This window comes from Mariniflexile sp. HMF6888 (genome assembly GCF_044335535.1).
Classification (GTDB): Bacteria; Bacteroidota; Bacteroidia; order Flavobacteriales; family Flavobacteriaceae; genus Mariniflexile.
Genome location: NZ_JBIQVZ010000002.1, coordinates 173014 through 230684 on the forward strand (window position 1 = coordinate 173014; position 57671 = coordinate 230684).

At 30.6% G+C, this 57671-nt stretch carries 46 protein-coding genes and 1 pseudogene (2 of these 47 only partly in view); 14 read left to right on the forward strand and 33 right to left on the reverse strand.

The window, feature by feature from the left end; genetic code table 11:
• A protein-coding gene (locus tag ACGLWY_RS06075; RefSeq protein ID WP_396618783.1) for a DUF3667 domain-containing protein crosses the window boundary here: on the forward strand, positions 1-341 show its 3' portion. The gene continues 679 nt to the left of window position 1, outside the view; 341 of the gene's 1020 nt are visible here — the last part of the coding sequence; its start codon lies off the left edge, out of view; the stop codon is at positions 339-341.
• 526 nt (positions 342-867) lie between these two features.
• Here the strand turns inward: ACGLWY_RS06075 and uvrA are convergent.
• Positions 868-3657, reverse strand: coding sequence for an excinuclease ABC subunit UvrA (gene uvrA, locus ACGLWY_RS06080; protein ID WP_396618784.1), 2790 nt, complete (start codon positions 3655-3657; stop codon positions 868-870).
• Between the two features lie 235 nt (positions 3658-3892).
• Between uvrA and ACGLWY_RS06085 the strand changes: the two genes are divergently transcribed.
• The gene (locus tag ACGLWY_RS06085; RefSeq protein WP_396618785.1) at positions 3893-4477 is read left to right on the forward strand and encodes an RNA polymerase sigma factor; all 585 of its coding nucleotides are present in this window, start codon (positions 3893-3895) and stop codon (positions 4475-4477) included.
• Positions 4478-4534: 57 nt separating this feature from the next.
• A complete protein-coding gene (locus ACGLWY_RS06090) occupies positions 4535-4681 on the forward strand; it encodes a hypothetical protein (RefSeq protein ID WP_396618786.1) in 147 nt (48 codons plus the stop codon).
• Positions 4682-4704: 23 nt separating this feature from the next.
• Here the strand turns inward: ACGLWY_RS06090 and nth are convergent, their stop codons facing one another.
• Positions 4705-5370: an endonuclease III domain-containing protein gene (gene nth / locus ACGLWY_RS06095; RefSeq protein WP_396618787.1), complete on the reverse strand. Its 666-nt coding sequence runs from the start codon at positions 5368-5370 to the stop codon at positions 4705-4707.
• A gap of 32 nt (positions 5371-5402) precedes the next feature.
• Between nth and bcp the strand changes: the two genes are divergently transcribed.
• Entirely contained in the window at positions 5403-5867 is a 465-nt protein-coding gene (gene bcp / locus ACGLWY_RS06100) for a thioredoxin-dependent thiol peroxidase (RefSeq protein WP_396618788.1), read from the forward strand.
• Positions 5868-6323: 456 nt separating this feature from the next.
• Here the strand turns inward: bcp and ACGLWY_RS06105 are convergent, their stop codons facing one another.
• Positions 6324-7796: a TonB-dependent receptor gene (locus ACGLWY_RS06105; protein WP_396618789.1), complete on the reverse strand. Its 1473-nt coding sequence runs from the start codon at positions 7794-7796 to the stop codon at positions 6324-6326.
• Between the two features lie 255 nt (positions 7797-8051).
• Between ACGLWY_RS06105 and ACGLWY_RS06110 the strand changes: the two genes are divergently transcribed.
• Both ACGLWY_RS06110 and ACGLWY_RS06115 read left to right on the forward strand, forming a co-directional pair.
• Complete coding sequence (locus tag ACGLWY_RS06110; protein ID WP_396618790.1) at positions 8052-8819, forward strand: MBL fold metallo-hydrolase; 768 nt, start codon at positions 8052-8054, stop codon at positions 8817-8819.
• A 223-nt stretch (positions 8820-9042) separates the two neighbouring features.
• Positions 9043-9543, forward strand: a complete 501-nt coding sequence (locus ACGLWY_RS06115; protein ID WP_396618791.1) for a hydrolase — start codon at positions 9043-9045, stop codon at positions 9541-9543.
• Here ACGLWY_RS06115 and ACGLWY_RS06120 read toward each other — a convergent pair.
• Entirely contained in the window at positions 9536-9910 is a 375-nt protein-coding gene (locus ACGLWY_RS06120; protein ID WP_396618792.1) for a DNA topoisomerase IV, read from the reverse strand. The two genes, ACGLWY_RS06115 and ACGLWY_RS06120, sit on opposite strands and share 8 nt — an antisense overlap.
• A gap of 330 nt (positions 9911-10240) precedes the next feature.
• Positions 10241-10615 (reverse strand): helix-turn-helix domain-containing protein, encoded by a 375-nt coding sequence (locus ACGLWY_RS06125; protein ID WP_396618793.1) that lies wholly within the window; start codon positions 10613-10615, stop codon positions 10241-10243.
• Between the two features lie 291 nt (positions 10616-10906).
• Between ACGLWY_RS06125 and ACGLWY_RS06130 the strand changes: the two genes are divergently transcribed.
• From ACGLWY_RS06130 to ACGLWY_RS06145, 4 genes are all read left to right on the forward strand, one after another.
• Positions 10907-12064 (forward strand): M14 family zinc carboxypeptidase, encoded by a 1158-nt coding sequence (locus tag ACGLWY_RS06130; protein ID WP_396618794.1) that lies wholly within the window; start codon positions 10907-10909, stop codon positions 12062-12064.
• Between the two features lie 70 nt (positions 12065-12134).
• Positions 12135-12614: an Lrp/AsnC family transcriptional regulator gene (locus tag ACGLWY_RS06135; RefSeq protein ID WP_396618795.1), complete on the forward strand. Its 480-nt coding sequence runs from the start codon at positions 12135-12137 to the stop codon at positions 12612-12614.
• 270 nt (positions 12615-12884) lie between these two features.
• Positions 12885-14336: an MBOAT family O-acyltransferase gene (locus ACGLWY_RS06140; RefSeq protein WP_396618796.1), complete on the forward strand. Its 1452-nt coding sequence runs from the start codon at positions 12885-12887 to the stop codon at positions 14334-14336.
• Between the two features lie 12 nt (positions 14337-14348).
• Positions 14349-15284, forward strand: a complete 936-nt coding sequence (locus ACGLWY_RS06145; RefSeq protein WP_396618797.1) for a hypothetical protein — start codon at positions 14349-14351, stop codon at positions 15282-15284.
• Positions 15285-15759: 475 nt separating this feature from the next.
• Here ACGLWY_RS06145 and ACGLWY_RS06150 read toward each other — a convergent pair whose 3' ends face one another.
• From ACGLWY_RS06150 to ACGLWY_RS06220, 15 genes are all read right to left on the reverse strand, one after another.
• Complete coding sequence (locus ACGLWY_RS06150; protein WP_396618798.1) at positions 15760-16725, reverse strand: hypothetical protein; 966 nt, start codon at positions 16723-16725, stop codon at positions 15760-15762.
• Positions 16726-16927: 202 nt separating this feature from the next.
• The gene (locus tag ACGLWY_RS06155; RefSeq protein ID WP_396618799.1) at positions 16928-17974 is read right to left on the reverse strand and encodes a hypothetical protein; all 1047 of its coding nucleotides are present in this window, start codon (positions 17972-17974) and stop codon (positions 16928-16930) included.
• A 1-nt stretch (position 17975) separates the two neighbouring features.
• Positions 17976-18518 carry a hypothetical protein gene (locus tag ACGLWY_RS06160; protein WP_396618800.1) on the reverse strand — a complete coding sequence of 181 codons (543 nt, stop codon included), beginning with the start codon at positions 18516-18518 and terminating at the stop codon, positions 17976-17978.
• A gap of 23 nt (positions 18519-18541) precedes the next feature.
• Complete coding sequence (locus tag ACGLWY_RS06165; RefSeq protein WP_396618801.1) at positions 18542-19363, reverse strand: cupin-like domain-containing protein; 822 nt, start codon at positions 19361-19363, stop codon at positions 18542-18544.
• 283 nt (positions 19364-19646) lie between these two features.
• Positions 19647-20816 carry a GNAT family N-acetyltransferase gene (locus ACGLWY_RS06170; RefSeq protein ID WP_396618802.1) on the reverse strand — a complete coding sequence of 390 codons (1170 nt, stop codon included), beginning with the start codon at positions 20814-20816 and terminating at the stop codon, positions 19647-19649.
• Positions 20813-21979: a GNAT family N-acetyltransferase gene (locus ACGLWY_RS06175; RefSeq protein ID WP_396618803.1), complete on the reverse strand. Its 1167-nt coding sequence runs from the start codon at positions 21977-21979 to the stop codon at positions 20813-20815. Before ACGLWY_RS06175 ends, ACGLWY_RS06170 begins: the two co-directional genes overlap by 4 nt.
• Before the next feature lie 440 nt (positions 21980-22419).
• On the reverse strand, positions 22420-23340 hold the full coding sequence (locus ACGLWY_RS06180; protein WP_396618804.1) for a GNAT family N-acetyltransferase: 921 nt from the start codon (positions 23338-23340) through the stop codon (positions 22420-22422).
• A gap of 5 nt (positions 23341-23345) precedes the next feature.
• Entirely contained in the window at positions 23346-24524 is a 1179-nt protein-coding gene (locus ACGLWY_RS06185) for a GNAT family N-acetyltransferase (protein WP_396618805.1), read from the reverse strand.
• Positions 24518-25690 (reverse strand): GNAT family N-acetyltransferase, encoded by a 1173-nt coding sequence (locus ACGLWY_RS06190; protein ID WP_396618806.1) that lies wholly within the window; start codon positions 25688-25690, stop codon positions 24518-24520. The genes ACGLWY_RS06185 and ACGLWY_RS06190 overlap by 7 nt, the downstream gene beginning before the upstream one ends.
• A 10-nt stretch (positions 25691-25700) precedes the next feature.
• Entirely contained in the window at positions 25701-26861 is a 1161-nt protein-coding gene (locus ACGLWY_RS06195; RefSeq protein WP_396618807.1) for a GNAT family N-acetyltransferase, read from the reverse strand.
• A gap of 3 nt (positions 26862-26864) precedes the next feature.
• Complete coding sequence (locus ACGLWY_RS06200; RefSeq protein ID WP_396618808.1) at positions 26865-28097, reverse strand: GNAT family N-acetyltransferase; 1233 nt, start codon at positions 28095-28097, stop codon at positions 26865-26867.
• Positions 28087-30738: a peptidoglycan bridge formation glycyltransferase FemA/FemB family protein gene (locus tag ACGLWY_RS06205; protein ID WP_396618809.1), complete on the reverse strand. Its 2652-nt coding sequence runs from the start codon at positions 30736-30738 to the stop codon at positions 28087-28089. Before ACGLWY_RS06205 ends, ACGLWY_RS06200 begins: the two co-directional genes overlap by 11 nt.
• Before the next feature lie 6 nt (positions 30739-30744).
• Positions 30745-31389 (reverse strand): acetyltransferase, encoded by a 645-nt coding sequence (locus ACGLWY_RS06210; RefSeq protein ID WP_396618810.1) that lies wholly within the window; start codon positions 31387-31389, stop codon positions 30745-30747.
• Complete coding sequence (locus ACGLWY_RS06215) at positions 31382-32068, reverse strand: acetyltransferase (RefSeq protein WP_396618811.1); 687 nt, start codon at positions 32066-32068, stop codon at positions 31382-31384. The genes ACGLWY_RS06210 and ACGLWY_RS06215 overlap by 8 nt, the downstream gene beginning before the upstream one ends.
• Positions 32052-32678, reverse strand: coding sequence for a sugar transferase (locus ACGLWY_RS06220; protein WP_396618812.1), 627 nt, complete (start codon positions 32676-32678; stop codon positions 32052-32054). The genes ACGLWY_RS06215 and ACGLWY_RS06220 overlap by 17 nt, the downstream gene beginning before the upstream one ends.
• Positions 32679-33157: 479 nt before the next feature.
• On the opposite strand from ACGLWY_RS06220, the gene ACGLWY_RS06225 reads away from it, so the two are divergent.
• Entirely contained in the window at positions 33158-34810 is a 1653-nt protein-coding gene (locus ACGLWY_RS06225) for a right-handed parallel beta-helix repeat-containing protein (protein ID WP_396618813.1), read from the forward strand.
• A 148-nt stretch (positions 34811-34958) separates the two neighbouring features.
• Here the strand turns inward: ACGLWY_RS06225 and ACGLWY_RS06230 are convergent.
• Positions 34959-35186, reverse strand: a pseudogene (locus tag ACGLWY_RS06230) (transposase); the annotation flags it as partial.
• Between the two features lie 568 nt (positions 35187-35754).
• Between ACGLWY_RS06230 and ACGLWY_RS06235 the strand changes: the two are divergent.
• Complete coding sequence (locus ACGLWY_RS06235; protein ID WP_396618814.1) at positions 35755-37728, forward strand: hypothetical protein; 1974 nt, start codon at positions 35755-35757, stop codon at positions 37726-37728.
• 1063 nt (positions 37729-38791) lie between these two features.
• Here the strand turns inward: ACGLWY_RS06235 and ACGLWY_RS06240 are convergent.
• The 12 genes from ACGLWY_RS06240 to ACGLWY_RS06295 form a co-directional block, all read right to left on the reverse strand.
• Complete coding sequence (locus tag ACGLWY_RS06240) at positions 38792-41230, reverse strand: T9SS type A sorting domain-containing protein (protein WP_396618815.1); 2439 nt, start codon at positions 41228-41230, stop codon at positions 38792-38794.
• Between the two features lie 868 nt (positions 41231-42098).
• Positions 42099-43241, reverse strand: a complete 1143-nt coding sequence (locus tag ACGLWY_RS06245) for a glycosyltransferase family 4 protein (protein ID WP_396618816.1) — start codon at positions 43239-43241, stop codon at positions 42099-42101.
• On the reverse strand, positions 43238-44239 hold the full coding sequence (locus ACGLWY_RS06250) for a polysaccharide deacetylase (RefSeq protein WP_396618817.1): 1002 nt from the start codon (positions 44237-44239) through the stop codon (positions 43238-43240). Before ACGLWY_RS06250 ends, ACGLWY_RS06245 begins: the two co-directional genes overlap by 4 nt.
• An 11-nt stretch (positions 44240-44250) precedes the next feature.
• Positions 44251-45117, reverse strand: coding sequence for a glycosyltransferase family 2 protein (locus ACGLWY_RS06255; protein WP_396618818.1), 867 nt, complete (start codon positions 45115-45117; stop codon positions 44251-44253).
• Positions 45118-45187: 70 nt separating this feature from the next.
• Positions 45188-46285 carry an EpsG family protein gene (locus ACGLWY_RS06260; RefSeq protein ID WP_396618819.1) on the reverse strand — a complete coding sequence of 366 codons (1098 nt, stop codon included), beginning with the start codon at positions 46283-46285 and terminating at the stop codon, positions 45188-45190.
• 15 nt (positions 46286-46300) lie between these two features.
• Positions 46301-47416 (reverse strand): glycosyltransferase, encoded by a 1116-nt coding sequence (locus ACGLWY_RS06265; RefSeq protein ID WP_396618820.1) that lies wholly within the window; start codon positions 47414-47416, stop codon positions 46301-46303.
• 3 nt (positions 47417-47419) lie between these two features.
• Positions 47420-48397, reverse strand: a complete 978-nt coding sequence (locus ACGLWY_RS06270) for a glycosyltransferase (protein ID WP_396618821.1) — start codon at positions 48395-48397, stop codon at positions 47420-47422.
• Between the two features lie 4 nt (positions 48398-48401).
• On the reverse strand, positions 48402-49472 hold the full coding sequence (locus tag ACGLWY_RS06275; protein WP_396618822.1) for a polysaccharide pyruvyl transferase family protein: 1071 nt from the start codon (positions 49470-49472) through the stop codon (positions 48402-48404).
• Between the two features lie 22 nt (positions 49473-49494).
• Positions 49495-50259, reverse strand: a complete 765-nt coding sequence (locus ACGLWY_RS06280; RefSeq protein WP_396618823.1) for a formyl transferase — start codon at positions 50257-50259, stop codon at positions 49495-49497.
• 35 nt (positions 50260-50294) lie between these two features.
• Positions 50295-51812: a lipopolysaccharide biosynthesis protein gene (locus ACGLWY_RS06285; RefSeq protein WP_396618824.1), complete on the reverse strand. Its 1518-nt coding sequence runs from the start codon at positions 51810-51812 to the stop codon at positions 50295-50297.
• Positions 51812-53092: a nucleotide sugar dehydrogenase gene (locus ACGLWY_RS06290; protein ID WP_396618825.1), complete on the reverse strand. Its 1281-nt coding sequence runs from the start codon at positions 53090-53092 to the stop codon at positions 51812-51814. The genes ACGLWY_RS06285 and ACGLWY_RS06290 overlap by 1 nt, the downstream gene beginning before the upstream one ends.
• A gap of 309 nt (positions 53093-53401) precedes the next feature.
• Positions 53402-54400, reverse strand: coding sequence for an SDR family oxidoreductase (locus ACGLWY_RS06295; RefSeq protein ID WP_396618826.1), 999 nt, complete (start codon positions 54398-54400; stop codon positions 53402-53404).
• Between the two features lie 931 nt (positions 54401-55331).
• Between ACGLWY_RS06295 and ACGLWY_RS06300 the strand changes: the two genes are divergently transcribed.
• Positions 55332-56465, forward strand: coding sequence for an aminotransferase class I/II-fold pyridoxal phosphate-dependent enzyme (locus ACGLWY_RS06300; protein ID WP_396618827.1), 1134 nt, complete (start codon positions 55332-55334; stop codon positions 56463-56465).
• Positions 56462-57671: the 5' portion of a polysaccharide biosynthesis protein gene (locus ACGLWY_RS06305; RefSeq protein ID WP_396618828.1), read on the forward strand. 731 nt of this gene lie beyond the right edge of the window; the window shows 1210 of its 1941 coding nt (coding positions 1-1210); it begins with the start codon at positions 56462-56464; the stop codon falls past the right edge of the window. Before ACGLWY_RS06300 ends, ACGLWY_RS06305 begins: the two co-directional genes overlap by 4 nt.

A 57671-nucleotide genomic window follows, 5' to 3' on the forward strand; every position in this document is an offset into this window, starting at 1 on the left:
TTGTTTTGTTACCAATCTTTGCATTTATTTTGAAATTATTATACTTTAAAACAGGAAGTTTTTCACATCATTTAGTCTTTAGTTTTTATTTCTTTGCATTTATTTTTACGGTTTTTAGTTTAATGGTTTTAGTTGGTTTGGTGTGGAAAATTCCTTTTTGGTTAACTTTATTAATTTTACTTACCACTTTTTTCTATTTAGTTTTAGCCGTAAAGCGTTTTTATAATCAAGGACACTTAGTTAGTTTGTTGAAAAGTGGAATTGCATCCTTAACTTTTTTAATGATTGTAATGCCATTGGCAGCTAGTATCTTGTTTGTTTTTGCATTTTTGTTTTATTGATTCTAATGAAAGTTTTTAAATCTTGACTATTAAATATTTTTCGTTTGTAGATGCTTTGATTTTAGTAATTTGTTCTGGACTGCCTATTTAACTTCCTACTAGTTTTTATTTAGGAGCAATAATAAGTTCCTATTGAACATAACAGCTAAAATAAATTTTACTTCTTTTTAATTTCCAGAAAAATAGAAGTCGTCTAAAAATTACTTTTTAGACGACTTCTATCATTAGTTCCAATTTGTGTTCCTTGTGGAATTTCATTTAAAAGAATAGATGTGTCTGGAAATGTTACAACATATGAAAAAGTGTTCTCTTAATTACTTGGCATCGGCTTCAAACATTTTAATAATTCGATCTTGACCAAGTAAAGAACCTCATGTAATATAGAGCAGTTATTAATAATTCAATGGTGTTTTTGATCGGAGGTCGATTCTGTAAACACTTTCCATTATCTAATATGCAAAATCTATAACCGAAAACTGTGTGTCTTATAAATAAAGTGGTGTAAAATAAAGATTAAAAAACAAGACTATTTATGTAGTTTGTCCTTTAAAAACTTGGCGGTTTCTGAGTTTTTAATTAATATGATGTCTTCGGGAGTTCCTGTGGCAACCAAAGCTCCACCTGTTTCACCACCTTTAGGTCCTAAATCTATGATGTAGTCGGCGCATTTAATAAGATCTATATTGTGCTCTACAACAATGATAGAATGTCCGTTATCAATTAAAGCATTAAACGATTTTAATAATTTTTGGATATCATGAAAATGCAAACCTGTAGTTGGCTCGTCAAAAATAAAAAGCGCTTTGTCTTTATTATTGCCTTTTCCTAAAAAAGATGCCAGTTTAATGCGCTGCGCTTCACCACCAGAAAGGGTAGAAGAGCTTTGCCCCAAAGTTACGTAACCTAAGCCAACATCTTGCAAAGGTTGTAATTTGGTTTTTATTTTAGGTTGCTTGTTGGTTTCAAAAAAAGCAATGGCGTCATCGATGGTTAAGTTTAAAATATCGTCAATGTTTTTATTGGCATAAGTAACTTCCAACACTTCTTTTTTAAAGCGTTTGCCTTTGCAAGTTTCACATTCTAAATGCACATCTGCCATAAACTGCATTTCAATGGTTACTTCACCCTCTCCCTTGCATGTCTCACAACGTCCGCCATCTACGTTAAAAGAAAAATGTTTTGCTTGATAGTTTCTAATGTTGCTTAATTTTTGATTTGAGAACAGTGCTCGAATATCATCGTAAGCCTTAATGTAAGTTACAGGGTTTGAGCGTGACGACCTTCCAATGGGGTTTTGGTCTACAAACTCAATGTGTTTTATATTGCTAAAATTACCTTCTAATGAAGTGAACTGACCTGCTTTATCACTAAAATCAGTTAGTTTTTTTTGAAGTGCCGGAAACAATATTTTTTTAACCAATGTGCTTTTTCCACTACCTGAGACACCTGTGATAACCGTAAGCATTCCTAAAGGAAAACGGACATCTATATTTTTTAAATTGTTTTCGCGTGCTCCAATAATGTCTATGAAATATTTTGAAGTTCTACGTGATTTAGGTACTTCAATCTTTAATGTTTCATTTAAATACTGTGCAGTTAGCGAATTTGAAGCTAGTATGTCATCATAAGTACCGGAAGCTACCACATGCCCACCAAAAGTTCCGGCTTCAGGACCAATATCTATAATGTTATCGGCAGCTTTCATGATATCTTCATCATGCTCAACCACAATAACAGTGTTTCCTAAATCGCGTAATTGTTTCAGAACGACTATCAAGCGTTCGGTGTCTTTGGGGTGTAAGCCAATACTAGGTTCGTCCAAAATATACATAGATCCCACCAAACTGCTGCCTAAAGAGGTCGCCAGATTAATACGCTGACTTTCGCCACCAGAAAGTGTGTTGGACTTTCTATTCAATGTTAAATAATCCAATCCTACATTAGCTAGAAAAGACAAACGACTATTAATTTCTTTTAATAACCTATTTGCTATTTGTGTATCGTAATCGTTTAATTCTAATTGTTTAAAGAAATTTGCTAATTTATCTAGAGGCATTTCTACTAAATCGGTAATCGTTGCGCCTCCAACCTTAATATAATTAGCCTCAACCCGTAAACGTTTCCCATTGCACACTTTACATTTGGTTTTTCCACGGTAACGTGATAACATAACACGGTTTTGAATTTTATAGGCTTTAGCTTCCAATTCTGCAAAAAACGCATGTAACCCTTCAAAATACTGATTGCCATCCCAAATAAGTTGCTTTTGTGTATCACTTAATTGAAAATAGGGTTTATGAATAGGAAAATCGAATTTATGGGAGTTATTAACCAATTGGTCTTTATACCAGCTCATGCTTTCACCTCTCCACGGAAAAATAGCGTTTTCATAAACAGAAAGCCCCGTATTGGGAATCACCAAATCATCATCAATTCCAATAATATCACCGTAACCTTCACATTTTGGACAAGCTCCATATGGGTTGTTAAAACTGAACAAATGAATGTTTGGCTCTAAAAAGGACATACCATCCATTTCAAATTTGTTGCTAAACGGACGTTGTTTGCTATCACTTAAGGTTTCAATGAAGCATTCGCCTTTACCCTCAAAAAAAGCTGTTTGTATGGCGTCTGCTAGTCTATTTTGAAAATCTTCCTCATCTTTAATAATAACCCTATCAACAACTAATAAAATAGTGTCTTTTTCATTTAAGGAATTGGCTTCGTCAATTCTAACAACGCTATCATTAACTTTAATTCTGGCATAACCTTGTTGTTGCAGTGCTTTCAGTTTATCTTCCATGGTACGTCCTTTTTCTAAATGAATAGGAGCGAGGAGTAGTAATTTTTCGCCTTCTGGAAATGTTTTTAAATAATTTAAAACATCTGAAACGGTATCTTTTTTCACTTCCAAACCAGAAACCGGCGAATAGGTTTTTCCAATTCTGGCAAATAGTAATTTTAGATAATCGTAAATTTCAGTAGAGGTTCCAACCGTTGAACGCGGATTGGTGGCGTTTACTTTTTGTTCTATGGCAATGGCAGGAGCAATGCCTTTAATATAATCGACTTTTGGTTTATTCAATCGACCTAAAAATTGGCGTGCATAACTCGATAAGCTTTCAACATAACGTCTTTGTCCTTCGGCATAAAGTGTGTCGAAGGCTAAACTCGATTTTCCCGAACCCGACAATCCTGTGATAACCACTAATTTATTTCTAGGTATTACAACATCAATATTTTTCAAATTGTGCAGTTTTGCACCTTTTATAATGATGTTTTCTTTTGGGTTTACTTCAGAAATGTTAGTATCCATATGCTTTTACAGGAATAATTTTGCAAAGATACTATAAGTATTGCAAGCTAAAAAATGCATGGTACTTTAAATAAAAGTTAAAAAACCGACTTAAATTTTGTTTTTTTGGAATGATTATTGGTATATTTGACTCTATTAATCATTACTTTAATTAACTCTCGCCTATAGCTGAACATTACTTTTAAACTAATAACCCCAAGCAGAGAAGCCATTCTATGCCCTAAAAGTAATGATTATGCAATACGAACTTATACAAGATGCTACCTTAGTTAGCAATTATATTAAAGGTGATGAAGGTGCTTTAGAGATTCTTGTCAACAGGCACAAACAAAAAATTTACAGTTTTATTTATTCAAAAGTTTACGATAGGGATGTTGCTGAAGACATTTTTCAGGACACTTTTATTAAAGTAATTCGTACCCTAAAAAGAGGTGCTTATAATGAAGAAGGTAAATTTTTACCTTGGGTCATGCGTATTTCACATAATTTGGTGATTGACTTTTTTAGGAAGAGCAACAGGATGCCAAAATTTGACAATACAGATGAGTTTAATATCTTTTCTGTGTTAAGCGATACCAGCTTAAATGCTGAAAATAGTATTATTAAAGAACAGGTTGAAACAGATGTGAGACGTTTGGTTGAAGAGTTGCCAGAAGACCAAAAAGAAGTCTTGTTAATGCGTATTTATGAAGATTTGAGCTTTAAGGAAATTTCAGATAAAACGGGTGTTAGTATCAATACTGCTTTGGGGCGTATGCGCTATGCATTAATTAACCTGAGAAAAATTATAGATAAACACAATATAATTTTAACAAATTAGTACAATAAAGTAAATTTAGCTGCGTTAATAACTTAAATTCAACTTTAAATTATTAAAATGGCAAAACTCTACTCTGAAGGTTCTATTGAAAAATTGAACGAACTTGAACCGAAAATTGAAACGGTTAACTTTATCTTAAATTATTCTAAAGTTTTAAGCGTTATAAAATATAATAAGATGAAGTTTGAAGCGCTTCTGAACTAAGGTGAAAAGCCCTAACGTTTAATTTAAACGTTAGGGCTTTTTAATTTATAATATGCGTCAATTATAGATTGTCTTCCAATAGTTTTGGTTATGGTGTCTTTTTCTAAATCCCATCCACGAGCAGGAGAATATTGTCTACCATACCAAATAATTTGAAGGTGCAAGTCATTCCATAATTCTTTTGGGAATAATCTTTTTGCGTCTTTTTCAGTTTGCACCACGTTTTTTCCATTGCTTAAATTCCATCGATACATAAGCCTGTGAATATGTGTGTCCACGGGAAAAGCTGGTACTCCAAAGGCTTGTGACATGACAACGCTCGCTGTTTTGTGTCCCACAGCGGGTAAAGCTTCTAAAGCTTCGAAACTTTGAGGTACTTTGCCATTGTGTTTTTCAATTAAAATTTTAGAAAGCCCATAAATACCTTTGCTTTTCATAGGTGATAATCCTACAGGCTTTATGATTTCCCTAATTTCTTCAACCGAAAGTTTAACCATGTCGTACGGATTGTCTGCTTTTTCAAATAATAAAGGTGTTATTTGGTTCACGCGAACATCCGTGCTTTGTGCCGACATTAAAACCGCTATTAATAAAGTATATGGATCTTTATGGTCTAACGGAATAGGTATGGTTGGATATAATTCCTTGAGTGTTTTTATTACGAATTCTACCTTTTTATCCTTTGTCATGTTGTATTTTTGTGGAAACCAAAGTTACTATTATGAACACATTAAAACAAGGAGACAAAGTACCAAATTTTGAAGTATTTGATGAGCAAGGAACTATTATAAAATTATCTGATTACAAAGGAAAAAAGTTAGTCGTTTTCTTTTATCCAGCAGCCAATACGCCGACTTGTACTGTTGAAGCTTGCAACCTAAGGGATCATTATAAAGAATTAGCAGATGCTGGTTACGAAATATTAGGTGTTAGTGCAGATACTCAAAAAAAACAATCAAATTTCAAAAAAAAATATGATTTTCAATACCCTTTGATTGCAGATGTAGATAAGGTTATGATACAGGCTTTTGGAGTTTGGGGCTCAAAAAAGTTTATGGGACGCACCTTTGACGGTATTCACCGCAAAACATTTGTAATTGATGAAACAGGAGTTGTAGAATGTGTTATTGATAATGTAAAGGCAAAAATTCACGCTTCCCAAATATTAGCATCAATTAACAATTAATAATTCTACTAGTAAATAGCCAATAGTCAATAGTCATTAGCCATTAGCCATTAGCCAAAAGCTGGTGGTCAACAATCAATTCAACAATTCAACGGTTAAACGAATAAACAATATAAAAGTAGCCATTAGCCAAAAGCCAATAGCTGGTGGTCAACAATCAATTCAACAATTCAACGGTTAAACGAATAAACAATATAAAAGTAGCCAGTAGTCATTAATCAATGGCTGATGGTTTTTGGTTGTTGGTGGTTAACGAATAAACAAATAAACAACCATGTTGATAATAGGACTTCGACAGGCTCAGTCTGACATAATCAATTAATGATTAAAATAGCCATTAGCCAAGGTTGGCGATTCAACAATTAAACGAATAAACAATAACAGATAATCAGCAACAAGCCCGTGGAATTCTTTAGATTAAATTTAAAGGACTTTTTAGGGAGTCACTTTTCTTTTTTATCTGATATATTTTTTTCTTTTAGGCAAGACTAAGGGTTTTCTTGTATAGCCAAACATGCGATAATCTTTAATTAAGTCAGCAATACCTTCAGGTAATTTGTCTTCCCAACCGCTTTTTCCTTCTGCTATTTGCTGTAAAATTTCTCTTGAGAATATGGTTAAACATTTCTTATCGTAATCTTTAATATCTATTACTTTCCCGTTGTATTTAAAGAATTTGTACAATTCTTTCATACGTGGGTAAACTTTTAAGTTTTCACTAGTAATTAGTTCACCCGTTGCTACATCAATCATTGGGTATAAATAAACTTTTAGGTCTTTAAAAAATAGTTTGCCAAACGCTTCCAAAATGCCTCCACTTATGTGACGATAATACTTTTCATCAAAAATATCAACTAAATTATTAACGCCCATTGCTAGACCCATTCTTGCTTTAGTGTAGTTAGAAAAATACTCAACAACTTTGTAGTATTCTTGGAAATTGGATATCATAACCGATTGCCCTAAAGAACATAATAAATCGGCTCTATCCATAAAGTCTTGTTCGTCAATTTCGCCTTCTGCACGTAAGTTTGAAAGTGTTATTTCAAATACAACCTCGGTATTGTCTTTGTCAACCTTTTTTTCTTCAATAAACATTTTATATGCGTTTTCATACATATCTATATTTACTTGGGTTACAGGTCGAAAACTTCCTCTAAAGGCTAAAATGTTTTTTTTGTACAATACACGGGCTGGTAGTACGTTTTTCCCGTCTGGACCAAACATTACGGCATCAGTCATGCCATTTTTAACAAGTTGTAGAGACATCAATCGGTTATCTACATTTTTAAATAAAGGGCCAGAAAAATTAACTGTATCAATTTCTAATTGATCTTTATCTAAATGGTCATACAAGTAACGAAGCAGTTTTTTTGGTTCATTATACTTGTAAAAAGCACCATAAATTAAATTGGTGCCAATGACACCAAGGGTTTCTTGTTGAAGTCTGGCATCGGTTTCTTTAAAACGGATATGTAAAATAATGTCATTATACTCTTGGTTTGGTTCTATTTGGTATTTAATACCAATCCAACCATGACCTTTAAACTGTTTTGCAAAATCGATGGTAGTTACAGTATTTGCAAACGAAAAAAACAGCTTATTGGGATAATCTTTTCTGGAAAGTCGTTTTTCAATAAGATCAATCTCGTGGTTAAGCATTTTTCTTAAGCGACCTTCTGTAACATAACGTCCATCATCTTCGGCACCATAAATAGCATCACTAAAAGCCTTATCGTAGGCGGACATTGCTTTTGCTATCGTTCCAGATGCACCGCCAGCTCTAAAAAAATGACGACTTGTTTCTTGTCCTGCTCCAATTTCTGCAAAAGTACCGTAAATATTCTCGTTAAGGTTAATGCGGAGCGCTTTGGTTTTTAATGATGGAATCTCTTCAAATTCCCGATCTCCCTTTAAGGTAATTTCCATGTTACTGTTTGGGTTACTTAATTATGTTAACAAAGGTATCAAATAATAGAGGCAAATAAAAAAATAACTCTAATTTTGTTGGTAGGTAAGATCCCTTTTGATGAACATATAAAATGACTTCATTATTTTAATGTTTCCATAAAAAAGCAAATGGTAAATTATCGATTTTTTCAAATATAGTTATTTTGAGTAATAATTATTTTGAAAAATAAGTGATTAAGTGAAAATAAATTAAAAAAAAATAAATACTGATTTTTGAAAATAACGTTTTTAGGTACCGGAACTTCACAAGGTATTCCCATTATAGGGAGTACACATCCGGTGTGCTTAAGTGACAATAAAAAGGATAAACGCTTGCGTGTTTCTGTTTTGGTAGAATGGGATACATTTGCCTATGTTATTGATTGTGGACCAGATTTTAGATATCAAATGTTGCGTGCAGCGTGCACTAAGATAGATGGGGTTTTGTTTACGCACGAACATTCAGATCATGTTATGGGTTTGGATGATATTAGACCCTTTTATTTCAGGCAAGGCGATATCCCTATTTACGCGCACAAACGGGTTTTAAAATCACTTAAAAAGCGATTCGATTATATATTTGCTACAAAAAACAAATACCCTGGAGCACCTTCTGTTGTTCCGAATCGTATAAAAAACAAACCTTTTATTTTAAATAGCTTAGAGGTCATTCCTGTAAATGGGAAGCACGACGCATTACAGGTTTTTGGTTTTAAATTTGGGGACTTTGTCTATTTAACCGATATGAAAACAGTTAAAGAGAAAGAAATTGAAAAAATAAAAAATATTAAGGTACTAGTCGTTAATGCTTTAAGAATCGAACCCCATCAATCGCATTTTAATTTGGAAGAAGCGCTTGAATTTATTAATAAGGTAAAACCGAAAAGAGCCTATTTAACACACATTAGCCATATGTTAGGATTTCATGATGATGTTGAAAAAACATTACCTAAAAACGTGTTTTTGGCTTATGATGGCTTACAAATAACAATTAACAATTAGCAATTAACAATTAACAATTAACAATTAGCAATTAGCAATTAACAATAATGTTGGTAATTAGGACTTCGACAAGCTCAGTCTGACAGGGAAATATATAAAAAGTAAGTGTATAAATAAGTTTGTCAAGCTATATAATAGAAGTGTTGGTAATAGGACTCGACTGCGCTCAGTCTGACATCTGAATTGTCAAGTACTAATAAATAACAATTTAATTTTTAAAAAAATGAAACAGAAAATTTTTATGTATTTATTTGTTTTTTCCATATTACTGGTGTTGTTTCAGTATGTGAATTCTAAACGGGTTTTTGAAGACATGAACCATAAACTGGATGGGTATAAAGGACAATTAGAGCGCTATAAAGACTCTGTCGTTGTTTTGCAAGACGAGAATTTAGATTTGTCGCATTTCAATTTAGAAAGAAATGAGGATGCTATCAGTTATTTTGAAAATCAAGGTTATAATGTGATCGAGCTAATTCCATTAATAAAAGACGAACTTTATAAGTTGAATGAAGAAAAAGGTGAGCACCCCATAATTCCCTATGCCGCGGAGGAAGGGAAGCGCATGATGATTAATACCATAAAACTGTTGAACCATAAATGGATTATAGCAGATTTTTCAGATGGCCACTATTGGGGCGAGTTGTTTTTAACTTATGAAATAACGGAAGATAAACAGCTTAAATTTAATTTGGTTGAATCATTTTTGTATCCGTTTAATTAGCATCCATTTTATAGGCAATTCCTTTTTGTTTTTTTGTTTCGCCTACATACGAATATTCGAAGGTGTATGATGAATCGGTTGTGGTCAAGATTTTTAGATGAATGTCTTTTTTTTCTGCCATGTTTTTAGGGTTTATGGTTTTAAAAACAACCTCGCAATCATTTATCCAACGTAATTGAGATGAATCCGTTTTGTTATTATAAACTTCAACTTGTAACGCTTCGGTGCGCTTAAATTTCGATTTAAATAACTCGCCATTAATGGTTACTTCGCTATAGTAATTGCCCGTTTTATAGTCAGTACAATTTCTACTTGTTTTGTAGCAACTAAAAAGGCTTAATAAAAATAAAAGACAAAAGAATTTCATAGTGAAAAGTTTCTATGCAAAACTACAAAACTTAAATAGAACTCGTTTAAACTTTTTATAATTGGCTAAAAAATTGTCCTTTTTTGTCCATACGCCTCCCGGCCCATTGGCTACGCCGAATCTTCTATTTCACTAAAACAGTCCACTGGATTGTTTCTTAACGTTCAGTCCTGTCTTTTCTTCCATAGTCCTGCTATGCAACTCAAAAAAGCCTTCAACCGATTACAAGGCGGAGCATAAAAATAACCCAGTGGGTTATTTTAGCGAACAAGCCAGCTGGTGATAGGTTAAATTTTCGCTTCAATCAAAAAAGTATATACGAGTTCATAGTTAATTCTGGAAATTTTTAAAACTTCCGTCAGAATAGAAAATAACGATTCGTTCAATGGAATGATCCTTTTTAATTTCAGATGCCATTTTATCTTCTATAACAGGAGCGGGTGGTGATGTAATGGTATTGGATTCCGTCGTTTTTTTTGTTGCAGGAAATTCGCCTTTGCCATTTAACAGCCAATACAATTCAACTTCTGGAAAAGCAGAGAGTATTTTTAAAACAAATTCTAAACTTGGTTTGTTTCTGCCGGATAAAATATGAGAAATACTTGAACGCTGAACACCAATTTTTTCAGCAAAGGAAGAAGCGCTTTCGCCGTAGTAATCTATGACTTGTTGCAGTCTTTTAGTAAAAGCTTCGGTGTTTATCATTGTAACTGTTACAAATGTATATTGTTTTTACAAATGTAATATTTTATAATCAAAATCCAGCATAATACAATGTTAAATATGTTTAGAATTTAAATTAAAACTTGATGTAAATTAGTATATGTATCTGAAATATAGTATTTTAATGATTAAATCATTTATTCAAGTCAATTTGTTTACATATCTAAGCATAATACAGTTTGTAACTGTATAACATTGTAAACAAAAAGACGTTTTTTGTTGTTTACAAATGTAAATTCGTAATTGTTTACATTTGTATCCTAAAATTTAATGATGGAAACAGAACATATAAAATCCTTGTTTTTAAAATATAAAGAATCTGGTTTAAATCACCGTTATATTACCAATAGTCACATAACTCCTTTGTTGGAAAATATGACTCATAAAGTACATGTAGAGACTATTGGAAAGTCTGTTTTAAACAACCCTATTTCCGGAATTAAAATTGGCAATGGTAGTAAACGCATTTTGATGTGGTCTCAAATGCATGGTAATGAATCTACCACTACAAAAGCTTTGTTTGATCTTTTAAACGCACTATTAAGCGATGATTTATCTGTAAGCCACATATTAAACTCCTGTACATTATATATCATCCCTATTTTAAGTCCGGATGGTGCCCAGGCGTATACAAGGGTGAATGCAAACCAGGTAGATTTAAATAGGGATGCACAAGATTTAACTCAACCTGAGAGCAAAGTGTTGCGTGATACTTTTAAAATGTTCAAGCCGCATTATTGCTATAATTTACATGGCCAACGCACTATTTTTAGTGCCGGAAAAACAAATAAACCTGCCACCGTATCGTTTTTGGCACCTGCCCAGGATAAAGACTGTACTATAACACCAAATAGAAAAATAGCTATGGAAGTCATTGGTGTTATGAATGGGGTGTTACAACAGGTTATCCCAAATCAAGTAGGGGTTTATGATGATGCCTTTAATTTAAACTGCGTGGGAGACACGTTTCAAAGCGAAAACGTTCCAACGATATTATTTGAAGCTGGACATTATCATAATGATTATGGTAGGGAGGCAACTAGAGCATTTATTTTTATGTCTTATATAGCTTCATTAGATTATATTTCAAAAAACAATGTTTCGGGAGCTCATTATGAATCTTATTTAAAGATCCCGGAAAACGAAAAGTGCTTTTTAGATGTTATTATAAAACATGTAAAAATAGTGAGTCATGGCAGTGAGCTTATAACAGACATTGGCATTTTATATCAAGAAAAGCTTATTGAAGGTAAAATTAATTTCATTCCTAAAGTGACGCATATAGAAAACTTAGATGCTTATTTTGGACATAAAGTAATTCAAGCTAATAAGTTAGAGGTTTTTAATTCAGATGGTAAATTATTGAAAGTTGATAGCGAAAACGTTTTCGTAATGATAGATAATGAAAAAATCTCATTATTACCGAAATAAAGTGTATGTATTATGCGTAATTATTAGTAAAAATGTATTAATTTTGCTTAATATTTAAGAATAATTAATTATGGGGAAAATTAAATTAGACGAGATTGATCATCAAATTCTTGACATGTTAATCGATAACACAAGGATTCCGTTTACAGACATTGCAAAAAAATTATTAATATCAGCAGGTACAGTCCACGTACGTGTTAAAAAAATGGAGGAGCAAGGCATTATAAGAGGCTCGTCCTTGATGTTAGATTATAAAAAACTTGGATATTCATTTATAGCATACGTAGGTGTTTATTTAAATAATACTTCGCAAACAAAATTTGTTCTTGAACGTATCAATGAAATTGCTTTTGTAACTGTAGCGCATATCACTACAGGAAAGTTTAATATTTTCTGTAAAATTAGAGCAAGAAGTACAGAGCATGCTAAAGAAATCATATTTAAATTAGACGATATTGAAGGTGTCTATAGAACCGAAACCATGATTTCTTTAGAAGAAAGCATCAATGATAAAAAACGGTTAATGCACTCTATTTTTAATGAGATGTAGTTTGTATAAAGATATTTAAAAGCCAGTTCAATTTTGAACTGGCTTTTTTTTTGCTATTTGTAGATTAAAGTTTTAATCCGTCTTTTGAAGAATATTTTTGCTATATTTTCATTAAATATAGATGTTTGTATATGACGAAGCGTATAAAAGTGCGGTGGATTATTCTAGCGAATGAGCCAGCTTGCACAAATGGTATTTTCGCTTCAATCAAAAATGTCAGATAAGTTCTATGTAAATTTATTGCTGGTTTTGTATTTATAATTGTTCTATATGGTATTTAACTCTTTAGATTTTTTTATATTTCTTCCTATTGTTTTTGTTCTTTATTGGTTTGTTTTTAAAAAGCATTTAAAGGCCCAAAACATATTAATTTTAATAGCTAGTTATGTCTTTTATGGTCTCTGGGATTGGAGATTTCTCTCGTTAATTTTATTAAGCACTATTGTAGATTACTTTGTAGCATTAAAAATAGATGGCTTAGAAGATAAATTTAAACGTAAATCCTGGCTTTGGGTTAGTGTCTTCTTTAATGTTGGTCTTTTAGGTTTTTTTAAATACTATAACTTTTTTGTTGATTCTTGGGTAGACATGGTTTCTCTATTTGGGTATGAAATTAAAAGCACGTGGACCCTGCGTGTTATTTTACCTGTTGGGATTTCGTTTTATACCTTCCAAACCATGTCGTATTCGTTTGACGTGTATTATAAAAAAGTCAAACCAACTACCGATTTTTTATCGTTTGCAGCATTTGTTAGTTTCTTTCCACAGTTAGTAGCTGGACCTATTGAAAGGGCCTCAAACTTACTTTCCCAAATATTAAATAAGCGTACATTTAATTACGATCAGGTTGTAAGTGGCCTTAAATTGATTCTATGGGGTTTATTTAAAAAAGTAGCCATAGCCGATGCATTGGCTCCTATCGTAGATGATATATTCTCGAATTATTCAAATTATCCGGCATCTACACTTATTTTAGGAGTAACTATGTTCAGTTTCCAGGTATATGGTGATTTTAGTGGCTATTCTGATATAGCTATAGGAACAGCGAAACTTTTTGGAGTTGAATTAATGTCGAATTTTAAATTTCCGAATTTTTCTAGAAATGTGGCAGAGTACTGGCAAAGGTGGCATGTGTCGTTATCTACTTGGTTTAGACATTATGTTTACATTCCGCTAGGAGGGTCAAAGGTAAGCAAGTTAAAATCGGTAAGAAATATTTGCATTGTGTTTTTGGTGAGTGGTTTTTGGCATGGTGCAAACTGGACCTTTATTTTTTGGGGTGCTTTTCATGCCTTGGCTTTTATTCCTGTTTTCTTAATGGGCAGAAATACTATTTATAAGGATTCGGTAGTGGGAGAGCGCACTTTTTTCCCAACATTCACGGAAGTAGGACAAGTATTGCTAACTTTTTCAATTGTTACTTTTTCTAGAATATTCTTCAGGTCTGAATCTATTACATCAGCTTTTGGTTTTATAGATAAAATTTTTACTGATTTTTCATATGGAACCTATAATCATCCTATGGGTTATCGTATGATTGATTATTATGTGCTTATTATCATTTTCGTTCTCTATGAGTATAGAATGCGTAGAGATGAGCGTTCTCCGTTTAAATTCAAATCTAAAATCGTTAGGTTTGTTACTTATACGCTTGTTATTCTATTGATGATGTTGTTTTACGATGATGGGGTTGATAGATCGTTTATTTATTTCCAATTCTAAATTTTAACAATAATGAAGAGGTTGATTTTTAATATTTGTTTATATATTATTCTGATCCTTTTTTCATTAGAAGGTTTTGTACGTTTATTTCATTTATATGATGATGTTCCTTTGCTGTATATTGATGCATGTGGGGTGCAAAAAACCATACCAGGTCAAGCAGGTTTCTCGGTTACTGGAAATAGAAGGCAAAACTATGCTGAGTATAAAATAAATAGTTTTGGTTATAATTCATATAGAGAGTTTAGGCCCACTAAAGAGCGGATAGAGATTGCTCTAATTGGTGATTCATTTATAGAAGGGTTTAACCAGCATTATTACGACTCTACCGGCAAAAAAGTAGAAGACAGATTGGAAGGTGTAGAGGTTTATGAATATGGGCGCGGTGGTTATGATATGGCCGATCAGCTACACTTAATCAATGCTTATAAAAAAGACTTTGACCTTATTGATTATATTTTTATCTACATGAAGTTTGAAAATGATTTTAAGAGAAGTTCATATGCACCTGGATATGATTATATTAATTTAAAGCACACGCTTAAATTTAAAGTCAAAAGAAACATTAAACTTTTTATGTATGCAGATAGAATCGGACTTTTTGATGGTTTTAGGAAAATTATTTACAGACAAAATAAACCCATAAAACAGCATACAATTGCAGAGGAAACACTACATAAAAAATATACAGAAAATTTCAAGGCTCTAGTAAAAACATATGGCTTTAATAAAGAAAAAACAATCTTCTTGCTTGATAAAAGAAAAACAAGTCCGTTGTTTTTGGAACATTGTGATGACATGGGGTACACGTACCTAGATTTTGGTGCAGAATTTGCAAAATCAAAGAAGCCAGCGACTTTAATTTACGATAGGCATTGGAATAACAACGGAAGAACCATAGTGGCATCAGTCATAGCAGATTATGTAAGAACGCATTTAATAAAGTAGCAACCACGCACAGCACAATATTTAATGTGAGTTCGATTTAAAATGGAGCCTAAACCCTAATATTAGTAATTGTTGTCACCTTGAGCGAAGCCTCAGTATGATGTGGGAATAAGTGATATGACACAAAACGGGTATCCATATTATTTTACATTAGTGTCCGATTAAAGAATCAAGGCTTCGCTAAAAGAAAATAGAATAAAAACTAAATTTGCATGTCTGTTTTTATACTCGTTAAGTAATGTGGATCAAGAGTTTGTTTTATAGAATGCTAATATTTAGCAAGTTACATCTAATCTTTACCAAAGTTTAAAACTTTTGCAAAGCTATCTTCCTGATTTGCAAGGCTCATTTTTCAACCCTTGATTGCATAAGTAACTAATTATTACAAAAAGCAAGGCAGCAGTCAGTAATCTCTTTAAAAAATCACTATCACTGTGTTTGCAGGGAATTGTAAAAGTTTTATTGGATACAATGATTATTTTATATTTTCTTTAATGTAATTGGTAATAACAGAAGCTATAATGTTTCTACCATGGTTATTCCAATGCATATCGTAAATTAGTGTAGTTGGTATTTTGGAGTCTTCAAAGGCTTTACCAAAGTCGATGTATTTATAGCCCATTGAATCGCAATAATCCAAAAATGATTTGTTGGTGCTTCTAGAGTCAATTAGAATAGTGTTTTTGTTTTTATCAAAACCAAATATTTCTATAAGCTTTTTAAAATTTTCTAAATATTTTAAATTATCAGCTATGTTTTTTTCGATAGCTTCATCGGATGTTTTATTGTTTGCAGTGTTCCCATGTGCTAATTCCAATAATTTGCCTTTAAAATCTCTTAAAGGTTCAAAAAGTCCAATATCTTCAATGTAATCAAACAACTTTATTTTCTTTTTTATTCTTGAAGTAAGAAAATATTGTGAGTCAACCCAGTACTGATCAGGTTCGTAGTAATCTCTTTGTAAATCGTTTTCAAACTTCATATAAATTATTATATGATCTATTAAATCGAATTTTTCCTTATATGCGGTTATGAGATGTAATTGGTCGGCAAAGTCATATCCAGAATGCCCATATTCAAATACTTGTGTGCCATTATTAAGTTTATCCTCTATTTTTTTGCCAATTGAATTGTTATAGTTTTGATGCAAGCCTTCAATAAATGAATCGCCAATAATAGCTATATCTGTTTTGTTTTTTGAAGGTGTAAATTCCCTATATGAATTAAACCCAGATTTATTGATGTGGTATTGGGCAAAGTTCATTACCCTATTGCCTGTAACCGTAAAGCCTTCTTGGTTTGGGGCATAGGTTTTAACATTTTTATCGTTTATAATGAATTGAGGATATTCATCATAAAGATGAAAAACGCGCACAATAATTTCCAGCTTAATAAATAGCAGTATACTATACAATATTATTTTTCCAAATAGCAGTTTCATTTATTAAGGCGTTTCATTTTAATCTAAAGAATTCCTCGACGCTCTGCGTCGGAGTTAAGTGGAAAGTTTGAAAACCTTAGGTTTTCATCAATTAAAAAATAATTTTCCGCTTGATACCTCGATGGCTCTGCCTCGGGGTAGTTCGTTACATAAAAGTAATTACTAAAAAGCTTTGAAGCATTAAAAATCGATTAAATACAATTTATTCAGTTGATAATTTATTGCTAAATAGTGGCTTAAGTTTTTTTAATTTATTAAAAACATAATTAAATATAAGGTTCCAATCTATTAAGCAGAAACAAATTAAACGGTATTGCCTAAACGAGATACCCATTAAAGTCCCTATTGATATATGAAAGAAGATGGCTGAAATAAGGTAGATATTTCTATATTTAGAATTGATGAATACTATAAAAGCCAATAGTTCAAACATTACTGAGCCTATAGCAAGCAGCATTAAAAGGGATTTACTATTAGCTATATATCCAGAAATTGCAATAAATTTTGGAGCCGTTTGGTAGTTAGCATACGTGTGGCCAATAAAACCGAATTTGTCTTTCCATTTTTCATCTTCAGTAATTTCACTGTCTCCTATAATCAATTGTATATCACCTTGATTATACAAACTGGTTCTTTCTTTTAGATAAAATCCTAAAGTAGCGCCATCCATCCAATGTATGCCATGTCCGTATCTAAGTTTAGAAACCCCAGCAGAGAAGTAAGTTAGAGCTACTAACATTAATATAAGGTTTAATCCCCATTTCGGTTTTTTTCCAAAACCAATGTTATTGTTTTTATAAAAATATTTAAGTAATATGTAATCTATAGATAGTTTCATAGAACCTGGCACTAAAGCTAATGCCAATAAAACTTGTGTTGGTAATGATACATGGTGGTCAAAAATGCCAATGCCTTCACCTATTCCGTACAGAAAAAAACTAAAAAATGCTAATATTAGCATATTTAACCTTCCCAATAATCCTACTGCAGCACCTATAGTAGCCATAATGATCAGGGTGTGATATGTGGCTATTGTACTGGCATCAAAAGCAAATAGGGAATCTGGCAACATGCTAGTGAACCATGTTTTCGCCAGTTGGTAATCTGGGTTTCCTATTAATTCAGAAACAAATCTTAGTTCACTAATAAGTTTTTTCCCTATTAAAATTGACAGTAAAAGCCTTAAGATGCTTAAGGGCTGGTTTATAACAAACCGGATGGCGTAGACAATATTGCTTGAAAATTTCATTTTAATTATCTTTTGAAATTTTTTTGTCTATCGTTTGGTTTTTATATAGCGAAACATAGTGTTGTTTTTCAGAATCATAATATGCAATAATTTCTGGTTTGGTTTGAGGCTCTCGTTTTTGATTGACCTCAACGATTTTTAAATTGATTTTGTCAAATGAACGTTTGTATTTATTCATCAGTAGGTTTGAATAGTTCTTGAAAAACATATCCATTCGTTCTTGGAAATCGCTTTTGCTTTCCGAAAATCTATTTGTAAAAGGGGATATGGCATCTGTAGAACCATATACTTTGCTAAAAAAATGCCTCATAAACAAATCGTCGGATTTTCCCAAATACCTTGTTAAATCTATTGATTTCGAATCTTTAACACCTTCTAATTTAAATAGATAAAATTTGGTATCCTTGTTTATATAATGCCCAAACATAGGCGCACAGGTATATGGAAAACTTTCAATTCCAAATATAATAACCAATAAGTTTGGGATAAGGAAACAGGTACATATTAAGGGTTTGTAATTTTTTTTTACTATACCTAATGTCATATTTTAAAGTTGTTGATTACCCATTAGTTACAGCAAAAACAATTTTTAGATTTATAATACCCGCGTCTGTGAATATAATCTAATGCCTTTATACCAAACATTTCCAATTTGGAAAAGCCAAAATTACTAACACTTATAGATGTGTCTAAGGATTGTACATAATGCCACCATTTTGCAGGTACATGTAACACGTCACCTGGTTCCAATATGACGTATAAAAATTTTACTTCTTTAAATTTCGGAAATTTTTCTGGTGAAAAATTGTTTATATCTACTTTGCTTGCTCTTCCGCCATTGATGTATTTTGGGCTCGGATACATTTTTTTGTTATACTTGGGTGCCGCAATAATGAACATTTTTCTTCCTTTTATTTGCGAATACATGTTCTTGCCCGTATCGTTATGAAATCCAGAGATAGTGCCTGATGGCCCTATCCAAGCGGTGATGTCATTAATTTGGGTGTGGTCTTCAAAAATAGAAAAATCAACGTCATTTTTTAGATTTGGAAAATAGTTAAAGATGTCTAGGGTTGTTAAATAATCTTTTATTTCCTCCTTATTGGCTTCGGCATCTATTAATTTTTTGATGAAGGATTTGAAAGACGATTTTTTATATCGGTTATCATCTTGAATAAAGTTTCCTTCCAATAAATTGACATCTCTATCCTCTTTAAGATTCAGGAAAAAATCGAGATCCCAATTTCTGGTTGCATTCCATTCTTTAGCAAGCCCTCTGATAACAACAGGTTTTTTGTTGAAATATTTTTTTTTAAATGTGCTGGAATCCAAAGTAGAAACTTCTTCAACAGGTGCACTAAGCGCCATTATTTCGTTCAAAATATTCATGCTATGACTGGTTTTAAATTAAAAACAAATGAATTTATTGCTAAAAAATTTTAAAATATATTAAACTCGACAAGTTGTAATATAATTAGATTAATGATATGAATCAAGGGTTGTAAACGAGACTTACCAGTCAGGGAGATACCTTTGCCAAAGTTCAAAACTTTGGCAAAGGTTAAATTTCAACTTACCGAATATTAATACACTTTAAAACCCAACCCTAGATTCGCATTAATGATTAATTAGTACGGAACTCATCTTGACTTTTTCGCTTTAATCAAAAAAGTCAGGAAGCGTCGCTTATGGATAACAGCTCACTATTTGACTTGCCTACAATCGTTATATGGTTGTTTATTGTGTTTTTATACACTTTAATGTTATCTACGTGTTCTTTGTGTCTGTACAAAAAATCAAGGACATGCTTTTTTAAAAACCGATTATTGCTGTTGTTGTAATCAATCTCAATTAGTTGAGTATAATCAATAGTTGGGTTTTCTGTAACATTGAAGGTGGGCTCTAAGTTTGTCGTACTCTTTTTTAAGTTAAAAGCCTTAATTTTTTTAACCAAAGTATCGATGTTGTACTTTTTTAAAACGTTTTTTGTTTTAATGATTCCTATTTCTAAAAATGCCAATAATTGAGACTTGAGGTTTTCTTTATTGTAGATAATGTGATGATCAAAATGGTAAATTAGGGTACACCATCTTCGTTTGTACTCTAAGTCACCATAGGCCATGTCTAACATGTCGTAACCATTATTGATACTCCATTCCAACAGTTTAAAGAGGGATATATTGCCTAAAGCAAACTTTGCATAATCTATGTTGTAAGAAGGTATAGACACATAGAATATATTATTGTAGTGGTGGTTTATACAAATATGTACTGGCACATTATTGCTATATATCACAAAAAGGGAAGCATCATTATTGTTAATTAATTGGCGGGTGGTTTTTAAGTAGAAATCCCAACGAGTTAAAATATCGTTTTTATCGTTTCTTTGATTAAATCGATTGACTAGCATTACTTGCAAAGCACTCATGTAATACTGGTAATCTTCTTCAGAAATATTGCCATAATACATTTTGTAGGTTGCTGTAAAACAAGTTTCGAACCTATTTGTTAAACGCTTTATGTTGGCTCTAAAACTTTTACTGTATTGGTTATTAAGAAACTCGTTTAGTTCTTGGTTTTTGTTTAAAACAATCGCATACCCATTGATTTTTTTTTGAGGTACTACTTTAACTTTTGAATTGTAAGATGTTAAAAATAAAGGCGTTAAATAATTAGGGAATAATTTAACGGAAATAGGGGTACTGATGTCGTTTGTATCATTTTCCGTGGCACTGTAGACCAGGGTATTGTTAGGATTAAAAACTAAATTTTTATAGTGTTTTAAGACCTTATGATGCTCGGTTAAGGTCTTGTAGAAGTCTTTTTTTATTACTAATGTCATAGGTCAAATGTAACTTTTTTAACTTTTTTGGTTCCTTTTAAAATATAATTATTTTCATTTATTAGAAAAACTTCCAAATTATCAATATGTTCTTGTTCTGTATATAAAAAATCGTACATGGGCTTTTTTATATTATTAAGGTGTGGGCTTTTATTAAAGTCTATTTTTGTAACTTCCAGTTGGTTTAAGCTCTCAGGATTAATCGGTTCTATTGTATAATTAAAAAAAGGATTGCTATTTGGTATTGTTGGACCTTTTAGTTTCTTTTTTACGTAAGTATATGCTTTGTCTATTTTATAATATTTAAGGGTGTTTTTAATCTTAATTTTTAAAATTTCTAAATGGGCTAAGATAAAGCCTGGAATTGATTCTTTCTTGTATATAAAATGGTATTCGTAGTTATATTTTAAATTACACCAAATTTTTTTGTATTCAAGGTCACCATTTCCCATATCAAGCATACTGTATTTATTTTCGAAACACCATTCCAAGAGCTTGTAAACCATCGTATTTCCTAAACTGAACTTTGAAAAATTGATATCATAACAAAATATGTGTCCAATAAAAATATCTTTTATGAGGTAGTTTATAGAGATGCCAATAATTTCATTATTTGCGTAGACTATAAATAAAGAGGCTGTTTTGTTTTTAATAGCTTCAAACGTTGTTTTTTCGTAGTGTTCCCATTTATCCAAAATTTCGGTGCTGTCCTTTTTTTGCGCAAATCTACTTAAAAGCATTTCTTTTAATTTAGAAAGTGCTGTATCATATAATTCTTTAGAGATATTGCCATAGCATAATTTATATTCTATGTTAAAACAGCTTTCTAAGCGTTTGATTCTTCTTAGGATAGGGCCTCTTGTTTTTGGTTTTAAGTGGTTTTGCAAGTATTCGTTTATGTTGCTGTATCCATTAGTTAAAACAGCGAAGCCATCTAAGTTTTTTTGAACTGTTTTCTTTATGTTGTAGGAGCTCTTTAATACTTCTGAGTGAAAATAATTTGGGAATAAGCTTATGGCATAGGCTTTTTGTTTATTCGTTGTTGCCGCTTTGCTATAGAATATCTTATTGTTATGGGTATAGCCTATTTTGGAATAATACTCAAATGTTTTATCCTTTTGAAAATACGAATTATAAAAATCTTCTTTTTTTAAAATTGGCATTTATTTTATAGTTAGGGTTAAGGTCTTATTCTTTGATTTGATATTCTTAACCCGTTGGGTATAATTGCTTTATCGATACTAATTTTTATATAAATTGTCACATTGAGCACTTCGACAAGCTCAGCACAGGCTTTGTCGAAATGTATCTTCTAGTGTCTTCGACAGGCTCAGACTGACACTTGAGTATAAATTGACTTTGAATTATAGAACTCATTTAAACTTTTTCAATTGGCTAAAAAATTGTCCTTTTGCGCCCATTCTTCATCTTTTTTTCCTTCCGTAGCCCTGCTATGCAACTCAAAAAAGCCTTCGATTGAGTAAAATTGCCATTGCGCTGGCTGGCCCGTTCGCTAAAATAACCCACTGGGTTATTTTTTCACGCTCCGTCCTGCTGCAATCCAAAAAGTTTAAATGAGTTCATAATCAAAATTCGTTATAAATTAAATTTTCTTAATTTCACCCAACGGATTATTCTTAATATATTCTATTTGCTGTTTTAAAGTGTTCTTTAGTTTGATTTTAGCTATTTCAAATAGCGCAATAGCTCTTGCTATTGCGTTGTTTTTATAATATATCTTGTATTGGATATCGTAAATTAAATTAGCCCATTTTTTTTTGTGGTATGATAATCCTATACCTAAATCAATAAACGGGTAGTGATTGTCTATGCACCAATTTAGTGTATAATACTTATCTAAGTCACTTAAGCTGTATCTGCTATAATCCATATCATAGGCGTGGGTTTCACTAAAAAGGATGGTGTTGCTAATATGTCTTTTAACTGAAATACTAATCGGTTTTTTTCCATCATAAATAACCAAAAGAGAGGATTTGTTTTGTCGGATTAACGCTGCCAAGTCTTTGGTGTTGCTTTCCCATTCCGACATAAAAATATGGGCTTCTTTTTTATTCTCAAACCTTTTGCTTGTCATTGTGTGCAACGTATTTAACAGAAACTCACATTTTTCGTCTGAAATGTCCCCAAAGTTGAATTCGTAAGTGATATTAGGATCATTTACTAGTTTCTTAACAGCTCTTTTAAGCTTAACCCTTAAGTGTCGACTTATGCAACTATTTAAGTACGATTTTACTGTTTGTGACCCGTTTAAAGTAATTCCGACCCCAGAAAAACCGAAGTGCGTTATGCTTTTGGATTTATAATGTTCTTCATTAACTAGTTTTGATCTTAAGAATGTGGGGAATAGGCTTACGTAAATAACATTTGGTAATGTCGTTGCTAAACTTGCATTACTGTTTAAAATTTTTTGATTGTTAAAACGCACATATTCATAGCAACTAGGAATAATTGTTTTGCTGTTTTTATAAAAATTCCAAATAAATTGCTCTCTTTTTATATGCATTACCATTAATTGTTTGTTACTAACAATTTTGATGATTTGTTTTTTCCTTTAATCAGGAATACATTTGGTTCATTCTTTACTTTAAAAATGGTGATTTTATTTTTAGATTCAAAATTTAAATATAAAAAATCATAAACTGGTTTTCTTAAAAGTGCATAAGTTTCATCTTCTATATTAACTTCAGTATGTATGTCACTTTTAATAACATTTTCTAATGCTATATAATCAAAACTCAGTAGTTCATTTTTTAAACCGGCATTTTTTTCGGTCGTATTGAAATTCGTTTCTAATTTATTATGTTTACCTATCCTTACTTTTAATTTGTAGCATATTATAATTATATTCCCAATTATAATATTTGGTAAATATTTTTTATAGTATAGTATTTGGTTTTCGAAAGTATAGACTTTATTGCACCATTGTCTTTTGTAATCTAAATTGCCAAAGCCTAAGTCGAATATGTGGTAGTTATTAGCAAAGCACCATGCTAATTGTTTTGAAATATCGATATATCCAAGCCTAAATTTTGAGTAATCTACATCGTATGCTCTTATATAATTAATGAGTATGTTATCGTAATGGTAGCTTAGATTGATATCTATAGGTTTATCATTGTCATAAATAACAAACATGGACGCTTTTTTTTCTAATATTAGTTGATAAAAAATTTCTTTGTAAAACACCCAATCGTTTGCTGCCTGGTGTACATCACCACGTTCTAAAAACCTTCTTTCAATCATTATTTTCATAACATCAAACAACGCCTCATAGTTGTTTTTATCAATGTTGCCAAAATACATTTTGTATGATATATTAAAGCATGTTTCGAGTCTTTTTGTATAAGCTCTGATTTTAGACCTGCTTTTGGATCCAAATTGGTGTGCCATATAGGCATCAAGTGATTCAAAATCTTTAATATCAATTAAATACCCATTGTATAAATTAAACTTGAAGCTTTTGTATGTTTCAACCGGTACTATGGTTATATAAGGTGGTATTTGATTGACATAATGAATTTTGGCGTTGCTATTTTTAACTTCTTTTATATTGTCTGTTGTATCAATATTTAAATTGGTGGTATTGTTGATGATTGCTTTATAAAAAGCATACTTATTGCGTTTTACAATAAAATCATGAAAAAAGTCATGAAACGTATATTTTAATAGCAAGAGTTTTTTTAACATGTACCGATGGTAAGTTTTAGAACTGTTTTTTTTCCTTTAATGATATAGGTATTCTTAGAAAATTTATAGATGATGATATCGTTAATGTGTTCTTTGCTATTAAATATACTATCGTAAACAGGTTTTCTTAAAAAATCGTTTGCTTTTAAATCTACTTCAATCAAATCTACTAATTTGTTTAATGCAGTATCGTCAATTTTTTCAAGATTATAGGTCATGTTAGCATTTTTACTATCTGTTTTTGGTGACTTTAAAAAGTGTTTTAGATAAATTATAAAGGTATCTAGCTTTATTTTTTTGAAGAAATTTTTTGTTTTTACTTTAAATATTTCAGTGGAAGCTAGGGTTTTAGATACTAAATTCTTGTTATTAAAATATACAATGTATTGCATTTTATAAAATGAGTTGCTCCACTTTTTTTTATAATCCATCATGCCATTGCCTAGATCCAAATACTTATAATTATTAGTGATGCACCATTTTAATAATATATAATTATCTATATGCCCTAAACCAAATTTATAATAATCTTGGTCAAAACCATTACATTCCGCATAAAGAATGGCATTATAGGAATGATAGTTTAAGGTAATGTTTATTGGTATACCGTCGCTGTAAATAACAAATAGAGACGCCTTTTTGTTATTTATAGATGAGAAAACATTTTTAGTATTGTTTTCCCAATTAAATATAAATGAATTGATGGTTTTTTTATCATCAAATCTTTTAATAACCATGTTGTGAAGTTTTGATAATAGAAACGCGCATGTTTCTTCAGAAATGTGTCCAAAATAGTATTTGATTTCTATATTGAAAGATTGGTTTAATCGGTTCCAGAAGCGTTTTACATTTTTTCTTGTTTGTGTGCTTAAAACATTTTTCAGGTAAGATTCTAAGGTCTCTTTTTCGTTAATTACAATGCCACATCCATCCAAATGTATATTGTCAATCTTTTCTTCAAGATATGATTCTTTGTTGCTAAAATTGAACTTTAAGTAATTTGGGGCCAAGCTTATAATTGCTAGATGCTTATTGTCATGATTGTCAATAGCACTATTTTTGTTAATGAAACTAAAATCATTTAATTCAACACTTTCAATACAATTTGGTATCATTTCTTTTTTTAAGAAATCCCAAAGAAACTGTTCCCTTGTTATGTATGGCATTATTTAACGGCTAAGTTATCTCAATTTTTATGGTATTCTTTTTTCCTTTTATGATATAAGTACATAGCTCTTTATTTACTTTGTAAACAGAAACATCATTAATATTTTCTGTATTTAAATACAAAAAATCGAAAAAAGGTTTTTTTATAGAGTCAAAGGCTTCATTAGCAAAATTAATTTTCACTAACTCTTTATCTTCATAATCACTAAAATTATTTAAAATTTTGTAGTCCAATAGGACTGATTTCTTGTTTCCCGTTGTTAGGTTTATAACATTTCTGTAGGTTTCATTTATTTTATTTGCTAGCAGGTAGTTTATTAGTTTATGCTTGTTTTTTATGGTAAACGCGTGTATATGTCCTAAAATATTATAAGGCTTAAAAATAACATGATGCTCAAAACGATAAGTTGTGTTGCACCAATTTACTTTATTTTCAAAGCTACCATAGCCCATATCAAATACTTTAAAATTATTTTGAATACACCACTCTAGGTTTTTGTAAATAACCACATTACCCAAAGTAAATTTAGAATAATCTAGATTAAATGTAGGAATTGCAAAATAAAAAATATCTTGAAAATGAAAATTTAGAGAAAAGGCTATTGGTTCGTCATTATTGTACATAACAAAAAGGGAAGCTTCTTTTTTTCGAATAGCTTCTAAAGCAATATTATTGTAGTGCTTCCAATTATCTAGCGTTGGGTTTTTAACATTTAACAGATTAAAACGTTTACTTAGCATTTCATGAAAGCAAGTCATACGATGTTTATACTGTTCATCAGTAATACTTCCAAAAAACATATCGCAATGTATGTTCAAACAAGATTCAAGTCGTTTAAGAGGTCTTCTAACATTACCTCTGAAATTTGCTTTACAATATTTACTTAAATAATCTTCTACAGAATCGATGTTATTTAAGTTTGCAGCATGCCCGTGTTTCTGAAACACTCTTTTTAAAGTATAACCAGCTTCTATGCTTGTTTTTAAATAGTTAGGCACTAATTGAAACGAGCCTATTCTTTTATTTGAAATTCTGTATGAATTGTAATTATTTTTTTGAGTTGTTTCTGTATTGTAGGTATTAGAAATACATTTGTAAATAGATGGTACCTTCCTCTGTTCAAACAAATCTGTGTAAAAATTTCCTTTATGTATGACGTTAAAACCCATTGTTTACTTAACTCCTACTAATTGACTCTTGTTAGTACCTTTTATAAGGTATTGGTTTTTGCTTTGTACTTTGTAAATTTTTAGGTCGTTAAAATGTATGCTGTTTAAAAATAAAAAATCAAAAACAGGTTTGTTTAAAAACGCCAATTGTTTGTCTAGCTTTACTTCCCGAAGCGTTTCTTGCTTAAAAGGATGCTCTTCTATGTTTAATTCTTCAATAGTTACTTGGGTCTTTTTACTCTTTTTGTTTAAAGCAAAGGTCAGTTTATGTATTTTTTCATTTATACTTTTATCTCTTAGGTATTGTTTTGTTTTAAAAACAACAGCCAAGGCATATGCAAGTAGGGTAGCTGTTAGCGATTTCGTATTGTAATAAATATGGTATTCAAACTCATATTTTAAATCGCTCCAACTTTCTTTATAATCAAAATAGCCTTTTGAAAAATCGAATATTTCGTAAGGACTATTAAAGCTCCATTCCAACATTTTCATTATGGAAATCTTTCCTAAATGAAACTTAGCATAATCGATATCGAAAACGGTCATGGCATCAAAAATTATGGTATCGGAAAAATACAGCAGCCTCACACTAATAGGGGTGTCTTCGTTATAAATAACATGAAGTGCCGCTTTGTTTTCTAATATCATTGGGTAAACAACGTCTTTATAAAACTGCCATTCTTCGGGATTTAAATTGTTGTTGGTTATTTGTTTATCTTCAAAACGCTTTGTTAATAATGTTTTAAAGTGATCGAATATAAAGTCATACTCGGCTTTATCAATTGATCCAATAAGCATTTTTTCTTTAATATTAAAGCAGCGTTCCAGGCGGTTCCTGTATCTATTTAACTTTTGGTTGCTGCTTTTGCTAAAGGTTTCATTTAAATATGCATTGAAATTGTTATAGTTTTTTAAGGTAATTAAAAAGCCGGGGTATTGTGTTATTTTTTTTAAACCTAAATTTTCAGGAGCCTCCTTGGTATTGATGTTGAAGTATTTGGGTACATCGTAAATAAGGCATGCGTTGCTTTTTAAATTGGCAACGTTACTTTTAGTTATTTGGTAGCTTATGCCTTTTGTTAAGTTTCTTCCTAAATTAATGTATACAGGTAAAAAGTTTGGTTTATAAAATGATAGTTGCTTGATAAAATCAAAGGCATAGCTTTTGTTTATATTAAACTGTTTTAACCATAAGTTAGTAAACGTGTTGGATGTAAATGGGTTGTTATGAATCACACAAATTAACATTTAAGTCATCAACATATCTATAAAGTGGAAAATAATTGGGCTCTTTAGTCATGCCTTTTTTCAAAACCAATTCGTTATATACTTTCTCATTAGCAATAAATGTCCATAATTTGAAATCTCTAAAATCTTTTGAAAAAGATGATTTAAAGTGAAATAAAGAGTCATTATCGGCGCCACCTAGACCGCCTCCTAGATTAAAGGAGTTATACCCTTTTTTAGTGGCCATAATTCTCATTTCATCAATCAATAACTTTGTAGGGTTTAGTTGAACGAATTTTTCCGATGTTCCAGATAAATGATAATGCACTATTTCATTAGAAGCAATAAACATACTGGCACCAATTACTTCTTCGGAATTATTAGGCGAAACCAATAGGATGGTTGTTTCAAATTCTTTACTCTTTATAATGTTTTCGAAGTAGCTTTTATTGAAATAATAAAACTTTTTAGCATTTACTCTATTCATATTTTCGTAATACAAATCAATAAATTTATGTAAATCTTCTATAGAATTGGATGTTTTTATTGAACACTCTTTTCTTGCTTTATTAATGTATGTTTTAAGCCTTTTTCGGTAATTGCTTTTTTGTTCATCTAGACTTAAATCAAGGTCAATGTTTACAATCTTACCTTGCAAAATGAGTTTGCCAAACCCTTCTAAAATATTGTTTTGATCTGTTATATAAGGGTTTAATCTTGAAAAAACAGATATGATATTATTATCATTAAAATACTTGGTGAACACTTTAATGAAATTTGAATTATCAAAATTCGGATTTCCTTTAAAAACAGGGCCTACATATCCATAAACTGATGTGGCATCTTTATATTTTGTCCCTGGTATACTCCTTAATATTAAAGGAAAAGCTACTATAAAATCACCTTCAGCATATTTTAATAATACTGGTGTTTCATTTTCTTGTGCAGATAGGGCATGGTAATCGTAGGTATGATAAAAATCGTAGTTTTTAATATCTTTTATGGTGTCATCCCAATCTTTTTTATTTGTAAGCTCCACAAACGTAGCGTTATTTTTATCTGTTTTTTGTTCAATAGCATTTAGCTTTTTACTGCTTATGTCTTTATATATGATTTCTGATAAAATTTCAGAAATCCAAATAATTCTACCACAATGTTCTACATGCCATACAGCATTGTTATTAATAACATTTCCTGCCAACAGAGGCCCCATAACATGAAAATTGTCTATTGTTTCAAGGGATTTATTTACACGAAAACCAATTTCCGAATCATTTGGAGTGGCATACCCTTTATTTATTAAGTTTTGAATAAGTTTTGGGGTACAGTCTTGAGTGAGTTTCATGCCTCCAATACAGTTAATTACTAAATGGAATGGTGTTTCATACTTTTTAACTTTATTGGTTTCGGTATCTAAATATTCTAAAAAATAATCGTTGTTTTCATCAAGTAATAAATTATGAAATCGACCTGCCACATGTTCAAATTTATTTTTTTGAACTAAATCGTCTATTGTATTTGAATAGTGCAATCCTGCGCAACGTTGTTTTTTTCCTATTTCATTACCATATAGGCAAGCAAATTTTTCAAGTTCCCTTTTGTCAAGGTTTGCTAATAAATTCCCAAAGGCTGCCGATATTGTTTCGACGGTAGAAGCGGCCCCCAAATTTATTTCCTCAGACCTCTTGATGTCCTTAAATGTGGCTTCGGCAATGGCTTTTGCAGTTAGAACTTGTTTGGATTTTAATTTATATAAATTAATTGGTATAAATTCTTCTTTACCTTTTTCGTTGATTTTAGCATCAGGAGCCTTACCTTGAGTGGATAGGAAAACAAATTTATTTAGGGAAATGTCATTAGTATTCGTGTCATTTAGCTTGTATAGTATTTCTAGCGCACTCGCATTTGCACCAACAATAAGAACATTTTTATCTCTGTTTTTTGCTTTATCTAAATGCGTCTTGATTTTTTTTAAGGTACTATTCAATTCGGGATCATAAGGCGTGTTGACAAGCATGAAATTGTCTTTCTCAATAAAATCATCGGTGCCCCAAAGGTTTTTAACAGGTAACGACCCTACGGAAAGCACCATTTTATTTGTTCTTATTTTTAGTCCAGAATCTAGTGATATATTATAAATATGGTTTTCTTTTAAAATATCAATGGCTTCACCTTTTAAAAAGTTTAACTCAATCTTTTTCTTATTTTCTAGTGATTGTATTGCGTTTTTAACTTTTTCATCTATGTAACTACCAAAAAAACGTCGTGGTATAAAAAGGTCTTCCCAGGCATTATTATCTATCTGTTCTTTGTGGTCTTCTAACCATTTTTGGGATAATTTACCGCCTTCTTTTTTAAAAGCACTTAACAAATAGTTTTTATTATTATTAAGCCACAAAATAAATTCACTTAGTTCGGGTTCAGGTAAAAAATTCCTTAATGATGTAATAAGCAGGGTAGAAAACCCCGATCGATTACCATATGGGATTCCTGTATTAAATTCAGAAGATTTATCTATAACATTAATAATTAACTTATGGTTGAAGTGCGCATCATTTTCAATTAAATTAAATAATTTTAAAAGTGTAAACGAAGTGGAAATGCCTGATCCAATAAACGTTATATGTGCTATGCTATTTGAATTTTTCAAAATGAATTACTTTTTTTGTGTTTTTATAATTTTGCCTGGGTTTCCTACAACCGTAGTGTAATCGGGGACATCTTTTAATACGATGGTTCCAGCTCCAATAGTGCACCATTTACCAATTTTAACAAGTGGTATAACCACGGCGCCTACACCTATATGGGTACCTTCACCTACTTCAACATGACCACATAATGCTGCTTTGGGTGAAATATGTGCAAAATCCCCAATAATGTTATCATGATCTATACTTGCACCTGTATTTACTATAACATGTTTACCAACAGTGGTATTGGGCTGAATAATAGCTCCTGCAAAAACAACCGTGCCATCTCCAATTTTTGATGTTTCAGAAATTATTGCAGATTTATGAATTGCTTTTCCGTAAGAGCATTTTAAAATTTTAGCAATTTCAGCTCTGTCAGAATTAATGCCTACGGCTATTATTACTGGGTCGCCTTCGTGCGGGAAGTCAGCTAGATGCTCCCGAGCTCCCACATTTACATTTTTGGATGCGTAATGTACAGTTTCGGGCTTATCATCAAAAGTATCGGATATGGTATAACCGTTTTTTATTAAAACCTCTTTTATTACTTGGGAATGCCCTCCAGCACCGTAAATTCTTATTTTTTTATTGTCTTTATTTTGGTTACTCATACTTATGCAAATATTTTTCATCAATGTTTCTTGTTCGAATATGTTTTGCGGGTACACCATATACCACATCGCAATCTTTTACATCATTAATAACTAAAGCCCCAGCACCTACTAAAGCATGGTCTCCAATATTAATATTTTGAATTATTGTAGCACCTATTGATATAGCAGAAAAATCTCCAATGTTAACGTTTCCTCCAATATTAACTCCAGGTGCCAAACTAGAATAATTTTGCATGGTGCTTTCATGTCCTAATGATGCGTTTGTATTAATAATACAAAACTCGCCAACTATGGCATCTGAATTAATGATGGCTCCAGCCATTATAACAGTTCCTTTTGGGATTTTTATGTTTTTGCTTAGCACAGCGTTTGGGTGAATTGCTGATAAAAATTCAAAATTGGGAGTTGTTTTTTTTATTTTTTCTTTTATTAAATGTCTTGTCCAGTTATCTCCAATAGCAATAATACCCCCAATAACTTCTTGGTCGGCCATCAATTGTTCAATGATATCTTCTGTTCCCAAAATTTTATACCCCGATATTTTAGTGCCTACCTTTTTATATGAGTCTATAAGTCCAATAATATTGAACATTTTTTGCTTCTCAACAATATCAATAACTACTTTGGCATGACCAGATGCGCCAATAATTATAATGTTTTTAGCTCTTAATGTCATTTTTTCTTAGTTCGTTTAAGTATGGTTGTGATTTTGTGGCATCGGTAGCGATGTCTTTTGAGGCTAATACTTTATATACTGTTTTCATTAAAATATTGACATCAAGTTTTAAGGACATGTTTTCAACATATTCTACATCTAATTTCAATCTGGGGTTCCACTCTAAATAGTTCCTTCCATTTACTTGTGCCAAACCTGTAATGCCAGGTCTTACCTGATGTCTTATTTTCTCGGTGGTTGTATAATAGGGTAGGTATTCAGGTAATAGGGGTCTTGGACCAATAATAGACATATCTCCTTTTAAAACATTAAAAAGCTGCGGAATTTCATCTATGGATGCTTTGCGTACAAATTTCCCAATAGTCGTTAGTCTTTGGGAGTCTGGGAGCAATTTACCGTTAGCATCCTTTTTATCGGTCATTGTTTTAAACTTGATGATATTAAATATTTTTTCGTTTTTACCGGGACGTTTTTGAAAAAAAAATGGTTTACCATTATTAGCAAAAAATAAAAGAATTGTAGAGATAATAATAATAGGCGAGAGTACCGTTAGCATTACTATAGATATTAATAAGTCAAAGAGTCTTTTAAAGGTATTTTTATAATTCATAAGAAAAATATGTAGGTTGTAAATTTTAATGTTTTAATATAATGTTTATGAGGTTTTGAGCATCTAACTTAAAACATAATTATGTATCAAATATAAAATTATCTTTTGTACTATGCATCTCTAACAATAAAATTCCGTTTATATTAATTATTTTATCGTTGAGCCACAAATAATTTGATTTTTAGATTTTAAAAATTCATCTTCAATTAAATTTATAATTTAAGAATGATAATTTGATATTATATAAAATCATCTATAAAACATGAGATTGCACTTATAAAAAAAAACACATGTGTTTTTTGTAAGTACATGATTTACTAATAGTTATTAACAATTTTATGATAACCGTTTATTCTAAATTATATTTGCAATTCTAAATTTTTAAACGTCTAAAAGCTGCGCTTCACCGTATATAGCTTTAAGCTTGAAAAACAGTAAGTTATAAAAAACTATTTATTTGAATATTAAACTCTCAAAAAATGCTTAAAACCAAAAACATTTTCATGTTGTTAATTGTCCTATTAACAATATTATGTAGTATTAATGATTTATTTGCTCACACAAAAACTGATTTTGATGATTTATTAGTTGACATAGAATCTAAGGAAATTGTACAAGACACAATATTTACTCTTGACCCTAAGCGCTGGGGAATAGTAGAAGGTAAGGTTTCTGACGAAATTGCCTTGAAAAACAAAAATATTTTAAACTCCCTATTAGCACACGTAAAAGATTTAGGCTTTACTACCATGGAAATTGGTAAAATGGATGCCTATTTTAAAGTGGATTTAAATAGTATTAGTAGAATAAAAAACGCACAAGCTTCTATTCAATTACCTTCCAATTTTCACTTAAAAATGGGAAATAATACTTTTTTAAGAGTTCAACCAAACGGACAAGCAACTTATACTTTAATGACTGCTTACTTAGCTGACAATATTAAAATTACTGGTGGAAACTTGATAGGTGATCGATATGAGCATGATTATTCACCAATTATTGATGAAGCTGGTGTAGAACGTAATTCACACGGTTGGGGTCACTTATTGTGGATAATTGGATCACATAATATCGAAATTGATAATGTAAATATGAGTAAAGCTTCGGGTGATGGATTAGTTTTTCATTCTAAGGACTTAAGAAATACAGATGGCACCCTTCAATCGGATAATCGTGAAGTAAAAAACATATTGGTTAAAAATTCAACGATTACTGATTGTAGAAGAAATAACATTAGTTTTTTAGACGGTCGGGATATTATTATTGATAATTGTTTAATAACTGATGCTGGTAAAGGAACGCAACTATATGACTCAAATGGTGCAAAAGTATCCAGTAGTGCCGGAACTGCTCCCAGATATGGTATTGATTTAGAATCAATTAGAACCCGTAATCCAGATGGGTCACTTAATGAGACAGCATTGATTGAAAATGTGATAATTAAAAATTCTAGATTTACAGGCAATGAGGCGGGTGATATTGTTGTATATACAGCGAATGATGTACTTATTGAAAATAATTATTTTGATAAATGGGTAGCAAGCTTTGCCTCATACAATGTTACTATCAACAAAAATATTTTTGAGTCTAGAGACCCTCTTTTTTTTGCTATTAGTGTAGAAACTTATCTCACAGACCTTGGTGAAGAATTGAATCATCACTATGAAGTTACTAATAATACGATTAGAAATTATGGAGTTGGGCTTAAAGCGGCAGGAAAGGATCAATTGATAAGTAATAACAATATTATCGATTGTACTACAGGTATACTTTTGATAAGCGACTTAACTAATGGTACTTTTACTAATAATACTATCACTAGTTCTTTGGATGTTAGCTTTGGGTATAAAAACTTAATTAATTGTAAAAATTTAAACAATGTAATAATTAGTAATGAGAAAATTAATGTTCTAAATAGACCTGTATCGTTTAATAAACTACTCAATGAAAGTATGTTAAAAAACATCCAAGTTACTTTTAAAAATTGTAATTTTTACACACCTAATTTAAATTTTGATTTATTAATAAAAGAGTCCAAAAACATAAAGTTTGAAGAAAACACTAGTAATACGGGTTATTTAATTAATACTTCTGAAAATATTATTTTGCTTAATAATAATATTGTAAAATAAACCTGCTGCACATAAGCATTAGTAATATTGTAAAATATGGTCATTCATAAAAAATAGAAATCTCATATTAGTTGATTCTCTTTTGTTTTGTTTTCTTCTTTTTTGAATGTCGAATTTATATTTTAATTGCTTGTTTTAAATAATTCAACTAAACCACTCCTATGGACTGCAAGGCCATAGTTTTTTTTAAAGAATGAAATTCTAATTCCAAAATAATAGTATCCTCTCCATCTTCATTAGATGGATTTCGATGATGTTCAAGATAATCCTGAACCATTTTATCTGTAATATTGCCTGTACTCCAAACACCATAACCAATAGCCAAAAAATGTCTGCCCCAGTAACGTTTACTCAATTCTGGATATTCTTCTTGAAGTGTTAATTGATTCCAAAAGTAGTTAAAACTATGGGGTTTTGATATGCTTTGTGCTTGGTTCTCGATACAATTTTCTCATACTTCGAAAATCACTCGAACTGACAAGTTGGTTGATGGGTGTTGGTTTTTTTGTCAGTTCGAGTGAAATGCTGAGGCACGAAGCATTTTGTATTGAGAACCGGGTGAATAGTAGGTATAAATGTTATTTTTTGTTAAAAAAAACGCATTTCATCGAAAAAACGAATCACATAAGCGGTAAATTCAATTTAATTTTTATCATTGCAAAAAATTGAAAACTCCTCCGAAATAAGAACTTATGAAAATGACGATGAAACGAGTGCTCTTTCCCTTAAAAAAATTATTAGTATCCATTAACAAGGAGTTACAGTTTTATTTTTCTATAATATTTTTGCATTTCTTTTTTTATTTTTTCAATTAAACGTCCAAATATTTTTATTTGACGTATAACGTTTTAAACACTCTTAAAAATTACTTTTATCGGTATAAAATTACACTTAAACGATTTTTTTTGATTACTCAAATGCGTTTTGTCGAAAAAACAAAGCAGATGAACGATAAATTTATTTTAATTTTTAATATTGTTAAACAATTTAATGCCTCCCCAAATCGAGAACTTATGAAAATGATGATTAAACCTATGCTATTTACCTTTGTATTTGCATGTATGACCTTCTTTATGTCATGTAATAATGAAGAATTATTTACTGAACTTAACAACGAAACTGTTGTAGAACCTGAAACTTCTAATGAAGATACCGATCCCGCTATAAATGTAAGTACGCCTTGTGATTTTGACTTGAGTACGGTACAGTCTGGTGACACTGTTGTTATTAATTGTGTTATGGATTTAGGTGGTCAAAGCATCACCTTGCCATCGAATGTTACCATTATATATGAAGGTGGTGATATCATTAATGGTACCATAAATTTTGATAATGATACTGTGATATCTGGCGAGCTTCTTAACCCTACTTTAACTTTAGGCGGATCCAAACCATTAGTAAAAGACCCCGAATTTAATTTTAATCCTAAACGCTGGGGTATTATAGAAGGTAAGGTATCAGATGAAGTTGCAGAAAAAAATAAGGACATACTAAATACTGTAATTAAAAAAACTAAAGAATTAGGAGTAAAGCTTTTTGAAATTGGTAAAATGGATGCCTACTTTAAGGTAGATTTGAATAGTATAAGCAGAGTTAAAAATTCAAATGAATCCATTCAAATTCCTTCAGATTTTCATTTGAAAATGAATGATAATACATACTTGAGAGTTCAACCAAATGGTCAGGCAACTTATACCTTAATGACGATGTATTTAGTAGATAATTCTAAGATTTCAGGAGGAAATCTCATTGGAGATAGATATGAACATGATTATTCTCCAATAATTGATGAAGCAGGTGTTGAGCGTAATTCACATGGTTGGGGGCAATTGTTATGGATTATTGGATCGCATAATATTGAGATTGAAAATATGAAGTTAAGTAAAGCAACAGGAGATGGCTTATTATTTCATGCAAAAGATAGAAGAAATCCAGATGGTACACTTCAAGCTGATAATAAAGAAGTAAATAATGTGATTGTTAAAAATACTACAGTCACAGATTGTAGAAGAAATAATATTAGTTTTTTGGATGGTAAGAATATCACCATAGATAATTGTATAATTACTGATTGTGGAAGAGGGGAGCAGAAGTATGATAGTTCGGGTGCTAAAATTGCTAGTAGTGCTGGTACCGCACCTAGATACGGCATAGATTTAGAAGCCATTCGAGAACGAGAATCAGATAATAGCCTTAATATTACAGCAGTAGTTGAAAACATAGTAATAAAAAATTCCAGATTTACTGGTAATGAAGCAGGAGACATTGTAGTATATACAGCAAATGATGTTCTTATTGAAAATAACTATTTTGATAAATGGGTTGCTAATTTTGCCTCTTTTAATATTACCATTGATAATAACACTTTTGAGTCAAGAGATCCAGATTTTTTTGCGGTTAGTGTTCAAACATACAAGGATTTAGATGGTAATGAACTTAATCATCACTACCGAGTGACAAATAATACCATAAAGAATTATGGCGTTGGAATTAAAGCAGCTGGTGAAGATCAATTGGTAAGTAATAATAACATTACAAATTGTATCACAGGTATACTTTTGATAGACGATTTAAAAAATGGAGTTTTTACTGGGAATAATATAACTAGTAATTTAGATGTTAGTTTTGGCTATAAAAACTTTTTCGGATGTCAAAATTTGTACAATGTTATGATTAGTAATGAGACCATAAATGTAAAGAACAGACCCATAAGCCTAATTAAAATTCTTGATCAAGTTACATCAACTAATACTCAAATTACCTTTAAAAATTGTAATTTTAATACACAAAATACAGGTTTTAAATTGCATGTTTCTAATGGAAGAAACATTAAATTTGATAGTAATATAAGTAATACTGATTTTGAAATTATTGATTCAGATAATCTTATTTTAACAAATAATATTATAAATAATTGAAATTAAAATTTTAAAAAACTTATAAATTTAAACGATCCCGATGTTTGGTTTCAAAGTCTAAAAACGAAGAGAAATAACAATACCCTTTTGTTTTTTTTCAATTCGATAACATACTATAAAACATCACAAAATGGTGTTTTGACAAAAATAATTTTTAGGTTCCTCACACTAATGTGAAGAAGAGATAAATTCAGATGAAAAGGTTTCATTAGAATACAATTTATTTTATTTAGTACTCAAAAAGAACATCCTAGATGTTCTTTTTGATTTATTGGTAAAGTGTTTTACTGACTCATAAAATTTTTAAAACAGCCATATTCGGTGTTAGTAGATAAGCCTCGATATATGTTTTAATCGCCTTTCAAATATATCTAAATTTTTGGTGGACGTAATCATAGTAAAACCTTAAAAGTCAAAAATTTAGTTAATTTAGGATGCTTATGTTACGCATTTTACTTCCTTTAGATAATATCACAAAAAACTTTTTTTGAAGTTAATTTGTAGGCTTCCCTAAAAATAGCTTCTGGAATTGCGGTTTAAAAAGCTTTAAAATAGGTTTGCTTATCACTGCACCACAAGAATGATTTCTTTAAATCTTCTTTTACATATCTGTGAATCTCACATACTTTATCTGGTAAGTTATATAGATTTTAATTAGTACTATCTGAAAGTAAAATAGATTATATTGTGGAAATATTATAATAATAAGTAGATTTATTTCTACAATGAGCGAATAGATAATTTGAGAATAATTGATACATAAGAACTAGAATAACGTTTTAATATTCTTGTTGAATAGTCGTTACATTTTGCTAATTGTTGTAGGCACTTATTTTAAATATCTATTTTTAAAACCAAAGAAATCGATGCAAGTTATTTTATTTAAGAATTGTTATTTGGAGTAATTTGATGTTTTCCCAATAGAATTTGGTTGGTGCTTTCAAAAGTAACCATCGCTTTTTCATGCTTATATCAAAAAAAAAGTTAATTGAAACCGAATTTCAATTAACTTTTTAAGTAAGGTTTTATTAACGATTAGTAGTGTATCATAAAAGAAAAATACTTATTCTACAACTACCTTTTTTGTAGATTTTCCTTGGTTCGTTTCAATTTCTACAAAATAAATACCTTTTGCAAAATTACTAACGTCTATTTTATTTGTATTAGCTGAAAAAACACGCTGACCATAAGCATTATAAAAATTGACCTGTTGCATTTTAATTCCATAATCTAAATTAATATTCAGAACATCATTTACTGGATTTGGATATATTTTAAAATTGCTTTTATCTAATAGTTGCTGTGGTTGTGTACTTAAAGATTCATCATCGCTGAACACTGCTTTGGAGCTAGAGGAAGATTTAGCGAATACTAATCCACCACAGTCAATGTTGTAATTTGCAGTGGCATCTTTTTTAAGCCAGTTTACCGTACTATAAGTAACATCATCAACTTTTATACAGCTTAAAGTAGGATTGTACCTAGCATCGAAATTTAAAAAATTTCTGTTGTTCCCGTTTTTAACATCTAAAGTGATTAAGTTGTTATAAAAACAAATTAAATTGGTTAGAAGCACATTTTTACTCAAATCTAGGTTGGTAAGGCTGTTAACTGAACATTTTAAATCAATCAAGGATAAATTATTGCTCAAATCCAAACTGCTCAAACTGTTTTTTGAACAATCTAATGTGGTTAAACTAGAAAAAGCTTCTATACCAGTTAAGTCCTTTATACCTCTGTTAGCAACATCTAAAAACTCTACACTGCTGATATTGATTGTAGCTACATAATCGTCCAAAATAGTATCATACCCTAATGCTATTAAGGCCTGCTCAAAATTATTGTCAGGTACATAGGTAAGTTCTGGAGAACTATCACCATTACAATTGACACTAAAAATTGCGTCAGCCTCTTTTTTAAGCCAATTTGTATTACTATAGGTAGCATTATCAACCTGTATACATTTCAAATTGGTATTGTACCTAGCATCAAAATCTGTAAAATTTATATTGTTGCCGTTTTTAACATCCAAAGTAACTAAGTTGTTATAAAAACAAATTAAATTGGTTAGAAGCACATTTTTACTTACATCCAAACTGCTAATGGAGTTTAGGGAACAGTTTAAATAGGTCAAGGAAAGATTATTGCTCAAATCCAGAACACTTAAATTGTTTTTTCTACAATTTAAAGATGTTAAAGCAGTAAAAGCTTCTATACCTGTTAAGTCATTTATACTTTTATCAGAAACATCTAACACAGTAACTTTATTGATATTGGCTGTAGTTACATAATCGTCCAAAATAGTATCATACCCCAGTGCTATTAAGGCCTGTTCAAAATTATTGTCAGGTACATAGGTAAGTCCTGGAGAACTATCACCATTACAATTGACACTAAAAATTGCGCCAGCCTCTTTTCTAAGCCAATTTGTATTACTATAGGTAGCATTATCAACCTGTATACATTTCAAATTGGTATTGTACCTAGCATCAAAATTTGTAAAATTTATATTGTTGCCGTTTTTAACATCCAAAGTAACTAAGTTGTTATAAAAACAAATTAAATTGGTTAGAAGCACATTTTTACTTACATCCAAACTGCTAATGGAGTTTAGGGAACAGTTTAAATAGGTCAAGGAAAGATTATTGCTCAAATCCAGAACACTTAAATTGTTTTTTCTACAATTTAAAGATGTTAAAGCAGTAAAAGCTTCTATACCTGTTAAGTCATTTATACTTTTATCAGAAACATCTAACGACGTAACTTTACTGATATTGGCTGTAGTTACATAATCGTCCAAAACAGTATCATACCCCAATGCTATTAAGGCCTGCTCAAAATTATTGTCGGGTACATGGGTAAGATCTTGAGAACCAGAATTACCATCACAATCATAACTTGAAGTAGTATCTTTATTAAGCCAGTTCGCTAAACTATAAACAGCATTATCAACCTCTATACATTTCAAATTAGTATTGTTAGTAACATCAAAATTTATAAAATTTACATTATTACCGTTCTTTACATTTAGGTCCACTAAGTTGTTGTGGTCTGCATATAAAACTGTTAAGGCTGTATTGTTTTGAACATCCAATACATCCAATTTATTGAAACCGCAATCTAAATAGGTAAGAGCTGTGTTTTTGTTTAAATCTAAACTTTCAAGATCATTAAATGCACAATATAATTCTTTTAACTTAGTATTATTAGTGACGTTTAATTGATTTATTTGATTAAAAGTAATATTTAAACTAATTAATCCAGTAAAAGATTCAATCCCTGTTAAGTTAGAAATATCTTTAGATCGAACATCTAAATTTGTAACATTGATAATATTACTTGTTGTTATATAATTATCTAAGACATTATCATAACCTAAGTCTATAAGTGCCTTTTCAAAGTTGTTGTCAGGAATATAGGTTTTTTGTTGAGCAGTGAGTGTACTGCTGATGAAAGATACGACTAATAATAATACTAATAAGTAAAAATTTTTAGTTTTCATAGAAGGAATTTTTTATTTTTTTGCTTTTTTTGAGAGTTTAATATTCAAATAAATTAATAAAACTTATATTTAGTAAGTTCAGAGCCATATACGATAAAGCGCAGCTTTTAGACGTTTAAAAATTTTAGATTTGCAAATATAAAAACAGATTTATGTTTAGCGCAAAATTGTTGATAACTATTAGTAAATCATAGACTTATGAGGGGAATAAAAAGTATTTACAGGTAAATTCCTATTTTAATTAGTGACTTTATGTTATAAATATTTTTATTTAGAGAATTTACTTCTATATATCGTACATTAAAAAAACTTAAAATATTGTATTTTAATCAAATAAATTAATTGAGTCTCAATAATATAATAAATGTTCGGAAAGAGCATTCTTTCATTATCTTCAATATTGAATTGATTTAATTTTTTATGAGAAAAAATGAATTTGTAATAAAAGAATTGGCATAAAACAATAATTATGGTAACAACCAACAAACACCTTGAATAATTTATGTGTAAATATTTTATGATTGATTCTTTGTTTTTGTAAAAATAACTCCTATGCCACCTGCCACCATGCATTGAAATCTAGTAACATGAATGGCTAATTGTAAAGTAGTACCAGAAATAAACAAATGAAGAATTATTTTTGTTTCAAAAAGTAATATTATTAATAAAACAGAGACATTAAATAATTTATTTATACTTAGGCATTTATTAAGCCAAGGCCAAAATATATAAAATTGCTCTTTAATACCTAATGACCAATAGTATATAGTTTTACAAAAAGAATATCATTCAATTTTTTGAAATCGTAAATTTAATCAAATTGATTGGTTTTTATGATCGAACCCTAGTCCATATTTTTTTTTAAAATTCAATTACGTGCAGATATAGCTTGATATGTTTTTAGTGCATTTTGCCAAACAAATTCTTGATTATACTTATTCAATACATAATCCTTTGTAACTTCTTTCATTTTAGTTATGGACTCGGGATTGTTAATAAAAAAATCCATGGCATCAATTAAATCACTTTCAGATCGGGGTTGGATTAATTTTCCATTATGGCCATCTTTAATAATTTCATTACAACCAGATATATTTGAGCATATTACAGGAAGTCCCATTAAAGCCGCTTCCATTATGGAAACACCAAAGCCTTCTCGATAGCTAGGAAGAATAAATGCGTCCATGATATTTAAAAATGGTTTTACATCATATTGATAACCAACAGCTATGATGTTATTATTTGTAATAATTTCATTTTTTATATGATCTTGAAGCGGGTCTAATTCATCTTCATACCTACCAAGCATTAATAATTTTGAATGTGGATATTTTTTGTTAATCTTAACAAAAACTGAAATTAATTCGTTTATTCCTTTATCACTAACTAACCTACCTACATATCCGAAGAGAAAATCACTTTTGGCTATATCATAATTATCCCTTAAACTTTCTTTAGAAAATAATGTTTCAGAATATTCTTTAGGGTCTATACCATTTGCACTGCCTTTTCCAATTATTAAAATTTGCTTTTTTGTAATATTGTTTTTAGTTAAATTTTCTTTTACACCAAAACTTACAGCTATAATATCAGTCGCAAAATAACAAGTCAGGCGTTCCATTGTTACTAATATGTAACGTTTTAATCCTTTGTCACCTTCATAGCGAAGTCCATGAATATAATATATTCTATGGGGTATTCTGGCAAACCAAGCAGCTGTCATGCTAAGCAACCCCCCTTTAGGGGTATTACCATGTACAATATGTGGTTTTGTTTTTTTAAATAGAGATATTAAACTAATGAGACTTTTTATGTCTTTAAAAATTGAAATAGGACGTTCCATTTTAACAGAGTGGTATTTAACACCTTCTTTTTCTGCAATGTTTTTTAAATTTTGGTCATAACTGGAAAGTAATTCTATATCAAAAGTTTTGTTTAAAAACTCAATTTGTCCTCTAAAAAAATTTAATGTTTCTGAAACTGTTGAAACAATAATGAACTTTTTTTTCATATATTAATATTTTCTTTTAAAATTTCATTTGTTAGCTCAGTCATAGTGGCGCTTTTAAAATTATATTTCTCATTCAAAAGAGCATATTCCTTAAAAATAGATTCCAAATTATAAAAATTTTCTTCGATGTTAGATCCAAAATTATGTGGATGCCACCATAAATGAAAAAGCTCATTATTTAATGCTGCATAACGCATTGCTTTTCTTATTCTCAGACATTTAAGGGATTCTAAAAAATATAATTTGGGAATAAATGGTCTCAAAAATCTACTTGATGGTAAATTTATTAATCCCGATTCATCTTTTTTTAAACTATTTATTGGATACGTATTAAAACCACTAATGTTGATGTATCCATCCATAAACCTTATTAATCTATAAAGCTTTCTTATTATCTTTCTTTTTTGAAGTAACTTAACATCATATAAAAAATAATTTTCAGTACCCCTATATGAAATTATACCATTTTGTCTACATGCACCTAAATATTCTTTTGTTACTTGGTTCTTAGGAAACACAATGCTATTAATTTCAATATTCATATCATTAGCAATTTTTTTAGCAGCAATTAAATCTTCTGAAAATTCATCAATTGATTGACCAGCTTCAAGGCAATTATAATGACCAAAGGTATGGGTGCTAATTTCGTGATTTCCGTTTAACACTATTTTTTTTATAATAGATTTTGCATAATGTATAGTATCTGTACTTTCATTTTCACCAATTTCATCAATAAGTCTATATGGGTTTAGTTTAGGGTCACTATATTGTGGAAGTTTGGCCGGCAAGTATTTTCTAATTTCGTCTTTACTATCTGCAAATAATAAACCTACTGTGGCAAATGTTAACTTTACACCATATTTATCACTTAAAATAATTAATCTATCAATAATTCCTTTTACATTATTTAAATTATTTTGGTATTGATCTAAGCTAAGAGCGTCAAAAACACCCCAATGTAATTCAAAATCTAATGAAATTATAAATTTGCCATTCATAGTATAATCATTTAAAAAGTTGGAAGTTTGGTGTTTTTAATAATTTCAATTTCTTTTAAATAGTTGTCCTCCATAGTTGTATCGGTACCTTTATAGCTTCTGCGTTTCAAAAGAATATCTTCTTTATTCATTAAAGAAATGCCGAAAACAATTAAAGATTTGAATTTTGACTTTACATACAAAGGCAAAAACTTGCTATCTGCATATTTTTTGTACATAACTCTTTCATTTTTATAAGCGGCCAATACTTTTTTTGAAGTTGCATTATTTTCTTCTCTATAGTAATACAATAAATCTGTTATAAATTTAATATTAAAGTCATTTTTTTTGCAAGACCGTAGCCATAAATCGTAATCTTGTGCAATTTTCAAAGATTCATCGTATTTATTTCTTTTAAACCAATCGGTTCTACTTACTATACTTGCGTGTAAAGGTGTTGCTCTTTTATAAAGTAAATCATTAAATGAAATCTCATTTAATTGTACATATCGGCCTCCTAAATAGGTTAAATCATTAGTAATAGAAATGGTGCCAGTACTCACTAAATCAATTTCTGGATTATTTTTTAGAATATTCATTTGGGTCTCAATACGCTTAGTTGACATCAAATCGTCGGCATCCATTCGAGCTAAATAATCATACTTAGCTAATCTTACAATTTCATTTAATCTAGCGGCCAGTTTTTTGTTTTTTCCGTCAGAATACACGCTAACTCGTGGGTCATTAATTGATTTTGCAATTTCTAATGATCTGTCCGTAGAACCATCATCCATTAAAATTAATTCCCAATCTTGATAGGTTTGGGCAAATACTGATTTTATTGCTAATTCTAAATAATTTTCGGCGTTGTAAAATGGAAGACCAATTGTTATACCCATAGATTATTTTTTAAGGTTTATACAAATATTTTATTAAATTAACTTGGCGAATATAAATATATAATATCGGTTATCTAATGCTATAATATAAAAACATAGCAAACGTGAAACCAAAATATATTAATACTACATAACCTAACTTTTTAAATTGATTTACCCATAAATTTTCCTTTAATAGGGGGTAAATTACAATAACAGCCATCATAAACCAAGATAGATATGCAAATCTGTTTGAAAAGTTAGCACGAATAATCATAATCCAAAAACCATTAGCTATTATATATGTATGTAGTAATCTGTCAAAAATTATATCTTTAAAACCATTTTTAAATTTATAATGCAAAGCCAGTAATATAGGAGCTACACTATAAATTAAGAAATCATATCTAAACCCAACGGAGGCAAATTTATTAGCATCAGCATCTGTGGTTAAGTATGTTGAAAAGCGATCATCACCAAACCCAATACTAGCAAATATATTTTCCCATATACCTCCCATGGTAATAGATAATACAATTGCTAGAATATAAAAGAAAATATATTTTTTTGTATCCGGTATATAGCTCGTAATTCCAAATGCGACAATTGGTAAAAGCATACTATTATGAAATGAAAAAGATAGCAAAAAATAAAATAACATTAAATAGAAGTTTTTTCCGTTATAAGCTATTGCTAAAATGAATAATGAGGTAGCCATACCGTTCCTAATGCCATTTACACCATATGTCAAGAAAGAAAAAGATCCTACAAATAATAAAAATGCAAAAAAATAGTAATCTGGAAACCATTTTTTACAGGCAATATATAACGGTATAACATAAATACAAGCAGATACAAAAAAAAACCATTCTAGGGTCATTATTTTAGTGCAAAAAAGTATAAAATATGAAAACCCGTAATCAGCATTAATTTCATATGCTCCATATTTGTATCTCTCAAATATATGGGCATATGTCGTCATATCAATAAAAATACCATTTACTGGTCTAAACCCTATATACATTATAATACTTAAGCATAGTAATAAGGCAAAAAATCTATTAAAATTTAGAGTTTTAGAATCGTTATAATTTAATATCATTGTATGAAAAAATGTGATAAGACATACTAACAATATAGTATAGTAATATATATCAACATAATATCTAATTGGAACAAAATCTAACATGATTAAAACTACTAATTATTTATTATAAATTTTTTCTAATTTTTTGACACTCACTTCAATGTCAAACCCTTTTTGCTTAAGAACATTATGTCTTATTTTAGAACTAAATTTTTCATTATTGATGAGGGATATTAACGCATCATACCAAACATCACTTAGTTGATTAAGTGAACAAAATTTTACTAAATTCAATCCCAAATCTACTTCATTTGATATTCCTTCTGAAATTAATGCTGGTGTACCTACGGCTTGTGACTCCACCAATATAACTGGAAACCCCTCATATAAAGAAGGCATTAAAAGCACATCAGAATTTGATAAAATAATATCAATATCTTTTCTTACCCCTAAAAAAGTAATGTTATTGCCTAACTCATTAGAATTTACTAATTCTTTAATTTCATCTTCTAAATAGCCCCCTCCAACAAATAACATATGAAAATCTAGTCCTTTCTCTTTTAAAAATAGTGCAAAATTTACAGAGAATATATGATTCTTTACAGGCATAAACCTTCCAATTTGACATAAGATAAGTGTTTCATTATTGATTTTATTATTATTGAAATATTCAATATTTTTTTTCAAGTCACCAGCTTTTAAAAACTTATGTACATCTATTGCATTTGGGATAAAAATAATGTCTTTATATTTATTTGGAAATAAAAAATCACCAGCCTCTTTTCCGCAAGCAATAAAATCAGTGGCTAAAATGGAAATTACTAATTTTGAAATTTTTTGATAAAGGCTTCTAATTACACTTTTTGAATTAAAATCTTGTGTTGAATGTGCGTGTACTAAACGCCTTTTTATACCACCAATATACCCAGCAGTAAGATGAAATGAATTAGCTAACAGTTGATGACAATGAACAGCATGAAAAGGCTTATTTTTTTTTATAATTTTATACAATTGATAAGTACGAGCAATGGGATTTTTGGAATCTTTTTCAGAAATTCTATATACTTTACCACCAAGGCTTAAAATTTCATCATCATAAGAGCATGAACGCTCTGTAAAATATACAAAATCAAACTGATACTGCGTTCTATCTATCGCTCTATACAGATTCATGACCATGGTTTCTGCACCAGCTCTATCCATAGTTCCAACAACTTGTAATATTCTTTTCATTAGTTACTTTTTTATGGGTAAGATCTTGTATAGTTTATATGTATATTTAAAAACATTATAATAGCCTATTGGAACCGTTTTAATTATTTTTGTTGTTAAGGATAAATTAGATTTAAAAATAGTATCTTTTTTTAACCTATTTATTATTATAAAACCACTTTCAGGAATTTTAATATTTGCTCTAGCCGCCATATTTACTGTGCCTGTAATGGTATGTAATATCACTTTTGTTATGGCGCTTTTATAGGGCTTGCTAACGGTATCACTCTCAATTAAGTTGGCTAGCTTATTTAAAATGATAAACCGATGATCAATGTTTTTTTCCTTAATATTATTAGCAATACTGCCTTCTCGTACTAAATAATGGTAGCATACTTGAGGTATGGTAATACATTTTTTTGCATGCATTAAGGCTCTGGGTGTGAACTCTAAATCTTCATAAAGAATACCCTCAAAAAAAGTTAGATCATTAGTTAATAAGAAACCTCTCTTATATATAAATTTCCAAATATAGAATTGATTTTTTAAATGATTGATAAAAAAATCTTCACCTGAAATTGGATTCAATATTTCTGAAGGAATATATACTTTGGTTGATTGACCTAAAGACCAAACATCGTGTCCTAACCATATAATATCAACATCAGAGTTTAATTTTTTGAGGATATCTGGTAAGCAATTTGTTTTAATCCAATCATCAGAATCTACAAACCAAACATAGTCACCTAAGGAATGCTTTAGTCCGGTATTTCTTGCACCGCTTAAGCCTTTATTCTTTTGAGAGATTATTTTAATATATGGGTATTGCAATTTGAGTTTTTCACAAAGTTCTAAGCTATTATCTGTAGAGCCATCGTTAACCAAAATGATTTCATATAAATTCTTGCTAACGTTTTGGTCAAAGCAACTATGTATACACTTATCTATATAAGCATCTACATTATATACGGGTATGACTATAGATAGTATAGGTTGCTTCATTGCGTTAGTTTTTAATAGCATCAATTATAGGTTGATACTTTTTTAAGAAACTCTTAGTCTCAATTTCGGTCTGTGTTCCTTTCACTTCCTGCAAAGCTTTTTTAATAGAAATTTCAGAGAGGTCTTCAACTAATTTTATGTGAGCGGCATTATTAATCCAAAAATATGAGGATTTTACTTTATGATTATTATTTAAAAACACTAGAGCAGGAGTACCAGTTATATAGCAAAATATCATACCATGTAAACGATCGGTAATAACCAATTCAGATTTTTTAAAATCACTCCAAATTAATTTTAAACTTCCCACTCTATTTTTTAGACCTAAACCTTGACCACCAATGTGTGTGTCTCTATTGGTTACAGTACTAAATTCATTTTTCAATAAATTAACGAGTGTAACTTCCTGGATATTTGTTAATTTTTTCTCCTTATCATTTCTTAAACAAATAATAGCACCATTTCTATTGGTTTGAGGTATAGATTGGTTTTGGGATAATACAATGTCTGGAGTTAATATTATTTTATTTTTAGGAAAATTAACGGTGTAAAAATCAAATGATTTATGTTCCCTAGCTATCAAAGTTAGATTTGGATGTTTTGAATACGTTTTCACTGTTTTGTTTAATGCTCTAATCCCTTTTTTATCATCTTTAAAATCAATGGTTTGTGGAAAAGAAATTATTTGATTTTTATGAAAGTTAGCAATAACCAAACGTCGGTAAAGTTCAATAGATGCATATAAATCTCCCATATTACCTCCTCCAACTGTAGTGATGATATCATTTGGTTTTATTGTTTTTTTCACAAAAGCAATACCTTCTAAAGTTTTACTAATTGGTATTTCTGTAACTAAACATTCTGGAAAAAAAATATTTAAAAATTTATGTTGTGCATACGTTATGGCTACATCACCAAGATTACCATAATCTGCAGCTAAAAAAATAAAAATGCGTCTTTTTTTATTGTTAAGCACTTTAAATGAAAAGTCTGATACTGACTTTTTATTAAGTGAGAATAATATCAATTTTGTTTTCCATGATAATGGAATTATTTTTTTTATATACGAAATCATTTTATAAAACTTTAACTGATAATTATTTTACTTTATTAATTAATCGATGTTTTAAATAAAACCAAATGGTTGGATGTGTCCAAAATTTACTGTCTAAATCATTAGTTATTACTTTATGTTTATCGTTCAATAAATCATTTATAGCAAGTTTTATAAGGTCGATTCCTTTTGCCAATTGCAAATAAGTATAAGATACAAAGTTGTCATCTTTATTTGTTTGAATCAAATCTTGATACAAAATACCGCCAGTATCAATACCTGGGTCTACCAAATGTACACTTACACCACAATACCCATCGTTGTTTATTTTAGACCAATAAGCGCCATGGATACCTCTATATAAAGGCGTGAGTCCTGCATGTGTGTTTATAAATATTCCTCTGATAGAGTTTAGTACTTCTTTTGATATAATACGGGTTCCATTAACAATTACAATATCTGGATTTATTTTTTGAAGTGTTTTTATGCATACTTCTGAATTTGCAGAAGGAACATTGATTAATTTATCTTTTTCAAAACCCGTGAAATCTAAATAGTTATTTTTTATAATTTCTTTGATTCTTTTTTTACTTTCTTTATTTAGAAAGGGTACCACTAATTTTTGAAAAAGTACTTGACCAATTACTTTTATTAGGCCTAATTTTTTTATGCGTCGTTTAATAAAATCTTTTCTGCTTTTTGACTTTTCTAATATAACGTGAGTAATATTATAGTTATTCTTTAAAGCATTATATATTGCATAAGAAGAATGATCTCCCCCGACGAGCATGACTATCTTTTTCTCCATAATTTATTTATATTTATTTTGAGGTTGCTTGCAACTTATTTTTTATGAAAAGGTAAATGTTTTAATGTTGATTTTAAAAGAGATTTTTCATATTCAGTCATAACTCTAATTGATGCAAAAGCATATAATAAACTATAAATTAAAGCACTAAACACAAAAACTATTAAATTTCTTTCTGGCAAAAAATTACTTGTAAAAAAAAGCATTAATGAAGTAATTATTGTAAATGTTAAGAAAAGTGGAGATATTTCTTTGTAATATCTCAACATATCTAAATTGGTTTTTTTCTGGTAATAAGAAATCATGATTATTCTTTCTAATAACATAAAAAATACCACAGTTGCTATCATTTCAAAAACACCAAATTTTTGCACTATAAAAACACTTAAAACTGTTCCAGTAACAGTTAAAGCTAAAAGCAATTTACCTCTATAAGCTAATAAATTTTTTGCTTCTAAAATATTATTTGCAAAGCTTTGAGAAAGGATGGGAGTTAAACCGAACATTATTATTATAGCATAATAATATGCCAAATTATATTCGTCTCCAACCCAGAAAAAAACAAAATCTTTACCTATAATAATAAAAGCTCCAAAAATATATAGCAAAATGATGAGTATGATTCTAGAAATTTTAATAAATGTATCAGTTAATTCGTCTTTTGGAATATTTTTAACAGTCAATTGAATAGCTCTAGGTAAAAATACTGAAGATATAGCACTTGAAAACGCCCCATAATAATTTCCTAAAGTAATCCCTACAGCATAAATTGCTACGGTTGATGTAGAATAATATAAACCTATAATCATTTGCCCAAATTGCCATCTTAACTGGTGAACTATGGCAAATACAAATAGCCAAAGTGAAAAACCAAGAATGCTAGAAAATAGTATTCTGTCGAATTTATGTATCTTAATTTTAACGTTTAATATTTTAATAACAATATAGATATCTATAGCAATAACAAGAAGATTCATTATGGTATCCAAAATTATTAAACCAACAGCATCGGCACCATAAAGCAAAATGACAACTACTAATATACTTCTGACAACATACTTTATTATATTAGTTATTTTTGGGAGAATGAATTCTTCATAGCCATAGCAAATACCAGCAAAAGCACCGCCCGGGAGTGAAATTGCTAAATTAAAAATCAGCAAAAGCATCATTATTTTAGCTTTTGCAATTTGTTCTACGGTTAGAGTCTCACTATATAAGCTATCTAAATTAAAATATAGTATAAATCCTAATATTGTTACTATTAATGATATGAAGGTATACATGATGAAGCTATGTGCCAAAAAATTCTCTTCACCTTTCTTGTTGTTTTCTGCTTTATATTTAGCTACAAAACGAACAATGGTATTATTTAAACCGAAATCTAAAACACTCATATAACCCACCAATGCACCAATCATGGTATATAAACCATATTCGGCACTTCCAAAAGAGCGAATTATGAAAGGGGTAAGTACTAACCCTACTATATTGGTTAAAAATATAGTAACATAAGATAAAGTTGCGCCTCCTTTAAGTTGGTTAACTTTCATTAAAGTCTTTTAGAATTTGGATTTGTTAGAACTCCTTTTACATCATATAAAACACCATTAGTGTTTAAAAGTGCATTTAGTTCTACATTTAAAAATTCATTATGAGCTACTGTTAATATAATAGCATCAAATTTTTCTTCTGGTAATTTGTTGATTGTTATCAAGCCATATTCATGCATAACTTCCTCATGGTTTGCCCATGGATCGTAGATGGTCACGTTTGTGCCATAGCTTTTTAGTTGATTAATAACATCAACGGCTTTTGTATTTCTAACATCAGGACAGTTTTCTTTAAAAGTGATGCCTAAATTTAGAATTTTAGCGCCTTTAATTCGAATATCATTTTTAACCATTAGCTTAATAATTTCTGAGGCTACATATTGCCCCATACCATCATTCACACGACGCCCAGCCAAAATAATTTCGGGGTGGTAACCCACTTCTTGGGCTTTTTGTGCCAAGTAGTAGGGGTCGACTCCAATGCAATGCCCACCAACAAGCCCTGGCTTAAAGGGCAAAAAATTCCATTTAGTACCAGCGGCTTCCAATACGGCATGGGTATCGATATCCATGAGATTGAAAATTTTTGCCAATTCGTTTACAAAGGCAATGTTTATATCGCGTTGTGAATTTTCAATAACTTTCGCTGCTTCTGCCACCTTGATCGTAGGGGCTAAGTGGGTGCCTGCCGTTATAACAGAGGCGTATAGGGCATCTACTTTTTTACCAATTTCTGGGGTGGAGCCTGCAGTCACTTTTAAAATTTTATCCACCGTATGCAATTTGTCTCCTGGATTAATACGCTCGGGGGAGTAACCGGCAAAAAAATCTTCGTTGAATTTCAAACCACTGACTTTTTCCAGTACAGGAACACATTCTTCTTCGGTGACACCTGGGTATACAGTGGATTCGTAAATAACAATGTCTCCTTTTTTAAGCACTTTACCCACGGTTTCACTAGATTTGTAAAGAGGTGTTAAATCGGGTCGGTTGTTTTTATCAATGGGTGTAGGTACTGTTACCACATAGTAGTTGCAGTCTTTAATAGCATTTATATCTGTTGAACAAAATAGGCCGTTTTCGGTATTGTTTGTGCTTTTTATAACGGCTTTAAGGATATCTTGTTCTACTTCTAGGGTGACATCGTTACCTTCTTGTAGTTGGTCAATGCGTTTTTGATTGATATCGAAACCTACTACATTGTATTTTGTGGCAAAGAGTCTTGCTAGTGGTAAGCCCACGTAGCCTAAGCCTATGATTGCGATTTTGATGGTTTTCATTTGGAATGTTGATTCGTTTATTTGTTTATTTGTTGAACTTTGAACAACTTTTGATTCTTAATTCATAATTCTTAATTTGAATCGTTTAATTGTTGAATCGTTGATTTGTTGAATTGACAACTGCATACTGACTATTTACTAATGCCTATTGGCTATTTGTTTTTTTAAGGTCTTCGACAAGCTCAGACTGACATTGGGTTTGTTATTGATTATTTTTTATTGTTTATTCGGTGAATAGACTATTTTGTCCACTGTCTATTCTCTATTTTCTATATTCTATATTCTATTTACTTGACTAACCCCCAACACCTACTTCAAATGTTGCCAGTACCAAGTAACGGCTTCCTTGAGTCCGTTTTTGATATCGTATTTTGGGTTGTAATTTAATAAGTTTTTGGCTTTGTCTATAGAAGCTAAAGAGTGGGGGATATCTCCCATTCTATTATCTCGATGTTTTATTTCAATACTGCTTATAGTGCTATCGAATTCCGATAAATATGTTTTTAATAGGGTCGCTAATTCCAAAAGTGTGGTGCGCTCACCATAGGCTACGTTATATACGGTATTTAAAGCGTCTTTATTGGTGGTCGTTAGGGCATTCAGATTCATTTGCACGACGTTGTCAATATAGGTAAAATCCCTGGAATAGCTTCCATCACCATTAATAATGGGGGATTCATGCTTTATAAATTGCTGTACAAATTTTGGTATGACCGCCGCATAGGCGCCATCGGGGTCTTGCCTTTTTCCAAAGACATTAAAGTATCTAAGGCCAATGGTATCGAAATTATAGGTGGTATGGAAAATATCGGCATACAATTCGTTTACATATTTGGTTATGGCATACGGGGAAAGTGGCTTTCCTATGGTGTCTTCTACTTTTGGCAAGGCTTCATGGTCGCCATAGGTTGATGAACTTGCTGCATATACAAAGCGTTTAACTCCTGCATCTCTTGCTGCTACCAACATGTTTAAAAAGCCAGACACATTCACATCGTTGGTTGTGATAGGATCGTTAATGGATCGTGGTACTGAACCTAAGGCTGCTTGGTGCAACACATAATCTACATGGGTACAGGCTTTTTTACAATCTTCTAGATTTCTTATATCACCTTCTATCAGTTGGAAAAGACTATTTTCGAGAAAGGGCTTGATGTTATCTAATTTTCCTGTTGAAAAATTGTCTAAACAAACGACTTGTATCTTATGTTTAAGCAAGGTTTCACATAGATTTGAGCCTATAAAACCTGCACCGCCTGTAACAAGAACGCTTTTGTTACTTAGTATTTTTAATTGTTGTTCGGTCATTTTTAGATTTGGAATGATTAATAGCTGGGCAAATATTGTAAAAATATATTTAGATATGTTAACTATTATATTAATGTTATGATTTTTCCGATGAAATTCAAATTGCGATGGTTTTTGGGTGAATTTTGAGACGTGAAAGGTGGTTGTTGGATTGTTAGGGTTGGTTTTTGATGTGTTTTACCCTTCCGTCTTTAAATACTATCTGATTTAAATTCACCTTCCCTTAAAATAGGGAAGGAGTTGTTTGTTGGTTTGATTACAGCATAGGCATGATCATGGTATTTACCTGCCCCTTAAACTCTCCTCCTTTTAAAGGAGGAGTGGATTCGGTTTCGCAGAAAGAAACCGGAGACGAGGTGGTTTTTTATAGAACGTTTTACCCTTCCGTCTTTGATTTCTTTTCACGAAATCAAATCCACCTTCCCTTAAAATAGGGAAGGAGTTATTCGTTGTTTCGATTTAAAGGCTCATACCTTTTTAACTTTAGTTTTTAGCTATATCTAAATCGACAAGCGACCTAGTTTTACTATTAACTAAAAATTGTCGTGTCGTTAACCGATTATAATTACTCTTTTAGCGAATTAATCTAATTCTTGGTTTTTTGATTGAAAACAATTACTAAATTTACACCACAAAATACAAAATTGAATTGATTAATAGCATCATTAATTTAATTGTATAAATGTTTATATTCTATTTTTAGACTCTCAATTTAATCTATCATTTGTGAATAATTTGTTAGATTATTAAAAAACATTTAGAGACAGTTATTTTTAAGCTAATAATTAAAATTTTGTTTTATGTATTATCTAAAAGAGAGTAATCAAAAAAAACGAAAACATTCATTTTCCTTAGGTTTATGCCTAGGGCAGGATTTTTATGCGCTAACTTTTGAGCTTCTTTTATTTATTTAATTAAGTTAAATTTAAACATGTTAACTAAAACTAAAATATACTTATCATCACCTCACATGGGTGGCTCGGAACAAAAATTTGTTAACGAAGCCTTTGAAACTAATTGGATCGCTCCATTAGGCCCTAACGTAGATGGTTTTGAAAATGATATACAGCACTATTTAGGAAACAATTCCCAAGTTGCTGTACTAAGTTCTGGAACTGCTGCCATACACATTGCCCTGCAGTTATTAGGTGTTTCAAAAGGCGACGAGGTACTGTGCCAGAGTTTTACTTTTTCGGCTTCAGCAAACCCCATTCTTTATCAAGGGGCTACGCCTGTTTTTATTGATAGTGAAAAGGACACTTGGAATATGTCTCCGGAATTACTTGAGATAGCTATTAGGGACCGCATTGAAAAATATAAAAAGCCAAAGGCTATTGTGGCTGTTCATTTATATGGTATGCCTTATAAAGCGGATGAAATAAATGCTATTGCCAGGAAATATGAAATCCCTGTAGTGGAAGATAGTGCTGAGGCTTTAGGGAGTAAATATCACGGCAAAGCTTGCGGAACACTTTCTGATATTGGTATTTTGTCTTTTAACGGAAATAAAATCATTACCACTTCTGGAGGCGGTGCCCTTATAACCAGAAGTTTGGAGTTGAAAAATAAAGCGGTCTTTTTGTCTACACAGTCAAGAGATCATGCGCCTCATTACGAACATTCATCTGTTGGATTTAACTACAGAATGAGTAATGTTTTGGCGGGTATAGGCAGAGGCCAAATGGAAGTGCTGGATGAGCGCGTAGCGGCCAGAAGACATAATTATAATTTTTATAAAACGCATTTGTCAAAACACGACTCCTTCTCATTTTTGGATGAACCGATAGGGTTTTATTCCAATAGATGGTTGACTTGTGTTACAACAAGTTCGTATGAATTACGGGAACACTTACGGCTTGCGCTTTTAGAAGAAGGCATTGAGTCAAGACCGTTATGGAAACCCATGCACATGCAGCCTGTTTTTAAAGACTGTCTGCACTTTACGGATGGTACATCGGAAACCCTTTTTGATAAAGGGCTTTGTTTACCTAGCGGATCTAATTTAAGTCAAGACGATTTAGAAAGCATTCTACACATCATATTAAAAATCCCTCAAATATCATGATAAACAATTACTTTAACTATCTTTCTCAAAAGTACGCCTCAAAATGGTTGGTTTTTGCAATTGATTTAACAATCGTTTTAATTACATTTTGCGCCTCCTATTTTGTAAGGTTTAATTTTACTCTAGATTTTGATTTTACCCAATTTCTGTTTCAAATACCCATTGTACTCTTTTTTGCTGCCGTAAGTTTCCTGTTTATTGGCTCTTTTAAAAGCGTTATTAGACATACTGGATTTACCGATGTTGTTAATTTATTCAAGTCGGTATCGTTAATGTCTATGCTGTCTGTATTATTTGTTTTACTAAATAGAGAATTAGAAGTCATTAAAGGGTTTACTATACCTCTGTCTATATTAATAATGCATACTTTATTGAGTTTTGTATTATTAAGTTCCAGTAGGTTGCTTTTTAAAATGGCTTATAATCATTTAAAATGTAAATACATCTCGTCCAAACGTGTTTTAATTTATGGTGCAGGAGATTCTGGTATTGTGACTTACAATGCGTTAATTAGCAATGTTAGGGAAAAGTTTGATGTTATAGCGTTTATTGATGATAATTCCCGTAAAAATGGAAAATTAATTAACGGTATTTTAATTCTTAGCAAAAATAAAATCGATCAAGATTATATTGATAAGCATCGCATTGACGAAATTATTGTAACGTCTGAAAATATCAACAAAGATAACTTATTGAGCTTAGTTAATTTACATATAAAAATAACTAAAGTTCCACCTATCGAGAACTGGATAAATGGTGAGTTAAATGTTAAACAAATTAAACAGGTACAAATAGAAGATCTTTTAGGTCGTGCACCAATAAAAATTGATAACCCGAACCTTTTCAATGAATTTAAAGGAGAAACCATTTTAATTACCGGTGCAGCGGGCTCTATAGGTAGTGAGTTGGTTAAACAATTAGCTGATTTTGATGTTAAAAAACTTATATTGGTTGATCAAGCGGAGTCTGGTCTTTATGATATCGAACAAGATTTGACACGCGATGGCAAGCACCGTTTCACTGCTATTGTAGCCGATATAAGAGATGGTTTAAGAATTGACAGTATTTTTCAAGAATATAGGCCTACGATGGTGTTTCATGCAGCCGCTTATAAGCATGTGCCTTTAATGGAAAAATCACCTTATGAGGCCATAAAGATTAATGTTAATGGCACCAAGTTGTTAGCAGATACATCTTCCCGCTATA

Bases quoted from the DNA above. Each gene is read 5' to 3' on its own strand.
- ACGLWY_RS06115 (WP_396618791.1), top strand. From the start codon at position 9,043: ATGAAACAGAAAATTTTTATGTATTTATTTGTTTTTTCCATATTACTG.
- nth (WP_396618787.1), bottom strand. From the start codon at position 5,370: ATGACAAAGGATAAAAAGGTAGAATTCGTAATAAAAACACTCAAGGAA.
- ACGLWY_RS06195 (WP_396618807.1), bottom strand. From the start codon at position 26,861: ATGGGTTTTAACGTCATACATAAAGGAAATTTTTACACAGATTTGTTT.
- ACGLWY_RS06085 (WP_396618785.1), top strand. From the start codon at position 3,893: ATGCAATACGAACTTATACAAGATGCTACCTTAGTTAGCAATTATATT.
- ACGLWY_RS06225 (WP_396618813.1), top strand. From the start codon at position 33,158: ATGCTTAAAACCAAAAACATTTTCATGTTGTTAATTGTCCTATTAACA.
- ACGLWY_RS06180 (WP_396618804.1), bottom strand. From the start codon at position 23,340: ATGCATATAAAAAGAGAGCAATTTATTTGGAATTTTTATAAAAACAGC.
- ACGLWY_RS06235 (WP_396618814.1), top strand. From the start codon at position 35,755: ATGAACGATAAATTTATTTTAATTTTTAATATTGTTAAACAATTTAAT.
- ACGLWY_RS06145 (WP_396618797.1), top strand. From the start codon at position 14,349: ATGAAGAGGTTGATTTTTAATATTTGTTTATATATTATTCTGATCCTT.
- ACGLWY_RS06125 (WP_396618793.1), bottom strand. From the start codon at position 10,615: ATGATAAACACCGAAGCTTTTACTAAAAGACTGCAACAAGTCATAGAT.
- ACGLWY_RS06220 (WP_396618812.1), bottom strand. From the start codon at position 32,678: ATGAATTATAAAAATACCTTTAAAAGACTCTTTGACTTATTAATATCT.
- ACGLWY_RS06175 (WP_396618803.1), bottom strand. From the start codon at position 21,979: ATGCCAATTTTAAAAAAAGAAGATTTTTATAATTCGTATTTTCAAAAG.
- ACGLWY_RS06170 (WP_396618802.1), bottom strand. From the start codon at position 20,816: ATGACATTAGTAATAAAAAAAGACTTCTACAAGACCTTAACCGAGCAT.
- ACGLWY_RS06255 (WP_396618818.1), bottom strand. From the start codon at position 45,117: ATGGGTATAACAATTGGTCTTCCATTTTACAACGCCGAAAATTATTTA.
- ACGLWY_RS06160 (WP_396618800.1), bottom strand. From the start codon at position 18,518: ATGACATTAGGTATAGTAAAAAAAAATTACAAACCCTTAATATGTACC.
- ACGLWY_RS06140 (WP_396618796.1), top strand. From the start codon at position 12,885: ATGGTATTTAACTCTTTAGATTTTTTTATATTTCTTCCTATTGTTTTT.
- ACGLWY_RS06105 (WP_396618789.1), bottom strand. From the start codon at position 7,796: ATGGAAATTACCTTAAAGGGAGATCGGGAATTTGAAGAGATTCCATCA.
- ACGLWY_RS06260 (WP_396618819.1), bottom strand. From the start codon at position 46,285: ATGTTAGATTTTGTTCCAATTAGATATTATGTTGATATATATTACTAT.
- ACGLWY_RS06295 (WP_396618826.1), bottom strand. From the start codon at position 54,400: ATGACCGAACAACAATTAAAAATACTAAGTAACAAAAGCGTTCTTGTT.
- ACGLWY_RS06270 (WP_396618821.1), bottom strand. From the start codon at position 48,397: ATGAAGCAACCTATACTATCTATAGTCATACCCGTATATAATGTAGAT.
- bcp (WP_396618788.1), top strand. From the start codon at position 5,403: ATGAACACATTAAAACAAGGAGACAAAGTACCAAATTTTGAAGTATTT.
- ACGLWY_RS06215 (WP_396618811.1), bottom strand. From the start codon at position 32,068: ATGACATTAAGAGCTAAAAACATTATAATTATTGGCGCATCTGGTCAT.
- ACGLWY_RS06130 (WP_396618794.1), top strand. From the start codon at position 10,907: ATGGAAACAGAACATATAAAATCCTTGTTTTTAAAATATAAAGAATCT.
- ACGLWY_RS06190 (WP_396618806.1), bottom strand. From the start codon at position 25,690: ATGCCATACATAACAAGGGAACAGTTTCTTTGGGATTTCTTAAAAAAA.
- ACGLWY_RS06250 (WP_396618817.1), bottom strand. From the start codon at position 44,239: ATGAATGGCAAATTTATAATTTCATTAGATTTTGAATTACATTGGGGT.
- ACGLWY_RS06135 (WP_396618795.1), top strand. From the start codon at position 12,135: ATGGGGAAAATTAAATTAGACGAGATTGATCATCAAATTCTTGACATG.
- ACGLWY_RS06275 (WP_396618822.1), bottom strand. From the start codon at position 49,472: ATGATTTCGTATATAAAAAAAATAATTCCATTATCATGGAAAACAAAA.
- ACGLWY_RS06300 (WP_396618827.1), top strand. From the start codon at position 55,332: ATGTTAACTAAAACTAAAATATACTTATCATCACCTCACATGGGTGGC.
- ACGLWY_RS06150 (WP_396618798.1), bottom strand. From the start codon at position 16,725: ATGAAACTGCTATTTGGAAAAATAATATTGTATAGTATACTGCTATTT.
- uvrA (WP_396618784.1), bottom strand. From the start codon at position 3,657: ATGGATACTAACATTTCTGAAGTAAACCCAAAAGAAAACATCATTATA.
- ACGLWY_RS06285 (WP_396618824.1), bottom strand. From the start codon at position 51,812: ATGAAAGTTAACCAACTTAAAGGAGGCGCAACTTTATCTTATGTTACT.
- ACGLWY_RS06245 (WP_396618816.1), bottom strand. From the start codon at position 43,241: ATGAAAAAAAAGTTCATTATTGTTTCAACAGTTTCAGAAACATTAAAT.
- ACGLWY_RS06120 (WP_396618792.1), bottom strand. From the start codon at position 9,910: ATGAAATTCTTTTGTCTTTTATTTTTATTAAGCCTTTTTAGTTGCTAC.
- ACGLWY_RS06280 (WP_396618823.1), bottom strand. From the start codon at position 50,259: ATGGAGAAAAAGATAGTCATGCTCGTCGGGGGAGATCATTCTTCTTAT.
- ACGLWY_RS06165 (WP_396618801.1), bottom strand. From the start codon at position 19,363: ATGAATATTTTGAACGAAATAATGGCGCTTAGTGCACCTGTTGAAGAA.
- ACGLWY_RS06155 (WP_396618799.1), bottom strand. From the start codon at position 17,974: ATGAAATTTTCAAGCAATATTGTCTACGCCATCCGGTTTGTTATAAAC.
- ACGLWY_RS06185 (WP_396618805.1), bottom strand. From the start codon at position 24,524: ATGTTAAAAAAACTCTTGCTATTAAAATATACGTTTCATGACTTTTTT.
- ACGLWY_RS06240 (WP_396618815.1), bottom strand. From the start codon at position 41,230: ATGAAAACTAAAAATTTTTACTTATTAGTATTATTATTAGTCGTATCT.
- ACGLWY_RS06090 (WP_396618786.1), top strand. From the start codon at position 4,535: ATGGCAAAACTCTACTCTGAAGGTTCTATTGAAAAATTGAACGAACTT.
- ACGLWY_RS06210 (WP_396618810.1), bottom strand. From the start codon at position 31,389: ATGAGTAACCAAAATAAAGACAATAAAAAAATAAGAATTTACGGTGCT.
- ACGLWY_RS06290 (WP_396618825.1), bottom strand. From the start codon at position 53,092: ATGAAAACCATCAAAATCGCAATCATAGGCTTAGGCTACGTGGGCTTA.
- ACGLWY_RS06265 (WP_396618820.1), bottom strand. From the start codon at position 47,416: ATGAAAAGAATATTACAAGTTGTTGGAACTATGGATAGAGCTGGTGCA.